This window comes from Gilliamella sp. BG7, from assembly GCF_046635565.1.
GTDB lineage: Bacteria > Pseudomonadota > Gammaproteobacteria > Enterobacterales > Orbaceae > Gilliamella > Gilliamella apicola_P.
In genome coordinates, this window is sequence record NZ_JBIDFB010000004.1 from 1 (window position 1) to 57,671 (window position 57,671).

Annotated in this window: 52 protein-coding genes, 2 tRNA genes and 1 pseudogene (1 of these 55 running past the window's edge); 26 read left to right on the forward strand and 29 right to left on the reverse strand. The window is 33.0% G+C overall.

Annotated elements, in window-relative coordinates:
• Positions 1-65 precede the first annotated feature (65 nt).
• A pseudogene (locus ACGH49_RS03795) lies at positions 66-362 on the reverse strand (hypothetical protein); the annotation flags it as partial.
• Between the two features lie 185 nt (positions 363-547).
• Here ACGH49_RS03795 and ACGH49_RS03800 point away from each other — a divergent pair.
• Together ACGH49_RS03800 and ACGH49_RS03805 are read left to right on the forward strand one after the other, a co-directional pair.
• On the forward strand, positions 548-1,177 hold the full coding sequence (locus ACGH49_RS03800) for a helix-turn-helix domain-containing protein (RefSeq protein ID WP_176701708.1): 630 nt from the start codon (positions 548-550) through the stop codon (positions 1,175-1,177).
• Between the two features lie 50 nt (positions 1,178-1,227).
• Positions 1,228-2,271, forward strand: coding sequence for a YdgH/BhsA/McbA-like domain containing protein (locus tag ACGH49_RS03805; protein ID WP_411588280.1), 1,044 nt, complete (start codon positions 1,228-1,230; stop codon positions 2,269-2,271).
• Between the two features lie 46 nt (positions 2,272-2,317).
• Here ACGH49_RS03805 and hrpA read toward each other — a convergent pair whose 3' ends face one another.
• Entirely contained in the window at positions 2,318-6,157 is a 3,840-nt protein-coding gene (hrpA, locus tag ACGH49_RS03810) for an ATP-dependent RNA helicase HrpA (protein ID WP_411588388.1), read from the reverse strand.
• Positions 6,158-6,268: 111 nt separating this feature from the next.
• Here hrpA and ACGH49_RS03815 point away from each other — a divergent pair, with 111 nt between their 5' ends.
• From ACGH49_RS03815 to ACGH49_RS03830, 4 genes are all read left to right on the forward strand, one after another.
• Positions 6,269-6,688, forward strand: coding sequence for an META domain-containing protein (locus ACGH49_RS03815; RefSeq protein ID WP_411588281.1), 420 nt, complete (start codon positions 6,269-6,271; stop codon positions 6,686-6,688).
• 324 nt (positions 6,689-7,012) lie between these two features.
• Complete coding sequence (pykF, locus tag ACGH49_RS03820) at positions 7,013-8,425, forward strand: pyruvate kinase PykF (protein ID WP_065607448.1); 1,413 nt, start codon at positions 7,013-7,015, stop codon at positions 8,423-8,425.
• Positions 8,426-8,537: 112 nt separating this feature from the next.
• Positions 8,538-10,595, forward strand: coding sequence for a polyphosphate kinase 1 (gene ppk1, locus ACGH49_RS03825; protein ID WP_065607446.1), 2,058 nt, complete (start codon positions 8,538-8,540; stop codon positions 10,593-10,595).
• A 10-nt stretch (positions 10,596-10,605) separates the two neighbouring features.
• Positions 10,606-11,532 (forward strand): hypothetical protein, encoded by a 927-nt coding sequence (locus ACGH49_RS03830; protein WP_065607445.1) that lies wholly within the window; start codon positions 10,606-10,608, stop codon positions 11,530-11,532.
• A 200-nt stretch (positions 11,533-11,732) separates the two neighbouring features.
• Here ACGH49_RS03830 and ACGH49_RS03835 read toward each other — a convergent pair whose 3' ends face one another.
• The 3 genes from ACGH49_RS03835 to ACGH49_RS03845 form a co-directional block, all read right to left on the reverse strand.
• Positions 11,733-13,193 carry a DASS family sodium-coupled anion symporter gene (locus ACGH49_RS03835; RefSeq protein WP_296210363.1) on the reverse strand — a complete coding sequence of 487 codons (1,461 nt, stop codon included), beginning with the start codon at positions 13,191-13,193 and terminating at the stop codon, positions 11,733-11,735.
• A 255-nt stretch (positions 13,194-13,448) separates the two neighbouring features.
• A complete protein-coding gene (locus ACGH49_RS03840; RefSeq protein ID WP_411588282.1) occupies positions 13,449-14,414 on the reverse strand; it encodes an FAD:protein FMN transferase in 966 nt (321 codons plus the stop codon).
• A 29-nt stretch (positions 14,415-14,443) separates the two neighbouring features.
• Positions 14,444-17,215, reverse strand: a complete 2,772-nt coding sequence (locus ACGH49_RS03845) for a flavocytochrome c (RefSeq protein ID WP_411588283.1) — start codon at positions 17,213-17,215, stop codon at positions 14,444-14,446.
• Positions 17,216-17,738: 523 nt separating this feature from the next.
• On the opposite strand from ACGH49_RS03845, the gene ACGH49_RS03850 reads away from it, so the two are divergent.
• Complete coding sequence (locus ACGH49_RS03850) at positions 17,739-18,791, forward strand: dihydroorotate oxidase (RefSeq protein ID WP_411588284.1); 1,053 nt, start codon at positions 17,739-17,741, stop codon at positions 18,789-18,791.
• Between the two features lie 457 nt (positions 18,792-19,248).
• On the opposite strand, the gene ACGH49_RS03855 is transcribed toward ACGH49_RS03850, so the two are convergent.
• Positions 19,249-19,325: transfer RNA gene (locus ACGH49_RS03855), tRNA-Asp, on the reverse strand.
• A gap of 116 nt (positions 19,326-19,441) precedes the next feature.
• Positions 19,442-20,176, reverse strand: a complete 735-nt coding sequence (gene dnaQ / locus ACGH49_RS03860; protein ID WP_255306974.1) for a DNA polymerase III subunit epsilon — start codon at positions 20,174-20,176, stop codon at positions 19,442-19,444.
• Positions 20,177-20,355: 179 nt separating this feature from the next.
• On the opposite strand from dnaQ, the gene rnhA reads away from it, so the two are divergent.
• The 4 genes from rnhA (at position 20,356) to ACGH49_RS03880 (ending at position 22,920) form a co-directional block, all read left to right on the forward strand.
• Entirely contained in the window at positions 20,356-20,829 is a 474-nt protein-coding gene (rnhA, locus tag ACGH49_RS03865) for a ribonuclease HI (RefSeq protein ID WP_411588285.1), read from the forward strand.
• Between the two features lie 202 nt (positions 20,830-21,031).
• Positions 21,032-21,541: a hydroxyacylglutathione hydrolase gene (gloB, locus tag ACGH49_RS03870; protein ID WP_411588390.1), complete on the forward strand. Its 510-nt coding sequence runs from the start codon at positions 21,032-21,034 to the stop codon at positions 21,539-21,541.
• 7 nt (positions 21,542-21,548) lie between these two features.
• Positions 21,549-21,644, forward strand: a complete 96-nt coding sequence (locus tag ACGH49_RS03875; protein ID WP_411588286.1) for a hypothetical protein — start codon at positions 21,549-21,551, stop codon at positions 21,642-21,644.
• A 208-nt stretch (positions 21,645-21,852) separates the two neighbouring features.
• A complete protein-coding gene (locus ACGH49_RS03880; protein ID WP_065607430.1) occupies positions 21,853-22,920 on the forward strand; it encodes a transglycosylase SLT domain-containing protein in 1,068 nt (355 codons plus the stop codon).
• On the opposite strand, the gene ACGH49_RS03885 is transcribed toward ACGH49_RS03880, so the two are convergent.
• The 3 genes from ACGH49_RS03885 to rlmC form a co-directional block, all read right to left on the reverse strand.
• Positions 22,901-23,680, reverse strand: a complete 780-nt coding sequence (locus tag ACGH49_RS03885) for an endonuclease/exonuclease/phosphatase family protein (RefSeq protein WP_065607428.1) — start codon at positions 23,678-23,680, stop codon at positions 22,901-22,903. The genes ACGH49_RS03880 and ACGH49_RS03885 overlap by 20 nt on opposite strands.
• Entirely contained in the window at positions 23,673-25,241 is a 1,569-nt protein-coding gene (gene gshA / locus ACGH49_RS03890) for a glutamate--cysteine ligase (protein ID WP_065607427.1), read from the reverse strand. The genes ACGH49_RS03885 and gshA overlap by 8 nt, the downstream gene beginning before the upstream one ends.
• Positions 25,242-25,493: 252 nt before the next feature.
• Positions 25,494-26,636, reverse strand: coding sequence for a 23S rRNA (uracil(747)-C(5))-methyltransferase RlmC (gene rlmC, locus ACGH49_RS03895; RefSeq protein ID WP_411588288.1), 1,143 nt, complete (start codon positions 26,634-26,636; stop codon positions 25,494-25,496).
• A 219-nt stretch (positions 26,637-26,855) separates the two neighbouring features.
• On the opposite strand from rlmC, the gene map reads away from it, so the two are divergent.
• Positions 26,856-27,644: a type I methionyl aminopeptidase gene (map, locus tag ACGH49_RS03900; protein WP_411588289.1), complete on the forward strand. Its 789-nt coding sequence runs from the start codon at positions 26,856-26,858 to the stop codon at positions 27,642-27,644.
• Between the two features lie 62 nt (positions 27,645-27,706).
• On the opposite strand, the gene ACGH49_RS03905 is transcribed toward map, so the two are convergent.
• Complete coding sequence (locus ACGH49_RS03905; RefSeq protein WP_411588290.1) at positions 27,707-28,576, reverse strand: co-chaperone YbbN; 870 nt, start codon at positions 28,574-28,576, stop codon at positions 27,707-27,709.
• 27 nt (positions 28,577-28,603) lie between these two features.
• A complete protein-coding gene (locus ACGH49_RS03910) occupies positions 28,604-29,374 on the reverse strand; it encodes an SDR family oxidoreductase (protein WP_065607419.1) in 771 nt (256 codons plus the stop codon).
• 98 nt (positions 29,375-29,472) lie between these two features.
• On the opposite strand from ACGH49_RS03910, the gene ACGH49_RS03915 reads away from it, so the two are divergent.
• Positions 29,473-30,165: a 5'-methylthioadenosine/adenosylhomocysteine nucleosidase gene (locus ACGH49_RS03915; protein WP_065607417.1), complete on the forward strand. Its 693-nt coding sequence runs from the start codon at positions 29,473-29,475 to the stop codon at positions 30,163-30,165.
• 27 nt (positions 30,166-30,192) lie between these two features.
• Here the strand turns inward: ACGH49_RS03915 and rnd are convergent, their stop codons facing one another.
• Complete coding sequence (rnd, locus tag ACGH49_RS03920) at positions 30,193-31,275, reverse strand: ribonuclease D (RefSeq protein WP_411588291.1); 1,083 nt, start codon at positions 31,273-31,275, stop codon at positions 30,193-30,195.
• A gap of 209 nt (positions 31,276-31,484) precedes the next feature.
• On the opposite strand from rnd, the gene cmoA reads away from it, so the two are divergent.
• Together cmoA and cmoB are read left to right on the forward strand one after the other, a co-directional pair.
• Positions 31,485-32,216, forward strand: coding sequence for a carboxy-S-adenosyl-L-methionine synthase CmoA (cmoA, locus tag ACGH49_RS03925; protein WP_065607414.1), 732 nt, complete (start codon positions 31,485-31,487; stop codon positions 32,214-32,216).
• Between the two features lie 37 nt (positions 32,217-32,253).
• On the forward strand, positions 32,254-33,222 hold the full coding sequence (gene cmoB / locus ACGH49_RS03930) for a tRNA 5-methoxyuridine(34)/uridine 5-oxyacetic acid(34) synthase CmoB (RefSeq protein WP_411588292.1): 969 nt from the start codon (positions 32,254-32,256) through the stop codon (positions 33,220-33,222).
• 77 nt (positions 33,223-33,299) lie between these two features.
• Here the strand turns inward: cmoB and ACGH49_RS03935 are convergent, their stop codons facing one another.
• The 6 genes from ACGH49_RS03935 to hemA all read right to left on the reverse strand — a co-directional run bounded on the left by ACGH49_RS03935 (position 33,300) and on the right by hemA (position 36,660).
• Entirely contained in the window at positions 33,300-33,740 is a 441-nt protein-coding gene (locus ACGH49_RS03935) for an integrase core domain-containing protein (protein WP_411588293.1), read from the reverse strand.
• Between the two features lie 236 nt (positions 33,741-33,976).
• On the reverse strand, positions 33,977-34,090 hold the full coding sequence (locus ACGH49_RS03940) for a transposase (protein WP_411588294.1): 114 nt from the start codon (positions 34,088-34,090) through the stop codon (positions 33,977-33,979).
• Between the two features lie 457 nt (positions 34,091-34,547).
• Positions 34,548-34,634 (reverse strand) — tRNA-Leu (locus ACGH49_RS03945).
• A gap of 99 nt (positions 34,635-34,733) precedes the next feature.
• Positions 34,734-34,976, reverse strand: coding sequence for a zinc ribbon domain-containing protein (locus ACGH49_RS03950; protein ID WP_065608570.1), 243 nt, complete (start codon positions 34,974-34,976; stop codon positions 34,734-34,736).
• A 118-nt stretch (positions 34,977-35,094) separates the two neighbouring features.
• The gene (locus ACGH49_RS03955) at positions 35,095-35,352 is read right to left on the reverse strand and encodes a DUF1289 domain-containing protein (RefSeq protein ID WP_411588296.1); all 258 of its coding nucleotides are present in this window, start codon (positions 35,350-35,352) and stop codon (positions 35,095-35,097) included.
• A 36-nt stretch (positions 35,353-35,388) separates the two neighbouring features.
• Positions 35,389-36,660 carry a glutamyl-tRNA reductase gene (gene hemA / locus ACGH49_RS03960; RefSeq protein WP_065559989.1) on the reverse strand — a complete coding sequence of 424 codons (1,272 nt, stop codon included), beginning with the start codon at positions 36,658-36,660 and terminating at the stop codon, positions 35,389-35,391.
• Between the two features lie 166 nt (positions 36,661-36,826).
• Between hemA and lolB the strand changes: the two genes are divergently transcribed.
• The 6 genes from lolB to ACGH49_RS03990 all read left to right on the forward strand — a co-directional run bounded on the left by lolB (position 36,827) and on the right by ACGH49_RS03990 (position 42,812).
• Complete coding sequence (lolB, locus tag ACGH49_RS03965; RefSeq protein WP_411588297.1) at positions 36,827-37,447, forward strand: lipoprotein insertase outer membrane protein LolB; 621 nt, start codon at positions 36,827-36,829, stop codon at positions 37,445-37,447.
• Positions 37,448-37,458: 11 nt separating this feature from the next.
• Entirely contained in the window at positions 37,459-38,301 is an 843-nt protein-coding gene (ispE, locus tag ACGH49_RS03970) for a 4-(cytidine 5'-diphospho)-2-C-methyl-D-erythritol kinase (protein ID WP_296300798.1), read from the forward strand.
• Positions 38,302-38,547: 246 nt separating this feature from the next.
• Positions 38,548-39,600, forward strand: a complete 1,053-nt coding sequence (locus ACGH49_RS03975; protein ID WP_411588298.1) for a bifunctional transcriptional activator/DNA repair enzyme AdaA — start codon at positions 38,548-38,550, stop codon at positions 39,598-39,600.
• A gap of 172 nt (positions 39,601-39,772) precedes the next feature.
• Positions 39,773-40,324: an adenine phosphoribosyltransferase gene (gene apt, locus ACGH49_RS03980; protein WP_065559991.1), complete on the forward strand. Its 552-nt coding sequence runs from the start codon at positions 39,773-39,775 to the stop codon at positions 40,322-40,324.
• A gap of 271 nt (positions 40,325-40,595) precedes the next feature.
• Complete coding sequence (gene ddaH / locus ACGH49_RS03985; protein WP_065608562.1) at positions 40,596-41,366, forward strand: dimethylargininase; 771 nt, start codon at positions 40,596-40,598, stop codon at positions 41,364-41,366.
• 51 nt (positions 41,367-41,417) lie between these two features.
• Positions 41,418-42,812, forward strand: a complete 1,395-nt coding sequence (locus ACGH49_RS03990) for a basic amino acid/polyamine antiporter (RefSeq protein WP_065608560.1) — start codon at positions 41,418-41,420, stop codon at positions 42,810-42,812.
• 142 nt (positions 42,813-42,954) lie between these two features.
• Here the strand turns inward: ACGH49_RS03990 and ACGH49_RS03995 are convergent, their stop codons facing one another.
• Positions 42,955-43,938, reverse strand: a complete 984-nt coding sequence (locus ACGH49_RS03995; RefSeq protein WP_065608558.1) for an AEC family transporter — start codon at positions 43,936-43,938, stop codon at positions 42,955-42,957.
• A gap of 1,062 nt (positions 43,939-45,000) precedes the next feature.
• Here ACGH49_RS03995 and ACGH49_RS04000 point away from each other — a divergent pair.
• Together ACGH49_RS04000 and ACGH49_RS04005 are read left to right on the forward strand one after the other, a co-directional pair.
• Positions 45,001-45,147, forward strand: a complete 147-nt coding sequence (locus ACGH49_RS04000) for a S24 family peptidase (protein WP_411588299.1) — start codon at positions 45,001-45,003, stop codon at positions 45,145-45,147.
• Between the two features lie 5 nt (positions 45,148-45,152).
• Positions 45,153-45,386, forward strand: coding sequence for a hypothetical protein (locus ACGH49_RS04005; protein ID WP_411588300.1), 234 nt, complete (start codon positions 45,153-45,155; stop codon positions 45,384-45,386).
• Positions 45,387-45,622: 236 nt separating this feature from the next.
• Here the strand turns inward: ACGH49_RS04005 and ACGH49_RS04010 are convergent, their stop codons facing one another.
• From ACGH49_RS04010 to ACGH49_RS04025, 4 genes are all read right to left on the reverse strand, one after another.
• The gene (locus ACGH49_RS04010) at positions 45,623-46,753 is read right to left on the reverse strand and encodes an ABC transporter permease (RefSeq protein ID WP_411588302.1); all 1,131 of its coding nucleotides are present in this window, start codon (positions 46,751-46,753) and stop codon (positions 45,623-45,625) included.
• 5 nt (positions 46,754-46,758) lie between these two features.
• Positions 46,759-49,557, reverse strand: coding sequence for a ribosome-associated ATPase/putative transporter RbbA (gene rbbA / locus ACGH49_RS04015; RefSeq protein ID WP_411588303.1), 2,799 nt, complete (start codon positions 49,555-49,557; stop codon positions 46,759-46,761).
• Positions 49,558-49,570: 13 nt separating this feature from the next.
• Complete coding sequence (locus ACGH49_RS04020; RefSeq protein ID WP_411588304.1) at positions 49,571-50,644, reverse strand: HlyD family secretion protein; 1,074 nt, start codon at positions 50,642-50,644, stop codon at positions 49,571-49,573.
• A 268-nt stretch (positions 50,645-50,912) separates the two neighbouring features.
• Positions 50,913-51,434: a DUF2867 domain-containing protein gene (locus ACGH49_RS04025; protein WP_411588305.1), complete on the reverse strand. Its 522-nt coding sequence runs from the start codon at positions 51,432-51,434 to the stop codon at positions 50,913-50,915.
• 266 nt (positions 51,435-51,700) lie between these two features.
• Between ACGH49_RS04025 and argE the strand changes: the two genes are divergently transcribed.
• Positions 51,701-52,858: an acetylornithine deacetylase gene (gene argE / locus ACGH49_RS04030; RefSeq protein ID WP_411588306.1), complete on the forward strand. Its 1,158-nt coding sequence runs from the start codon at positions 51,701-51,703 to the stop codon at positions 52,856-52,858.
• Between the two features lie 57 nt (positions 52,859-52,915).
• On the opposite strand, the gene rnz is transcribed toward argE, so the two are convergent.
• Both rnz and ACGH49_RS04040 read right to left on the reverse strand, forming a co-directional pair.
• Positions 52,916-53,833 (reverse strand): ribonuclease Z, encoded by a 918-nt coding sequence (gene rnz / locus ACGH49_RS04035; RefSeq protein ID WP_411588307.1) that lies wholly within the window; start codon positions 53,831-53,833, stop codon positions 52,916-52,918.
• A 6-nt stretch (positions 53,834-53,839) separates the two neighbouring features.
• The gene (locus ACGH49_RS04040; protein ID WP_065608543.1) at positions 53,840-54,067 is read right to left on the reverse strand and encodes a YccJ family protein; all 228 of its coding nucleotides are present in this window, start codon (positions 54,065-54,067) and stop codon (positions 53,840-53,842) included.
• A 73-nt stretch (positions 54,068-54,140) separates the two neighbouring features.
• On the opposite strand from ACGH49_RS04040, the gene yaaA reads away from it, so the two are divergent.
• Together yaaA and ACGH49_RS04050 are read left to right on the forward strand one after the other, a co-directional pair.
• The gene (gene yaaA / locus ACGH49_RS04045; RefSeq protein WP_411588308.1) at positions 54,141-54,914 is read left to right on the forward strand and encodes a peroxide stress protein YaaA; all 774 of its coding nucleotides are present in this window, start codon (positions 54,141-54,143) and stop codon (positions 54,912-54,914) included.
• A 10-nt stretch (positions 54,915-54,924) separates the two neighbouring features.
• A complete protein-coding gene (locus tag ACGH49_RS04050; protein WP_411588309.1) occupies positions 54,925-55,878 on the forward strand; it encodes an AEC family transporter in 954 nt (317 codons plus the stop codon).
• 9 nt (positions 55,879-55,887) lie between these two features.
• Here the strand turns inward: ACGH49_RS04050 and ACGH49_RS04055 are convergent, their stop codons facing one another.
• The 3 genes from ACGH49_RS04055 to nfi form a co-directional block, all read right to left on the reverse strand.
• Positions 55,888-56,745, reverse strand: a complete 858-nt coding sequence (locus ACGH49_RS04055; protein WP_411588310.1) for a carboxylate/amino acid/amine transporter — start codon at positions 56,743-56,745, stop codon at positions 55,888-55,890.
• A gap of 176 nt (positions 56,746-56,921) precedes the next feature.
• The gene (locus tag ACGH49_RS04060; RefSeq protein ID WP_411588311.1) at positions 56,922-57,668 is read right to left on the reverse strand and encodes a tRNA1(Val) (adenine(37)-N6)-methyltransferase; all 747 of its coding nucleotides are present in this window, start codon (positions 57,666-57,668) and stop codon (positions 56,922-56,924) included.
• Positions 57,658-57,671, reverse strand: partial view of a deoxyribonuclease V gene (gene nfi, locus ACGH49_RS04065; RefSeq protein ID WP_411588392.1) — the final stretch only. 652 nt of this gene lie beyond the right edge of the window; the window shows 14 of its 666 coding nt (coding positions 653-666); the start codon falls outside the window, past its right edge; its stop codon occupies positions 57,658-57,660. The genes ACGH49_RS04060 and nfi overlap by 11 nt, the downstream gene beginning before the upstream one ends.

Sequence of the window (57,671 nt, forward strand, 5' to 3'; positions counted from 1 at the left end):
GTTCCTCGCAAAGCTGCGGTACAACGAATACAGGCTATCTTATTATTTATTAATTTAATATTTTATTATTTTTCTATCTTCTCAACATGCAAAATAACAACGATATCCGTTCTGCTGTTTTCTTTTCCTGCGAGTGGCATTTTTAAAATGTGTTTTTTTATTTTACCCCATACTTGCATTTCACAAGCTTTACAATTGAACTTTAGCAATAATTCTTCATTATTTTGAATTAATTTCATTGGCGTAACTTTAGTTTTAACTCCTTGAATTCCTTTTGCTTGTTTTGGACATAAATTAAACGCAAACCGTAAACAATGTTTGGTTATCATTAAGGGCGCATCTTCTTTAACGTCATGTGCTTTTAAACAATAAATAAAAACATTAATTAGTCAGCAATTGTTGTTTTATTATAGATATATGATACTCTAATCGTTTTTAATAACTGTGATTATTTTTCGTTAATATGCAAGATATTTTTAAGACATTGCGCTCAAAAAGCTATTCTGTCCCATGTGAATTATGTAGCGCAGGGGCTCTCTGTATTCCTATGTTACTAAATAATAAGTTGGATACTATATTACAGCGAAAAATTTCTTATCTAAAAAATGAAATATTAGTTAAAGCTAAGACACCTTTTACTAAATTCTATGTTATTCATTCAGGTGCATTAAAAACTTTTGTTACCACTTCCGATAATCAACAACAAATTAATGGTTTTTATTTACCTGGTGATATTGTTGGTTTAGATTCAATTTCGACCAAAGTGTATAACAATAATATTCAAGCTCTTAGCAATACCCTTGTTTGCGAACTTTATTATAATGAACTAATGTCGTTGGTTGATACTCAGAAAAATGTCAGGGACTTAATTTGTAATTTGTTAAGTTCTAATATTTATGATTACCAAAAATTAGTATTATGCTATTCGCAGAAAAAAGCGGATGAACGGTTAGCAACTTTTATATATTCACTTTATCAACGCTATGAAAAAAGCGGCCATTCTTCATTAAATATTAAGCTCGTGATGAGTCGAGCGGATATTGCTAACTATTTAGGTTTGACAATCGAAACTGTGAGTAGAAATATATCAAAATTACAAGAACTTAATATTTTGACAGCTAAAGGAAAATACCTATTCATAAAAAACTTAAATGCTTTAATAGATTTATGTAATTAGAGTTATTTATGTTAAATTAACCAAAATTATTTATTGGAAGATCTTAATATATGACAAGTTTAAAGAACACGCTTATTGTAGTTGCTATGTCCCTAACCTCTTTTTCTTCGTTTGCTGCTCAACAATTAACGGAGCAACAAGCTAAAGGTTTACAGTCATTTAAAAGTATAACTATCCGCGGAGCTTTTTATACTGATAGTGATTATATTATGGCAATGTCGAGAGCTGCGGATAAAGAAGGAGCAGCTTCCTTTTATATAACCACAACTAATATTAGTCCTTCGAATGATACTTTAAGAATTGTGTATGCGAAATTATATAAAGCCGATGCTCCTAAAGCAGAAGAACAAGCAGAAAGCCTTCGCATGTTTGAAGGTATTTATGAATATCCAAAATCTAAAGCCATACGTTTAGAACCTTTCAACATTGTGCGTATTCGTGGCTATTTTCCTAGTGAATATGATATTAACCAAGCAATTGCTAAGGAAGCATCAGCAAAAGGTGCTTATGCTTATTATATTGATTCACGTAGTGAATTAGGTAGTAATATTCAAGTTGCTGCTTATTTGTTTAAAAAAGATGCACCTGAACGTAAACTTCAACCCGAGGATGCTATCCCATATGACTCTGAAGCTGGCCAACAAGCTCTAGCGCAAGGTGGTGATGCTGCTATGCAGGTAGAGAAACCTGGCTATTATTCTCCTTCAGCTTTTAATGAAAAATTTTATGCTGATAAATTTAATAATAAAGTAAAAGTCATTAATCAAGCCACTCATAAAGCAACAACGTCTACAGCAACTAATACTTCTGAATCCCAAGTTACAACGGCTGCAGCGGAGCCACAGCGTGTTACACGTTACACTGTAACTCTACCGGATGGACGAAAAATTCAAGAATTGAATGATGCAACTGCGGCAAAAATGGTTGCGTTTGATACAATTAAATTTAGAGGTTACTATGTAACTGATCAGGAAATTTCTTATCAAGCAGGTAAACGAGCTATTGATGCAGGGGCCAAGTATTATCATATTGCTAGAATTGCCCATGACTCAAATGGTCCAAATATAACTGTTTTTGTAGACCTGTATCGATAGTTTAATAGATGATCGGGCGCATAAGCGCCCTATTTTTTAGTAATGACTATAATTTTGATTTTAATACATTAATTTGTTGCTTAATGCGTTTTGCCGAAATTGGATATGACGTGCCAAGTTGCTGAGCAAATAAATTGACTCTTAATTCTTCAATCATCCAACGGATATCAGTCACTTTTGTATCTAATCGTTGATTCTTTTGTAGACTATTAACCCAATTATCATACTGATTCTGAACATCTTCTATAATGCTCATTGATTGTCTATCTCTTGCCATATTTTGAAATAATTTTTCAATTCTTTTCTCAATTGCCGATAAATATCGAGAGATATCATTCAATCTTCTATAACTTGATTGAGCAACAAATCCTTTATAAACTAATTTATTAAGTTGCTGTTTGATATCTGACAAGGCAAATGCTAAAGATAAATCAACGCGCCCTTTTAACTTTTTATTAATGATAAAATGCAAAGTTAGTATTGATTCGACTTGCTTAGCAATACCAACAACTATTTCATTAATATGAGTTTTAGTATAATCAAGTAATTGCTGATAATCATCAGTTGAATGTATTGCTTTATTATTTGTTTCAATTAAATAATCAACACCACAAGCGATACAATCATCAATAAGCATTAACACGTTACCAAACGAATTAAAATATAAACTTAATTTCGATTTATTGGGTAATTTTTCATGTAAATACTTGATTGGAGAGGGAATATTAAGCATTAATAAGCGTCTTAAACCTAATTTAGTTAATCTTTGTTGCTCTGATTGATTATCAACTAACTTTATACTTACGGAATTTTGATTATCAATAATTGCTGGATAAGCCTTAATAGTATAGTTTTTTTGCTTTTCTTCATAAACATCAGGAAGTTTTCCAAATATCCAATCTGTCAAATTATTTTGCTCAATTGAGTTATCTTTTTTATTAATAGTAATAGATGATAAAGCTTGTTGAAGTTGAGTTTTGAGTTGCTGTTTTAGCATATCAAAATCTTTACTTGAAGCAATTTCGTTATTATTACTATCAATAATACTAAAATTCATTTTTAAATGTTCAGGGACTTGTTCTAATTGCCAATTTTCTGATGTAATTTTCACACCAGTCATTTTATGAAATTCATTTCCTAAGCATTCAAGAAGCGGTTTTTCTGTAGTATCTACCCTATCTAAAAATGCATCTGCATAATTTGGTGCAGGGACAAGGTTTCGTCGTAAAGATTTAGGCAATGATTTGATTAATGCAATTATTAAATCTTTTCTAAAACCTGGCACTTGCCAATCGAATCCCTTGTTTTTAATTTGGTTTAAGATATCAAGTGGAATTTTTATAGTGACGCCGTCACGGTTATAACCAATATCAAAGTGATAACTAAGTGCTAGCTTAAAATGATCTTGATACCAGAAATCAGGAAAATCATTTAAGTTAATTAATTGTGCTGATTGCTTGATCAGCATCTCTTTTTGTACATTAAGATAATCAGGATCAGATTTTTGTTTCTGCATCCACCATTTATCAAAATGTCTAGATGAAATAACGGATTTATCTATACGTTTATCATAGAAATCAAATAATTCATCATCATCAATTAAAATATCCTGACGACGTGATTTATGTTCTAAATCTTCAACTTCATTAATCAATTTTTGATTTTGCTTGTAAAATTTATGACTTGTGAACCAATCACCTTCAACTAATGCATGTCGAATAAACAGAGTGCGACTTAAAATAGGATCAATTTTACTGTAATTTACTATTCTATTAGTAACAATTGGTAACCCAAATAAAGTTACTTTTTCGTTTGCTATTGTTGTGCCCTGCTTTTTAGACCACCTAGGTTCGTTATAGTTATATTTCACTAAATGTTTAGCTATAGGTTCAATCCATTCAGCTTCAATTTTTGCTGCTGTTCTTCCCCATAATCTATTTGTTTCAACAAGTTCACTAGCAATACACCATTTGGGTTGGTTTTTGAAAAGTGCTGAATTAGGAAAAATTGCAAATTTTATATTACGTGCACCTATATACTCACGCTTTTCAAGCTCTTTTATTCCAATATGAGATAGTAAACCGCTTAGTAACGAAATATGTAATGAATTATAATCAGCTTTTTTACTATTAATCGGAAACGCTAATTGCTTAATTGTTTGTCTAATTTGCGTATAGACATCTTGCCATTCACGGATTCGAAGATAATTTAAAAACTCTTTTTGGCATAATCGTCTAAATTGATTCCCTGATAATACGTTCTGTTGTTCTTTAATGTAGTTCCATAAATTAATTAAAGAAATAAAATCTGACTCCTTATCAACAAAACGACGATGTTTCTCATCCGAAGCTTGCTGTTTATCAAAAGGTCTTTCTCTTGGATCTTGAATCGATAAAGCAGCAGTAATTATCATTATTTCTTTAATGCACCCTAGGCGCCTTGCTTCAACCAACATCCTAGCTAATCTTGGATCAATTGGCAGTTGTGCTAAAATTTTACCTATTTCAGTTAAATGATATCTATTCTGTATGGTATAAATTGCCCCAAGTTCCTCTAATAAGCGAAGTCCATCACGAATAAATTTTGAATCAGGTTTTTCAACAAAAGGAAAAGCGGCAATATCGCCTAAGCCTAATGATGTCATTTGTAATATTACTGAAGCCAAATTGGTTCGCAATATTTCGGGTTCGGTAAATTTGGGGCGAGATAAAAAATCTTGTTCATCATATAAACGTATGCAGATACCATTAGATGTTCGCCCACAACGTCCTTTACGCTGATTGGCAGAGGCCTGTGATATTGGTTCAATCGGTAAACGCTGAACTTTAGTTCGATAGCTATAACGACTAATTCTGGCTAAACCCGAATCGATCACATATTTAATGCCTGGAACGGTTAATGACGTTTCTGCCAAATTAGTAGCAAGGACAATTCGACGTTTAGTATGCGATTGAAAAATTCGATTTTGTTCTGATACTGATAATCTTGCATATAAAGGTAAAATATCTGTATGACGAAGATCTAATTTATTTAGTATATCAGCAAGATCTCGAATTTCTCGTTCTCCTGTTAAAAAGATTAATATATCCCCAAGACTTTCAGTTGATAATTCATCAATGGCATCTATAATCGGTTGAAAATCACAACTTTTATCATTATTATCATCTTCTTTCAGGATTGGGGGACGATATCTAACCTCGACAGGATAGGTACGACCCGATACTTCAATAATCGGAGCATCATTGAAGTGTTTAGAAAAACGTTCCACATCAATAGTCGCTGATGTTATTATGACTTTTAAGTCTGGGCGTTTAGATAATAATTGCTTAAGATAGCCTAAAATAAAATCAATATTCAAACTGCGTTCATGAGCTTCGTCAATAATAATAGTATCATATTGTAGTAAGAGTTTATCTTTCTGAATTTCAGCAAGCAATATACCGTCGGTCATTAATTTAATCAGGGTTGTGTCACTGACATGATCGGAAAATCTTACTTTAAAACCAACTAACTGCCCTATTTCTGTTTTTAGCTCTTCAGCGATACGATTAGCTACTGAACGTGCCGCTAATCGTCTTGGTTGAGTATGACCAATATAGCCTTTCACGCCTAAGCCTAATTCTAAACAGATTTTGGGAATTTGTGTTGTTTTTCCCGAGCCAGTTTCACCAGCAATTATAACCACTTGATTATGTTTAATAGCATCATAAATTTCTTGTTTTTTTTCAATTACAGGCAAATTTTTGGGAAAAACAATATTTTTCGGTAACGATTCTATTCTGCTTTGATAATGTAAGTTAGCATCTTGTATGGCAGAATCTATATCAGCTATAGTTTGACTTTTCTTAGCTAATTTTATTATTTTATGCTTGTTTAGGAAAGTCATTGAGTCAAGATTTTTTAATTGCTGTTGAGATAGCATAGCGTGTCAAATATTTTAATTAAAGTCTCATTAATGCCTAATTATAACAAAATTAACCTATTATTAGGAGTTCAAATGAAAAAAACGTCCTTGTTAACTGCTCTATTTACAGCCTCATTGGTTCTTTCTGGATGTGAGGGACCAAAAACTCTACAAGAAGTCGATCTTATGCATCATCGTTTTGTGCTCACTAAAGCAAACGGTCAAGATATTTCATTAGGTGATCAAGCTGAAATTATATTTGGTGAAAACATGACAATTACAGGTAAAATGTGTAACCATTTTTCTGGTAAAGTTACTTTAGACAACGGTAGCATAAAAGGTAGTGGTATAGTGATGACTAAAATGCTTTGTAATGATGACCAATTAAATCAATTAGATTATGTAATTGAAAAATTAATTACTGATGGCACTAAGATTGAATTAAAAAACAATCAACTAACTTTGAAAAATGACACTAACACACTAGTTTATCAACTTAAAGACCTAATGTAATTTAAACAATTAATTATTATAATTAAATATATTTTATAAACAATAAAGTATATTTAAGATAAAAAACTTTATTTAAAATACTGTTAAGAATATAATAATAACAATTTTTAAAAGATTTAACTTATTGATGAAATTATCATATTCTTCAAATATTTTGTGTGATCTTAGTGGCCATATTGAGCTACAAACACCTTTTTTAACCAATAAAACTACCAATGCTTTGCCATTGGTTTTTTTTTTTGCAAAAAGTTGATTTATCGAATTTTTTAAATTGAATTAAAACATTAACCTTAACATTAAATAAATTACTAAGTAGATACTATTATGAAAAAGACAAAAATTGTTTGTACGATCGGACCAAAATCTGAATCAAAAGAAATGTTAGCAAAATTATTAAATGCTGGCATGAATGTTATGCGTTTAAATTTTTCGCATGGTGATTACGAAGAACATGGCAACCGTATCAAAAATTTACGTGAAGTAATGCAAGAAACCGGTTTAAAAGCCGCTATTATGCTAGACACCAAAGGCCCTGAAATTCGCACTATCAAATTAGAAGGGGGTAATGATGTATCCCTAGTTGCTGGTCAAACATTCACGTTTACCACAGACAAAAATGTTATCGGAAATAAAGACCGTGTAGCTGTAACTTACGATGGTTTTGCGCATGACCTTAAACCTGGTAATCGTGTTTTAGTTGATGACGGCTTAATTGCTATGGACGTTAAAGAAATTAAAAGTAATGAGGTTATCTGTACTGTTTTAAATAATGGTGAACTTGGTGAAAATAAGGGTATTAATTTACCTGGTGTTTCAATTAAATTGCCAGCACTAGCAGAAAAAGATAAAAATGACCTCATTTTTGGTTGTGAACAAGGTGTTGACTTTATTGCTGCATCATTTATTCGTAAACGTTCTGATGTAGAAGATATTCGTGCTCACTTAAAAGTTCATGGTGGTGAAAACATTAAAATTATATCTAAAATTGAAAACCAAGAAGGTTTAGATAATTTTGATGAAATTCTTGATGCTTCTGACGGCATTATGGTTGCACGTGGTGATTTAGGAGTTGAGATCGCTGTTGAAGAAGTTATTTTTGCTCAAAAAATGATGATCAAGAAATGTAATAAAGCATCTAAACCAGTTATTACAGCAACACAAATGCTTGATTCAATGATTAAAAACCCACGCCCAACTCGTGCAGAAGCTGGTGATGTAGCTAATGCAATTATTGACGGCACAGATGCAGTTATGCTTTCAGGTGAAAGTGCCAAAGGGAAATATCCACTTGAAACAGTGAATGTCATGGCAACTATCTGTAAACGTACTGACAACACTATTCCAGCATCATTAGTATTGACATCAAAAGAAGAAAAGTTGAGTATAACCTCGGCTGTTTGTTGTGGAGCTGTAGAAATTGCCGAGCGTCTAAATGTACCATTAATTGTTGTTGCAACTCGTAGCGGTAAATCAGCTAGGGAAGTTCGTCATTATTTCCCCAGAGCTCGTATTTTAGCGCTTTCATCAAGTCAAAAAACTGTTAATCAATTAGCTGTGACAAAAGGTGTAGAGCCTATTTTAATTGATTCAATTAACTCAACTGACGATTTTTATCGTTTAGGTAAAGAGATGGCTGTGAAAGTATGCGGTTTACAACAAGGAGATATTATTGTGATGGTATCTGGTGCTTTAGTACCAAGTGGAACTACTAACACAACATCTGTTCACCGTATTTAAAACGGTATACTTATTATTTGTCCTGCAATAAAAAAGCTAGCTACATGCTAGCTTTTTTTTTTACATAAGATATCCTGTATAAAATACTATTAATAGAGTTTGAAAGATTAAAATGATTGAAGAAAAAGTATATTTACCTAAGGAACTCAGTTGGTTATCTTTCAATCAGCGAGTCTTACAGGAAGCTGCTGATAAAAGTAATCCACTTATAGAGAGGATACATTTTTTAGGTATATACTCAAGTAATCTTGATGAGTTTTATAAAGTACAGTTTGCCAATTTAAAAAAATATGTACTTATTGAACAAGAACAAGCCAACTCATCTTCTAACTCTAAAAACCTATTACGCCAAGTAAACCAAAAAGTTATTCAACTAGAATTGCAGTTTGACCAACTTTATAATGAACTATTATTAGAAATGGCAAGAAATCAAATCTTTTTGATTAATGAAAGACAACTTTCAACTTACCAAGAAACTTGGATAAAAAATTATTATAAACAAAACCTTAGGCAATACATTACCCCTATCTTACTCGATAGTCATACCGAACTTATTCAATTTTTGAAAGATGATCATGCCTATTTAGCTGTAGAAATTATTTGTGAAGATAAAACCAATTATGCGTTACTTGAATTACCGACAGATAATATTTCTCGTTTTGTGTTATTACCGTCAGAAATTTCAACTAAAAATAAATCGATCATTTTTTTGGATAACATATTACGTTACTGTTTACCCGATATTTTTAAGGTTTTTTTTGATGCCAAAGAATTAAATGCCTATTCAATTAATATTAATAGAGATGCTGAATACGAATTAAACACGGAGTTAGACAGTTTGCTTGAACTTATGTCACAAGGTCTAAAACAACGTTTGACTGCACAGCCTGTTCGTTTTACTTATCAAAAAGATATGCCAAAAGCATTATTTGAGTTATTAATTAATAAATTGTTATTAACTGAACAAGACGCAATGCCAAGTGGGCGCTATCCTAATTTTAAAGATCTTGTGAAATTTCCAGACTTTGGACAAAAAAAGCTATTAAATAAAAAAATTCCTAGTTTAAGTTATAATCGATTTAAACAATTCCGTAATTCGTTTGATGCGATTAAAGATCGAGATGTGTTGCTTTATTATCCCTACTACTCTTTTGGACACGTATTAGAAATTATGCGCCAAGCTTCGTTTGATCCATCTGTTACACATATTCGCATGAATATTTACCGAGTTGCAAAAGATTCCCGCTTTATTCATGCGGCCATTAATGCTGCCAATAATGGTAAAAAGGTCACTGTAGTTGTTGAATTACAAGCAAGGTTTGATGAAGAGGCAAATATAAAATGGGCAAAACGATTAATTAGTAGTGGAATTAAAGTTATCTATTCACAACCAAAACTAAAGATCCACGCCAAATTGTTTTTGATTGATCGTAAAGAAAATGGCGAAATTGTTCGTTATGCCCATATTGGTTCAGGTAATTTTAATGAAAGGACTGCAAGAATTTATACCGATTTTTCGTTATTAACTGCAGATCCTGTAATTACAGATGAAGTTAAAAATGTATTTAATTTCATTGAAAATCCATTTAAACCAGTTTCTTTCCATCATTTACTTGTGTCTCCACAAAATACCCGATTGAGATTTTATGAATTTATTCAACAAGAAATAAATAATGCTAAAGCAGGTAAAGTAGCTGGTATCTATTTAAAACTCAATGCAATAACCGATAAAGATATGATCGACCAATTATACCGTGCATCTTGTGCAGGTGTAAAAATTAGAATTGTAGTAAGAGGAACTTGTGTCTTGATACCAAAAATTCCTAATTTAAGCGAAAATATTACTGTCACAAGTATTGTTGATCAGTTTTTAGAACATGCTCGTGTGTATATTTTCGAAAATGATGGGAAAAAAGATACTTATATTTCTTCTGCTGATTGGATGCCTCGTAACCTAGATAATCGTATTGAAGTGGGTGTAAAAATCTTTGACCCAATAATAAAATCAACTATTCATAATATTTTTAATATTCAGTGCAATGATAATGTAAAAGCTCGTATTATTGATAAAGATGCAACTAATAATTATGTGCAAAGAGGTAATAAGAAAAAAATTAGAGCACAATATGCCATTTATGATTATTTGAATCAGTTAGAATCAGTTGAATAAGGAATTTAAAGTGAATAAATTCAATGAATATGCCGTAGTTGATCTTGGTTCAAATAGTTTTCACATGGTTATTGCTCGTATTATAGATGGTGCTATACAGATTATTTATAAAAATAAAAAAAATATTTATCTCGCTACAGGGCTTAATGCTAATAACCAACTAAGTAAATCATGCATTATGCAAAGTGTCGAATGTCTTACACTATTTGCTGAAAGGTTGAAAGGCTTTCCACCTGAACATATTCGCGTTGTAGCAACTCATACACTACGGGTTGCAAAAAATAGATATAAATTTTTAATGGCTGCGGCTAAAGTATTTCCATTTCCGATAGAAATCATATCGGGACAAGAAGAAGCTCGTCTTATTTATTTAGGAACCATGACATCTGAACCAGCATCGTCAAATGATACTAAATTTGTAATAGATATCGGTGGAGGCTCTACAGAAATTGCAGTAGGTAGAGGAAATGATCTAAAACCTTTGATTGTTGCTAGTCGCCCTATGGGATGCATAACTTATGCTAAACAGTTTTTTCATGAAAATAAAATTAACGCTATTTCATTTGAACAAGCAAAGCTTGCCGCCGAACAACAAATTGAAAGCTTGATTAATATTATAAAAAAACAAAATATTACTATTGCATTTGGCACATCTGGAACTACTAAGTCTATTTATCGTATCTTGTTAGATATTGGTGTTTGTGATGGAATTATTACTCCCAAAAGGCTCGATGATTTAATTAGTTATGTTTTAAAATTTAACTCTTTTCAAGAAATTGATTATCCATCAATTTCTAATGAAAGGAAAAATGTATTTGTTAGCGGGCTAGCTATACTTAGTGGGGTTTTTAATGCGTTTGGGTTAAAAGCTTTACAATTTAGTCCATGCGCATTACGTGAAGGAGTGCTTTATGATTTAATTGATAGCCCTAAGTGACTAGAAGTTAACTAGAAGTTTGTTGAAAATAATAAATTGATATTACTTGATTTAGAACAAAAACAAAAATATTGGAAAGGCATTGAGGATTTGAAACTTTCAATTGCAGTTTGTTAATTATAAAAATTAAGTTATATATAAAATACCGCCATATCAATTGGCGGTATCGAAACAAGAAATAAGTTAACTATTTACTAATATTAACCCAAACCAATAATCTTCCACCATAAAATTCCAACAGTAAATACGATAATTAGATTTACAATACTACAAATAAACCCAACTTTCCACCAAGTTTTTACTGGCACAAAACCTTCGGCAAATAATAGTGGATTTCGAGCATTTGCAAACTGTGTAATTGATCCAAAGTAGTTAGTACAAATAACCAACGCAAAAATTGCAGTTAGAGTTGGTACGCCTAAGGCAATAGCGATCGATAAGAAAACGGGAAATAATGCAGCAATATGAGCATTTCCACTTGCAAAGAAATAATGTAAATAAACATAGGCAACACATAAAATAACTAAAACTAATACCCAACTACTTTCATCTAAATGACCTTGTACAGCTACACCTATTGTGTCCCCTAACCATTTTGTTACACCAAGTTTATTAACTTGCCCCGCCATCATAAGTAATGCCGCAAACCAAATTAATGTGTCCCAGGCAGCTTTTTCTCCTTTAATATCATCCCAGCTTAATACACCAGATAAGATCAAAATAGTTAAGCCAATAAACGCAGTAGTTGTTGAATCAATACCGAAGTTTTTACCAAAAATCCAAAGCGCTAACAAAAGTACAACAGTAACACCCATAATGATTTCTTTAACAGTAATTACCCCCATTTTCTTTAATTCTTCAGCCGCTAATTTTGGCGCTTCCGGTGTTCTTTTTAATTCTGGATTAGTCAGAAAGTAAATCACCAAAGGTATCACAACGAATGAAACTAAACATGGCCCAATTGCTGCAACAAACCATTCCCCCCACCCTAATGTAATACCTAGTGATGTTGTAACTAATTTAGCGGCTAATAAATTTCCTGTAAATGCCGTTAGAAACATTGCCGAGGTGATATCATTTACATGGCTAATAGTTAGCATTAAAAAAGTACCTATACGGTTTCTTGATTCATCTTTAGGATTGGATTTAAAATTAATTGCTAGCGCTTCCGCTATTGGATAAATAACTCCGCCAGCACGTGCTGTTGTACTTGGAATAGCTGGTGCCAATGCAATATCAGTAACGGATAAACCATAAGCAAGTCCTAAGGTATTTTTACCCAAAATTTTAACAAGATAATAGGCTATTCGTTTACTTAAACCTGTTTTGATAAAACCACGAGCGATCATAAAGGCAATAACAATTAACCAAATAAGACTACTATTTAATTCGCTTAACGAGATTTTTATTGACTCAGTCGCTGTTGTTGCACCAGATGGTCTCAATACAGCAAAAACAGTAATTGCTAATAGACCAATTGCGCCAATTGGCATTATTTCGGCAACAATACTGGCAATTGTTGCAACAAAAATGATGCTGGTTTGCCAACCCTCTTGACTAATACCTTCAGGTGGAGATACAAACAACCAAAATATCGCTGAAATTACCACAATAATGATAAGTGGCAACCATTTTACTGGTGGTTTCTTTACTACGCTCATAATATTTTCCTTTTTAACTTAAATATTATTTAATTTATAAGATTTAATTCAGTTACAATAATACTATTCTTTGTTTGGCTATTATTTATAATTGCTCATGTTTGCATAATCAAAAAATTCAATAAAATCAATAATCCACCTGAATGTTTTTTGTGAAAAGACCTATATATTAAGTCATTTACACAAAAACAAAATTCATAAAAAATAATAAAATTATATCGTTAACTAAAATCGCATTTATTGCAAATTGAATAATTAATCTATTTTTATAGTGTATTGAGTATCGGTTTTTTGAAAACTAAAGTTATCAGGATTTATTAATGCTATAGTTTTATTTTTTAGCAAAAATATGGCTGATAAATTTTGATTCTTTCGCAAATACGCCTTACTTTTCTCAATCCCCCATCCATAAAAAACAGTCGAATAAATATCGCCTTCTAATGAAGAATCTGAAATTATTGTCACACTTTCAAGTTCGTTGTCCAACGGATAGCCTGTTTTGGGATTAAATATGTGATGATAAAGTTTATTTTTTTGCATAAAAAAGCGCTCATAAATTCCCGATGTGACAACTGATTTATTTTTAACTTTAATAACGCCAGACAGCTCATCACTAATTGAAAACGGTTTTCTTAATCCTATATTCCAATAACCACTTTGTTCTGTTAAACACTCACCTAAAGTTAATACATTTCCACCTAAGTTAATAATACCTTGATACACTTGATTTTCGAGTAAAACCAATTTGACGATATCAGCAATATACCCTTTAGCAATTGCACCTAAATCAATTTCCATTCCAGTTTTTTTTAAAAAAACGGAATGTGTGTTTGTATCAAGTTCGACATTTTTAGGATCAATTAACAATAGTTGTTGTTTTATTAATTCAGCAGATGGTACTTGATAACCTTGGAAACCAATCTTCCAAAGCTTAACTAATGGGCCAATAGCAAAATTAAAGCAACTATTGAAATAAAGACTGACTTTTTGAGCTTGTTCAATTAGGGAAAAAATAGGTTGACTCACTGTCACTGGGTGTTTACCCGCAGCTAAATTAATTGACATAACTTCTGAAAATAGCCGGTTAACAGTCAATTTATCCTCAAGCATTTTAATAATTTGAAAAACAGTGTGTGCAACGGCTTCATTTGGCTCTAAAAGCGTTAATAACACCGTTGTTCCCATTAAAGTTTGAGAATATTCATATCTCGAACACACCATATTAAACAAGCTCAGCTAGTTGTAATAATTTAATTTTTAATATAATCAGCAGCTTTTTTACCCGCTTGTCTACCAAAAATAATGATATCAGCAACAGCATTGCCACCAATACGGTTAGCACCATGTACACCGCCAACAACTTCGCCTGCGGCAAAGACCCCTTGGATGATATTTTTATTAGCATCTAGGACTTGTGTTTGGGTGTTGATTGTCACTCCCCCCATGGTATGGTGAACGCCCGGTGCGATCTTTATTGCATAGAAAGGACCTTTTTCTATTGGATGACGTATACCTGTTGTTCGGCCAAAATCCTCGTCTTGTTTGGTAATAGCAAACTGATTATAACGCTTTACTGTTTTAGTTAATTTATTAGTATCAATTGATAATTTTTGTGCTAATTCTTCAATGGTATTTGCTTGTGATACAAGTTCATTTGAAACATATTCTTCCACTGCTTTGTTTTCATTACGGACTTGTTGATCAAATAAGATATAAGCATAGTGCTCAGGTAATTTTATAATCTCAGCTGAAACTTTATCCCTTGTATCAAGTTCATTAACGAATCGTTGACCATTTTGTGATACAAGTATTGCGCCTCCACCTCGAATCGATTCAGATATTAAATAAGATGTTGTTTGTTCAACCGTTGGGTGGATTTGAATCTCTCCCATATCAACGGTTCCTGCACCAAGTTTTTCCAATAACATAATGCCTGAACCAGTAGCACCTTTGTGATTAGTGGTGACAAAACCTTTAAGATCGGGTCGATATTTTTCAACCATTGTGGTATTGGCACTAAACCCACCAGTTGCAATAATAACTACTTTTGTTTTTATTACGTGATTTGAGCCATCTTCTTCTGAAACTTTAACACCAACCACTTTATTATTTTCTGTCATAATTTCAGTAACTACAGTATCAAGCATAACATCAATACCACGCTTATTGATGTTTTTAACTAGGCCACTAATTAAAAAACTACCTACTGCAGCACCACTTTCAGGGCGATGAGTTCGATCAATACTCATTCCACCAGTTGTTGTAATACCACTTAATTCAATACCATTTTCATCTAACCAATCAATGGCATTTGGTGCATTTTCAACAAAATAATGTAATAAATCAGGGTTATTTTTATTTTTTCCGCCTGTCATCGTTTCGTTATAAAAGAGTTCTTTACTATCTGTAATACCTTTGAGTTTTTGGAATTTGGTTTCTGCCGCATTCATACCGGCTGAAGCTTTATTGGTATTACCGCCAATTACAGACATTTGTTCAACAATAACCACATTTGCACCAAGATCATGAGCTTGGATCGCAGCAGTAAGCCCTGCTCCACCACTACCAACAACCACAACATCAAAGGATTGGTCATTTGGATCACCACCTTCCGCAATAATTGCTTCTTTATTAGATTTTGCCATCGCTTTAGTTACAGCTTTTTTAAATACCTCACATTGTGTCGTTGCGCCAGAAATAGCATCAACATGTGGACTGTTAGAGTCAATAATTCGATGCTTAATTTCAGTAAAATTATTTAATACTTCGCTATCAAAGTTGTTAGCATTAACGAGTTGTATATCTTTGATAAAATCATTTCCTAATTCAACATTAATCAAAAACTCATAAGATTCATCATTAACTTTTTCTTGATAATTACCAGGTTTGAATTTTTTAACATTAAGGTTCACATCCCGAATCAAACTTTCAACAAGCGAAAAATGCCATAGAGGTTCAGGGATATTCAGATCTTCACGTTTATCACTATTGATAAATAGCTCTAGTTTTTCACCTTTCTTTATGCGACTAACCCAATCAGGATAAGCAATGCAAGCTCGACCAACCGCAACTAAATCATAGCCATTGTCGATGGCACTATCCAAATCACTTTGATGAACAACATTACCGACACCTACAACAGGAATTTTTGATAAAATTGGTGAACGCATCGCAACAAATTTTTTAATTAATGGAGTTGGATCTTGAGTATCAACAATCGATGATCTAAGCGTTGTTCCCATTGAGAAATGAACATAATCAAGCCCTTTTAGGGCCAATTTTTCAAGCAAATACATTGTGTCATCAAAACGAATGCCTGGGATTTCTAATTCTTCTGGAGAAAAGCGATAACCAACGATAAACTCTGGAGATGCATATTGTTTTACCATACTATGAGTGATATCTAAGACTGCTAAAGGGAATTGAGTACGATTATCACGATTTCCCCCCCACTTATCATCTCGTTGATTTGAATTTGGTGAATAGAATTGCTGAATAAGATAAGTATTGGCACCATGAATTTCAACACCATCAAATCCAGCTTGGATAGCACGTCGCACTGCTTGGCCAAATTTTTCGATCATTTCATCGACTTCATCAGCGCTTAGTGCTACTGGTGTTGCAGCACCAGGGCGTGGTGCTGATATTGCACTTGGCCCCACAGGCGATTGTCCACCAATTAATTTTGGCTCAACCATTCGCCCTCCATGGTAAACTTGAATTACTGCTTTGGAGCCTTTTTCTTTGATTGCCTTCGCAATCTTTGCTAATCCTTCAATTTTGTCATCACTATCTAAACCAATTGCACCAGGAAAAGCTAATCCTTTATTATCAACAAATCCACATTCAACAATAATTGTCCCTATTTCACCAGATCGTACACGATAATATTCAATTAGATCTTGAGTAACTGAACCATCATAAAAACCAGAACAAGTTGTCATTGGGGCCATCATTATACGATTTTTTAGTTCAACGCCATTAGGTAGAGTTATCGGACTAAAAATATGTTCATTTTTCATTTTTATATACCTACTCACTAGTATTTAAACTTTTTAATTATGATAACATTAACAATAGTTACTCTCCACATGGATTATCTACATTAATAACAACAAGTATCATTTTTTAGACAGAAATTTTTTTAGTGTTATTAAGCAATTATAAAATTATCACGATAAATAGGATAAGGTCATGCTTATTTTGGGTATTTTAGAGAGATTATATTGTCGGATTTATGATTTAAAATCTAGAAAAAAATACTATAACCTTTTCATTTGGTTAAATATTTTTATGATTTTTATATTGAACTTTAATTTTATTCAGATAAAATGTGTACAAATTTACACAATAGAGAATAACTTAATGTCTTTAATTCCAATTGGCAGTTCTGAATCAACCCCATCTTTCTACTCTCTATTGTTCCTATTTCTTAATCCTCCTTATGGAGGATTTTTTTTTTGGCTCTAAAACCTTATTCATTTTATTTTTATTACAACTTAATACCCAACTTCACTTTAAGAACATGCATGATCAGGAGATAGTATGGAATCTTTAACACCTTTTTATAATCCTTCTATAAGCTACGAAGATAATTATGCTCAAGGACCATTTGGGCTTTTTACACAATTAGATAAAGCTGAGCAAATCCCAACAAAATCTTCAAAATTTTTAAACCATGACGTTAATTTACCATTTGGTATACCGGCAGGTCCTTTATTAAATGCAAACTACATAAAAGCTGCATTTGCCTATGGATTTGATTTATGCGTATATAAAACAGTTCGAACAAAACTACATAAATGTCATCCATTACCGAATGTGTTATCAGTTCATCCTAAAGGTAAATTATCGTGTAATTTAGATACAGTATTAGCTGATACTGCTTACAATCAACCTCTATCAATTACCAACTCTTTTGGGGTTCCTTCTTTTTCTCCAGATATTTGGCAACCAGATATGGCTGATGCAGTAAAATCTGCAGGTCATGGGCAATATGTAATTGGTAGTTTTCAGGGGACGCAAAGCAATGAAGCAATAGAAAACGATTATGCTTTAGCTGCAAAATTAGTTAGAGAAACCAATGCGCCTATTCTTGAAGCAAATTTAAGTTGCCCAAACGAAGGAGCAAGTAAACTACTTTGCTTTGATATAGATAAAGTCGAACGCATTGTTAACGCTATTAAAACAGCTGTTCCTGATCGCCCACTTATTTTAAAACTAGCCTATTTCCCTGATGATGAAAGGATCGTTTCTTTATTGACTCGTGTCGGTTCTATTATCGACGGCTTAAGTGCAATTAACACACTGTCAGCTAAACCAGTTGATGCTAAAGGTAATCCTGCCTTAGGTGAAAATAGAAAAGAAGGCGGTGTCTGTGGAGATGCAATTCGTTGGGCTGGTTTAGATATGGTAAGTAGATTAGCTAAATATCGAAAAGAAATGGATCTAAAATTTGTTATTGTTGGTGTTGGTGGTGTTAGTTCTAGTGAACATTATCGTCAGTTTATTGATAATGGAGCCGATGCTATCATGAGTTCTACAGGTGCCATGTGGAACCCAATGCTTGCTATAGAAATTAAGAAAAATCTTAAATAAAATTATTTACAGTTAGGCTCACATTTGTTACAGGGTAACTTACCCTGTAATTTTTTACTGCCCATATACCCTACTGCATTCTTAATTTTTCCTAAAATAATAAAATAAAAGGTATTTACAATACAATTAAGGCCATTGCTAACATTTCAAACAAATTTATTTTTGTTGCTTTCTTTTTTTATATATAAGTTTGATAGTAATGATTATCAGTAAAATAGCTATAAAGACGATCTGAGATATTGTTCAAAAAATAGGTCGTTAATAAATAAAAAAGCACTTTTGGTAGGAGCTGCACGAAAATACTAACTGTCCCAATAAAAATGAAGCACTACCCATAATTATAAAAAACCATTTTTTAAACATTATTAAATGTGACTTAGAAAGGTTTCAGTATTCAATTCAATACAATTATGGCGATGCTGATTATATTATAAAAGTGCAATTAGAAAATTTGAATTGGCGGAACGGACGGGGCTCGAACCCGCGACCCCCTGCGTGACAGGCAGGTATTCTAACCAACTGAACTACCGCTCCGCTTTATTTGATAGCTTTAACGTCGAAACGTTAAAGTAGGTGTGATATTAAAGATTATTTTTATTCTCGTCAATAAAATTTTTAAAATATACGATCAATTGAATACAAAACAATCATTAATTTATATTCCACAATGCTCCCCCACTTTTTTTGTCAATTTTTTTTAAAATAATCTCATGTTCAGAAAGTTCATGTCCTGTGGCTCTGATTACTTTCAAAGGCACACCATTACGTTCTACTCTTTTAATTGAATTAGATTCTAATAAAGATGAGTTATTATCTTCAGAACTAAAAGACAATGTCGTTTGCCCACCTGTCATAGCTAAATAGACTTCAGCTAAAATCTCAGCATCTAATAATGCACCATGCAATGTTCGGTGGGAATTATCTATCTGATAACGTTCACATAACACATCTAAATTATTACGTTTACCTGGAAACAAACGCCTTGCCATAGCCAAGGTATCAGTAATAATACAATGATCAGCTGTTTTAAAATCCAGACCACAAAGACGAAATTCATAATCCATAAAACCTACGTCAAATGATGCATTATGGATAATTAACTCGGCACCATCTATAAATTTAATAAAATCGTGAGCAACATTTTTAAATATAGGTTTATCTTTAACAAAATCATCACTGATTCCATGCACTTTAAATGCATCTTCATCAATTAAGCGTTCGGGGTTTATGTAAACATGAAAATGGTTACCAGTTAAACGTCGATTAATAATTTCAACAGCGCCAATTTCAATAATCTTATGTCCTTCATAATGATTATTACCTTCTTGGTTCATACCTGTCGTTTCAGTATCTAATACAATTTGTCGTGTAGAATTATGGATCACTTTCTTCTCTTTTATATCAATCGTTGGGAAAAACTTTTATTTAGTGGTATAGTCTAGCACCAAAATTCCTTAAAGTTGATACATTCAAAAATTAATATAGTTCTTAATTTACTTAAGTCACAGAATTACAGTAAATAAATTAATAAAAAATTTAAATAGTCATAAATGAAATTAAAAAGATGTTAAAAAAAATTGAAATATATACTGATGGCTCTTGCCTAGGTAACCCCGGTCCTGGTGGTTATGCTGCAATTTTAAAATATAAAACAAACGAAAAAATATTATCAGAAGGTTTTTTTAAAACTACAAATAATCGTATGGAATTATTAGCTGCAATTGTTGCTTTAGAACAATTAAAGCAGCCTTGTCAAATTGAGTTATATTCTGATAGTCAATATTTGCGAAATGGAATCATCAATTGGATACATGGTTGGAAAAAAAATGGTTGGAAGACCACCAACAAACAACCAGTAAAAAATGTCGACTTATGGAAAAGATTAGATGAATTAGTGCAGATTCATAAGATTGAATGGATTTGGGTAAAAGGGCATGCTGGGCACATTGAAAACGAGCGTTGTGACATTATAGCTAAAAAACAAGCTCAATCCCCTACATTACAAGATACTATATTTGAACAATGCATAAATGTTTAATGTATTAATTAAATATTTTTATTCAATTTTAAAAAGTTTATTTGCTTTTAACGACATAATTTATAATTAATGGTAAAAAATTAAAATGTATAAACTACATAGCATTGCATCCTTAAAGGATAATTATATTTGGATTCTAACCAATGCCAGTAACTAAGCCATAATTATCGATCCTGGGGAAGCCGAACCTGTTATTAATTATATTAATAAGCATAAATTAATCCCCCTTGGAATTTTACTTACTCATCACCATATTGATCACACTCGAGGAGTAAACCAATTAAAAGCTCAATACCAAGATATTGATGTTTACGGTCCAAGTGAAATCAATTTACCAATTAATTATCTTATTAAACAAGATAAAGTCTATATTGGTGATTTTAGTTTTGAAGTTATAGAAGTACCAGGGCACACTCTTGGTCATTTGGCATATTATTGCAGGTCCTATTTATTTTCTGGAGATACTTTATTTTCAGCCGGTTGTGGAAGAATTTTTGAAGGTACTCATGAACAAATGTTAAATTCTTTAAAGCATTTAAAACAATTGCCTAATGATACTTTAATCTGTGCAGGTCATGAATATACTTTATCAAATTTAGCATTTGCGTCCCAAATGCTGCCCGATGACAAAAACATCAAAAACTATTTAGATTCCATTTCTAATAAATCAATGACGTTATCGTCTAAGTTGTCTGACGAAAAAAAACATTAACTTATTCATGCGATGTCATGAAAAAGAATTGCAAAAGAAGTTTAAATTTAAAAACAAATTAGATTTGTTTGTTTTTTTTAGAAGCCAAAAAGACATTTTTTAGGTATACTATTGAGCTTAATTTAGGCAAAACTTACGGACTAATGAAAAAATTATTAATTTTTACAATATTATGTTTGTTTTTAATCGCATGTCAGCATCATGGGTCAAGATATAATCCTGTTGTTAGAATAAAGTATTCAAAAAACAGTGCTAATAATACTAATAGTTCCAGTAATTATGTATCTATCACTCAGAATCCATGGCAATATATGCTTAATCAGATTGATACAAATGTTCCCGAAAATAGCCGAGTTAATGCAGAAAGGGAACGATTACTACGTAATCCTAAAGGGTTTGAAACGATTGCTTTACGTTCAGAGCCTTATGTTTATTATATTATCAATCAACTTCGTAGAAATAATCTACCTACTGAACTAGCTTTAATTCCTCTTATTGAGAGCGCTTATGATCCACTTGCTACATCATCTGCTCACGCAGCAGGATTGTGGCAATTTGTTCCTATTACAGCTAAAGAATATGGACTACAACGAAGTAGTTCATTTGATGCACGTAGAGATCTAATTGCATCTACTAACTCAGCCATTTCACTTTTACAAGATTTAAATAAGCGTTTTGATGGCGATTGGCTATTAACTTTAGCCGCTTACAATGCAGGCGAAGGACGAGTTAGAAAAGCTATTGAGAAAAATCGAACTAAAGGTTTACCAATTAATTATTGGTCACTAGACTTACCAACAGAAACTATGCACTATGTTCCTAAAATTTTAGCAATTATTGATATTGTTAAGAATAGCAAACGATATGGCATCAAGTTACCTGATTGTAATTATGAAAATTCCCTCGTTAGAATTGATATATCTAAAAATATTTCATTAGCTAAAATTGCTAAATACTCAGAACTATCACTTGACGAGTTAATGACATATAATGCTGGATATGTGAAACAAACAGTAAACGGTCCTTTCCATTTGCTAGTTCCTTATGTTCATGCTAAAGATTTATTCAAGAAACTACAAGCAGAAAACCTAGTTGCGAATGAAATTACAGAACTTTTACAAGATCTCCCTCGTGCTAATATGCCATTTGAATTTAGATCAGGTTTCATTAAAAACAGCAGTATTGTGAGTAAAGAAAGTTTCTCTAAAAATGTGAAAAAGATTGCTTATCTTGTCAAAGCAGGAGATAGTCTTTACTCTATAGCTCAAAACTATCGTGTGAAAATTACCGATATATTACAATGGAATAATCTGAAGAATTCAAGAGTTCAAGAAGGTGATATATTGACAATTAATCTTGTCAATGCAAATCCAATCTAAAATTCACTAATAAAGGATTATGATCTGATGCGGTTGTACTAATAATTTCAGCCGCATTAAGTTGTAATCCTCGGTAAAACACAAAATCAAGCGGTCTGCCCATAAATCTTTTTCGAGAATCCACTAAAAAATTAACCGGCTTAAGTTCAATTGAACGAACAAAATGATACAACAAATTTAATCGTTGCCGACTCCATGCATTAAAATCACCCGCTAAAATAACTGGACCAGTATGCTCTTTTATATGATTTAATAGCAAATGTATTTGCTGACGATAAACTTTTACGCCAATACTAAAATTTACAGCATGAATATTAGCAACTAATAACTGCTGCTTGGAATTGCTAATAGGATAAATAGTGACTAAAGCAGATTTAGAAACACGGATTAGTGGTTCTTTTTCTCTAAAAGAAAAAAGTGAGGTTGGTAATGAATCAGAAATTGTCATGACTCCAGCATAAATGTCATTAAAACAATATGCTGGAACATGATCCGCAATTTTATTATGCTGTGAAATAAAATTAATTAACGGCGATGTTGTTTGTGCTTCTTGTAATATAATAAGTTTAGTTTTATCAACATAGTGTTTAAGCATATCAAGACAATCAGCCCTTCTTAGTTTAAAAATATTCCAAACTAAAATAGAAAACGATGTTTGATCAATTAACGGTCTATTTACTGCTATTTGTTGATAAGGAAAAATCAACTCAACTTTGTTGTTTGCCTGATATCGTAAAGTATAACAGCGCTTTTTAAACATTTTTGTCGTTCAAATTTTTTAAATATTGATCAAAAGATAGAGTATCATTCTGCTCTTTCTTTACCTGTTTCTCAATAGATAAATTGCGTTGTTGTACAAAATCACCTTCGGTTAATAATGCTAAAGGTTCTACCATAAGCTGTTTTTTATATTGATTTGCTAAAGCTAAACCAAATTCTGCTGTACCTAAATCACTTATTGCTTGCAATGTTCTTGCTGATAAAGTTAATTCAGGTTGATCAAACATTAAATCTAGACGTTCACAAACATTACGATAACGCTGCATATCATCTTGATGATCTAAAACATCAGCAACACGTAACAAATCTTTAAATAATTCGTGACCAACTTTAGATAATGGCTCTCGATTACTTTCACAGCCAATACCAATCTCAAGTCCTGGTTTTCGCCCTTCTATTATGACTCTATTCCAATTCAATTTAGCACATTCAAGTTCTTTACTACTCATCTCTGGGGCTGGTGCTAGTGCACACCAAATTAAAAATAGATCTATAAAACGTATTTGATCTTCAGTAATTCCTATTGGCGAAAATGGATTAACATCTAATGCTCTTACTTCAATATACTCAATACCACCACGCAAAAGTGCATCCGATGGAGATTCCCCTGCCATTGGCACTCGTTTAGGTCGAATAGGTGCGTAAAACTCATTTTCAATCTGTAATACATTATCATTTAATTGGCGATAATGCCCATCCACTTTAATTCCTAACTTAGCAAAATCTGCAGACTCTGTGCGCGTTGCACGTTTTAGTCCCTCTACATATGTCTCCAAATGGTTAAAAGTAATACCAAGCTGTTTTTGAGCATTATTGGTGTATCCAATATCACTTAATCTTAAAGAAGTTGCATAAGGCAAATAGCAGTTGCCATTTGTTTGTTCAATAAAGGCTTGTGCTTTAACTGGATCTTGAATAAATGAAGAACACATTGATGGCGATGCACCAAATAAATAAGGAATAACCCAACCAAAACGATAATAATTTCGTATTAAGGTAAAATAACCTTCAGAAATTATAGCTTTACCTTCTTCGGTATTTTTAACCCCTTCTCTTGCTTGCCAAAATGCAGTTGGTAGTGAAAAATTATAGTGAACACCTGAAATGGTCTGCATCATTGCACCATAGCGGTTTTTCAATCCTTCACGATAAATCGTTTTAAAGCGACCTTCATTAGAAGTACCATATTGAGCAAGAATAATATCTTTTTTGTTTGCAACAAAACAAGGCATACTTAAAGGCCACATCATTTCATCACCAATATTTACGCTAGCATAACGATGCAAATCGCGCAAAAAAGTCAACATATAATCTATATTAGTATTAACTGGCGTGATAAATTCTAACATTGATTCGGCAAAATCAGTTGTTATCCAAGGGTGGGTTAACGCAGCACCAATTTTTGAAGGAAATGGCGTTTTTGACAATGATCCATCAGGCAAAATACGTAAAGTTTCTCGTTCAATACCACGTTGAATACCTTGTAAAATGGTGTAGTGTTTTTCTAACCAACTAAGTGCTTTTGAAACATCAGGAATCATATTTTGCGCTTCCTTAAAATGTAGTTATTTAATATTTATATTAACATAATTTAAAATTATGCGATGGGCTAATTTATGACAACACTTGGAATAAATTAGCATTATACGTCGTAACATAGCAATCCTAAAAACTATAATTTACTATTTTCATTACAAATAATTCGATCTTAAATACATGGCAACTTAAAAAAATAACAGCTATTTCATGGATAGGAAATAGCACATATAATATTTATCATAAATCTATTTTATTTATAATCGTTGCAATAAAACTAATACTTCCATATGTGAAGTATGCGGAAACATGTCAAATAATTTTACTTTTTGGATTTGATAATTTGACAATAGCATTAAATCATCAACTAATGAAAATAAGTTACAACTTGAATACATAATATAATTAGGTGCCATTTGTTTCAAATACTGCATAAGTACTTTACCTGCCCCTCGTCTTGGGGGATTTAGTAAAACTAAATCCGGTACATTTTTTTGAGCTGTAGCGTATTGTGTTGCGTCAAATGCTTTGAAGTTTAATTGTTTAAAACCTAATTTTTTTGCTGATTTAGTTGCACACTCTATTGCGTCTGAATTAATTTCAATACCTGTAAGGCTAATATTTTTCTCAGCAACAAGGTTAGCACAACTTAACCCAAAACCACCTACCCCACAAAACATATCCCAAATAGACTGAATAGGTAAATCTGTGACCCAGTCACTTGCTGTTTTATAAAGGCTGCTGGCAACATATGGATTTGTTTGAAAAAAGCTTTTAGGTTTAATAAAAAGAGGAGTGTTATTTAAAGTTATCGGAAGAAATGAATTATCAGTTAAGACTATTTCTTCTTCACCTTCTAAAATAGCCGCATGATTTGGTTGAATATTTATCGAGATTACGTCTAAGTTTTGAATTTTGTCTTGTAATTGTTTAATAGAATCATTTATTTTAGCAAAAAACTTGTATGATTTTAAAACAAATCGCAACATAAAGTTGCTCGTACTCTCAATTTTACTTTCAGTAATTATAACAAATTTCAACTCCCCTTTACGCTTATTAATATTATAAGGAATAAGCCCTTGTTTACGAATGAAAGTTCGAACAAGTTTTAAGATATTTTGCATACTGTTTGAATAAAGAGGACAATCGCATAAATCGACGGTCTCATTCCCCGTTTGTATACCTAAAACGGGCTTTTCAACACTACCTAACACTGCCATCTTTGCTTTATTACGAAAAGCGGTTTCATGACTAGCAAAAGGTTCTTCAACCTCGTTTGGTTTAAATTGGGTTAATTGTTGTAATAACTTATTTTGTTTTTCTGCCAGTTGTACATGATAAGGATGTTCTATCCATTGGCAAGATAAACACTTTTTTTGTTGGTAAAAGTGACATTGCATTGCGATTAAAGCCTTTTTTATAATGGGTATAATTATATACAGAATATCGAACAAATATAAGAATAGTTTTGAATTTTATACTAAAACATATATTTTCCTGAAACTTTTTTACAAAAATATAGGAATATAAGAAAAAGGTATAATTAATTCTCTGGTATAATTTGACGAAATAGTGCTGTATGATAGGATATTGCCATTAATATTAAAGGAAAAAAATTAATGCCTATAAAGTTAAAAACCCCTGCTGAAATAGAAAAAATGCGTATAGCGGGCAAACTCGCTGCTGAAGTTTTAGAAATGATAGAGCCTTATGTTAAACCTGGTATTACTACAGGTGAACTAGACAAGATCTGTTATGAACATATCGTCAATGTCCAAAAAGCTATTCCGGCTAATATTGGTTATCATGGTTATCAACATACTAGTTGTATTTCAATTAATGATGTGGTTTGTCATGGTATTCCAAGTTTTGACAAAAAGTTAAAAGATGGCGATATTCTAAATATTGATGTGACAGTTATTAAAGATGGTTTTCATGGCGATACCTCTAGAATGTACATTGCTGGTAAGCCAACTATCACAGGTGAAAAATTATGCCAAGTTACACAAGAGAGCCTTTACGAGGCGATTAAAATTATCAAACCTGGCATTCGTTTAAAGGAAATTGGTAAAACGATACAAAAATATGTCGATAAGTTTGGTTTTTCTTCAGTTCGGGAATATTGTGGTCATGGTATTGGTGAAGTCTATCATGACGAACCTCAAGTTTTACATTATGACGCTGATGACGGCGGTGTAATTTTAAAACCAGGAATGACCTTTACCATTGAACCAATGGTAAATACTGGTGACTGGCGTACTCGTACCATGAAAGATGGCTGGACGGTTAAAACCAAAGATCATGGACTTTCGGCTCAGTATGAACACACTATCTTGGTTACTGAAAATGGTGTTGAAGTCTTAACATTACGCAGTAACGAAGATTTTCCCCGCATTATTGAACACTAAATAAAGTGGATTCAACAATAGTTTATTGTTGAATCCTTTCGCTTTATTAAATTTCATAAATCTTAATATAATAAAGTATACAATTTACGTCGATAACTACTAGCTAACGGATTACTTGTTCCTAATGCCGCCAATAAATCGAGTAATGTTTTCTTCACTTGCCCGTCACCAGCATTAATATCTTTTGTCAATGGTTTGAATAACAACTCTAATGCTTCCTCATGACGCCCTACATGCATTAATTGGGAAGACAATTGAATCATTAGTTCAACGTTATCAGGATGTTGAGCAAATTCTGCCTGTAATTGTTGTAATTCTGGAGAATTAGCAGCTTGTTTAAGTAATTCAATTTCGGCTTGTAATCCATGATAGCTTGAATCTTGATCTTGTAGCGGAATAGTTGCCAGCACTTCTTTTGCTTCACTTAGCTGTTTAAGTTCAATTTGTGATTTTATTAGCATTAATGCAATATCGGTTCTCGGTTTACCCAAATGATCGGTTAATGATTTCCAGGTTTGCCGTAACAGTGGTAATGCTTCTTCATATTTAGCTTCATGAAATAAATTTTGTGCTTCAATTAATTTAAGCTCATCTTCATTTGGTAGCACTTTTTCTAAAAAAGTTTTAATGGTTTCTTCGGATTGAGGACCTTGAAAGCCATCTACAGGTTGACCATTTTGAAATAAATAAACAGTTGGAATGGCCCGCAAACCAAATTGAGCAGCCAGCATTTGCTCTTCATCGCAATTAACACTTGCCAAAATAAATTGACCATGATGTTCATTAGCTAATTTAGTTAAAGTTTGAGTCATTGCTTCATAATTGGGACTTCTTGATGACCAAAAATAAAACAACACAGGGGATTGAGAAGATCTTTTTATAATCTCTTGAATATTTTGTTCATTAACATCAAAAATAAATTGATTTTGCATATTATGTCCTAAGAATACTTTGATTCATTATTTATTTTTTAAAATTCTATCCATTAATCTATCAGGAAGCAAACGTTTAGTAATAGCCGCTATTTTTGTTATTTTTGTTACCCTGTAACGTATTTTTGGAGTTCTATGTTCAAGCGCATGAAATAAGTAAGGTAACAAAGCTTCTGGCGGTAACGTAAATCGTTTGGCAATAGGTGGATTTTTTACAATATTTTCTTTTTCTATTTGATTAACATTATCTGAAAAATGCGTTTTTAATGGCCCCGGTTCAATTAAACTAACTTTGATATTGGTATTAGCTAATTCTAATCTTAGTACATCAGACCATGCTTCTAAAGCATATTTACTTGCTGAATAAGCTCCTCTACCAGGAGTGGCAACAATGCCAACAATTGAGCTGGTTTGAATAATACGTCCTTCATTTTCTGCAAGCATTGCAGGAAGTAGTAACTGAGTTAACTGATGTACACCAAAGAAATTAGTTGAGAATTGAGACTCTAACTGCTCTCGGCTAATTGTTGCTAATCGCCCATATACTCCAAAGCCGGCATTATTAAATAATGCATATAATTGCCCGCCTGTCATAGTTAACACTTCTTTAGCGGCTAAATGAACAGAATCAGGATTATCTAAATCAAGTAATACAGTTTCAAATCCTTGTTCAATTAATTTTTGCTGGTCAGACTTTTTGCGACAAGACGCAATAACACGATAACCACGTTTTTTTAATGCAATAGCTGAAATAAGTCCTATTCCACTTGAACAGCCTGTAATAAAAATTGTTTTCAATTTTTATCTCCGTTTTATTCATATATTGTCAAGCTAATCTTCTGCAATTATGATATCACACTTAAATAGAAGTTACCCAAACTAAGCCAGAGGATCGTATGAAAATCGCTATTATTGCTGCAATGGAAGAAGAAGTTGCCATATTAAAAAGTAAAATTACCCATTATCAAGTTGAACGCCATTTAGGTTGTGATTTTCACCTTGGTCAAATTGCCGGTTGTGAAATAGTTCTACTTCAATCAGGCATTGGTAAAGTAGCCGCAGCTTCAGGCACAACATTATTATTAAATAATTACAAGGTTGATGCCGTTATTAATACGGGTTCAGCTGGAGGACTTTCAACCGAACTCAATATTGGTGACATTATCGTATCAAAAGACGTATTTTATCATGATGTCGATTTAACCGCTTTTGGTTATAAACCAGGGCAAATGTCCGGTTGCCCTGTTGTATTTGAAGCAAGCCAACAATATCAATCATTAGCCAAATCATGTATAAAAAAACAAGGTGTTAATGCAGTTGAAGGATCAATTGGTAGTGGTGATGCATTTATTAATGGTAAAGATACATTAGAACGGATCAAACAAACCTTTCCAAATGCCATAGCGGTAGAAATGGAAGCCGCAGCAATTGGGCATGTCTGCTGGCTATTTAAGGTACCGTTTGTAGTGGTAAGAGCAATCTCAGATAATGGTGATAATGAATCAGCAATGGATTTTCAGTCATTTTTAAAACTTGCAGCCACACAATCGTCCTTAATTGTTGAATCAATGTTAAGCGAGCTAGCCTAAACTCTTTTCAAAAATAGCATACTGATGTCACAAACAATATTTACTAAACAAGGGTTGACGCCAACCAGTTAATATTTCTGGTACGTCACCTTTTTTATCAATTTTCCATTTAATATATTGATTAATTAATCGGCGCGAAAGTAATAAATCTTGATTAAGCCCTGTTTTTGATGAAATGATTTGAGCCGCTTTTTTTAATTCATCCGAGATCTTCTTGAAATCGGGATAAGTATTAATTCTACGAATAAGTGGTACCTCGGGTATCGGTTCAGATAAAATATCGAGAATTTTTTGCCCATATAAACGAATTTCTTTACCTTTCATCCCTAATTTATCAAGTTCAGCTAATGAAGACGGTAAATAACGTGCTATTTTCCACAAAACTTCTTCGCGTATAACAAAATTTAAAGCGATATCTTGCTCTTTGGACAAATTATATCGCCAACTTGCTAATTTATACAATTGACCTAGACTTTTCCCTTTCAATTGCCAACTATTTTTAATATTTAGATAAGCGTTGTTTGGATCTATCACTGTACATTTACGAACCACCGCCATTTGGCACTCTTGATAAGCGGCTTGCAAATAATCATTTTCGGTTAATTGTGATTTTAGAATGTTTACTAATGGAAAAAGATATAACACATCATTAATAGCGTACTCACACTGTTTTTCGGTTAATGGTCGTTTTAACCAGTCTGTTCGAGTTTCACTTTTATCTAGCTCTACTTCTAAATATTTTTTTACTAAACTGGCATAACCAGAACTTAACGGATTATCTAAAAAAGAAGCCAATATTTGGCTATCAATAATAGGAGTCGGCACCATTCCAAAGTAATGAAGAAAAACCTCAATATCTTCACTACACGAGTGGAAATACTTTTCAATTTTAGGATTTTTTAAGATCGTTAAAAAATCTTGCCAATCGCTAATAGTGATTGGATCAATTAATGCAGCATGTTTTCCATCAAAGACCTGCAATAGACCTAAATGTGGATAAAATGTACACGTACGTACAAATTCTGTATCTAATGCAATCGCTGAACTTTTTTCGATTTTTGAACAAAACTCAGCTAGCTGATCATTATTAACAATAAGTTGATAAGACAAAGTAAAATTCCTATTTAGATAAATCTATTTATTGTGTACTTTTTTAATACGATATCAATCACCACAATTTCAGAACGAGTCATTAAGCGAACTAATCACAATAACCATAAACAAAATAGAAAAAATTAACAAAACTCATAATTATTTGAACAATTAAATATAAATAATGATATCATAATAAAATTATTTTTTCGTACCAATAACTTTTTATGGATATTAAAAAAGACCAATTATTCATCACACCTATTGAAAAATTGGGAGATTGGACTTTTGATGAAAAAGTTGCTGAAGTTTTTCCTGATATGGTGCAGCGCTCTGTTCCTGGCTATTCTAATATCATCTCAATGATCGGCATACTAGCTGAAAGGTTTGTACAACCCAATTCAATGATTTATGATTTAGGTTGTTCTTTAGGCGCGGCAACATTATCTATCCGACGCAATGTCAATCAAGAAAATTGCCATATTATTGCGGTTGATAATTCTCAGCCAATGGTTGAACGTTGTAAGCGGCATATTGAATCCTACAAATCAAGCACACCTGTAGATGTAATTTGTGATGATATTTGCCATATTAACATGCAAAATGCATCAATGGTTGTACTTAACTTCACCTTACAATTTTTAACCCCTGAAAATCGTCAACGTGTTTTAAATAATATCTATAATGCGTTAAAACCAAATGGTATTTTAGTCCTATCTGAAAAATTTAGCTTTGGTGATACCTGCATTGATGAATTACTATTTAATATGCATCATGATTTTAAACGTGCTAACGGCTATAGTGAGCTTGAAATCAGCCAAAAACGTAACATGCTAGAAAACGTCATGCTAACTGATACTATCGAAACACATAAACAGCGACTATCTGAAGCTGGTTTTAAACACATTGACACTTGGTTCCAATGTTTTAATTTTGGCTCTATTATTGCCATAAAATAACAGATTAATTTAAGCGTAATTGATAAAGGATAACAGAATGATTGATTTTGGTGATTTTTACCAGATTATCGCAAAAAATAGACTTAGTAGCTGGCTTGAAGTATTACCTGCACAACTCGCAAATTGGCAAAAACAAAACATAGATAGTCGCTTTAATCAATGGCTCAACAGTATTAAACATTTACCATCCATCTCACCTTATCAAATTGATTTATTACATAGTGTTACAGCGAAATCAAAAGAGCCTCTTTCTACGGGTGAACAGCAAAGGATAATGCAATTATTAAAAAATATGATGCCATGGCGCAAAGGCCCTTTCCACTTGTATGGAATTGATATTGATACAGAATGGCGTTCAGATTGGAAATGGGAACGCTTAATTAAACATATTGATTGTTTAGAAGATAAAATTGTTTTAGATGTGGGTTGTAACAGTGGTTATCATTTATGGCGAATGATTGGCGCTGGAGCAAAACTCGCTGTCGGAATTGATCCTATGGCGCTTTATCTATGCCAATTTGAGGCTATTCGTAAACTACTAGGTAACGATCAGCGAGCACATTTATTACCACTTGGAATTGAACATCTCCCTAAACTTAATGCTTTTGATACCGTATTTTCAATGGGGGTTTTATATCATCGTCGATCGCCACTTGATCATTTATTCCAATTGAAGGATCAATTGGTTGAAGGTGGACAACTAGTACTTGAAACTTTGGTTATTGATGGAGAATTACATCAAGCGTTAATGCCAGGTGATCGTTATGCACAAATGGGTAATGTCTATTTTATACCTTCTACTCCTACAATGATTAATTGGCTGGAAAAATGCGGGTTTTCAGATGTAAAAATGGTTGATATATCATTAACTAATTTTGATGAACAACGCAAAACAGAATGGATGACATCAGATTCTCTTGCCGACTTTCTAGATCCAGATGATTCAACCAAAACAATTGAAGGCTATCCAGCTCCAATGCGAGCCATTTTTATCGCAAAAAAATAATATCATAGCAAATAAAGCTCCATGAGCTTTATAAATTGAATGTTATCCCAAACTTAGTACACAACTTACGTAGAAAATTAAGCTGCTTGTTTTAGTGTTTTATACTCTATCGGTGTCATGTTATTTAATGCCTCATGCGGTCTTTCCGTGTTATCAATCGTTAACCATTCTTCGGTTACCTTCCTTACCTGTTCCAGATTATTAAAAAGATATAAATCCAATACCTCTGTACGGTACGAACGGTTAAATCGTTCAATAAAGCCATTTTGATAAGGGCTACTAGGCTTTATATAATCAATGGTTATATCATGTGATTTAGCCCAGTTTATTAAGGTTTTTCCTGTAAATTCTGGTCCATTATCGACCCGTATTTTTAATGGATACCCATGATATTCGGCCAGTTTATCTAAGTAACGGGTAATTCTTCCTGCTGGTAAGCTCACTGCAATATCAATACCTAACGCCTCACGATTAAAGTCATCGATGACATTGAATTTCCTGATTACGGCTACTGTCACTCATAAAATCCATTGACCAACATTCACCTTGTTTATTAGGAACCAATAGCTTTTCTGGTGTTCATGAGGGGGATACGTTTTTTAACGTTTAGCTCTAATATTAAGTTTCAACTAACAATATACCCAATACACCCGTTTATGATTCCATTTATAGCTGAGTTTTTTGATACGATTAAAGCATTTAGGAAAGCCCCAGCGTAAATGCCGGTCTGTGATAGCATTCAACACCGAAACAATCACTGAATCATCCTGTAACTTAGGTTGATTTTACGGCACAGCTCTTTAACAGAAATACCAGTTTCAGCTTCTTTTAAAATAGCCACGATTTGATGTTCGGTCATTTTTTTCATAATTAAATCCCCTTTACTTTTATCATAGAGAATTTTCTACTTTTTTGCTGTACTATTTTAGGGGATAGCTACAAAAACCTTTTCAATCATCATCAAAATGACCAATTATATTAAAAATTAAGTATACTGAGAGATAAAATGAGTAAAGGACTAATCATCAAGCAGCATAAATAAAAGCGGGAGCGCTCTCTTTTACACTGCAATTATATATACAGTGTATTTATTACAGGAATTATTATCAAGCAAAAATTTTATAATCAATTAATCAACATTATGATTTTTTGTATGTTTTATATGAAATCGCATAAAAATCGGAAATAAACAAGAAAGTTAGAACAAAGAGATGGCTAGCTAGATTTTATATTTAAAAATAAATATCCACCGCCATTTTACCGCCACTTGTTATTTTTTGATAATTTACAACAGAAGAAAAGTTAAGATAGGTGATTAATTTTATTGGTGCCAGTGGTCGGACTCGAACCGACACGCTTTTAAGGGCGGCGGATTTTGAATCCGCTGCGTCTACCAATTTCGCCACACTGGCATTTGAAGTGCAAATAAGTAAACGTTGGCATTATACTAAGCTTTGCAATATCTGCAACAGATATTATTCATAAAGCAATTTATCTGCCTAAAAAAACGTCTAATCCTTCCTTTTCCAGGCAGGCAATTTTTTAAGGATTATATAAGCAGTTTGTTTAGCTACTGCATTATCAACATTGTGATTTTGAGCATATTGTAATGTAACTTCATGCCATTTTTCATCAAATGTTTTCATTCTGCCATCTTTATGAGCACAATGTTTACAATAGTTTTTAGACATATCGAGCAATGGATAATCAGCAATAGCAGTCATTGGCATGCCACATGCAATACACATTTTCATATTTTAAATTCCAATAATATTAAAAAAGGTGACTAAATAATTGCCATCTTTATATGTATAAAAATCCTACTCTGAGTTAAACAAGATTACAATATATATTAAAAATAGATAAATAGATTTAGAAATTAAGTTCGAATTGAGGTGTTACTGGATTTAATTCTTGTTGTTGTCGTTGCTGTTTTGATAATAGATAACGGCGTTTTAATGCCCGTTGTTTACATAAACGCAAAACTTTTTGCTTTTGGCTATCACTCAAGGTTAACCAACTAAATCTTTCTTCTCTTGAGCGATAACAAGTAATACAATAGCCTTGTTTATCAGTTACACAAACTCGTTTACACGGGCTTGGAATATCAAAAAATTCAATCTGATCCAATTTATTCCTCGTTTCCTAAGCAAAACGACATATTGACTAATGTTCTTTTAATCCTAACCCTTTACTTAATACTTTAAAACAGTCATCACAATCATGTGTAGCTGCATGAAGTAATGTTTGAGTCGGTGCGTGGATTAATTTATTGGTTAAGCGATGTGAAAACTCAGCAAAAACATCGTCAATGTTAGCGCCCTGCCTGATGGCATTTAAGGCTTTTATTTGTAACTCACGTTTGATACTTTCTGCATTACTACGATACTGCTTAACATAAGCAACTGCATGTCTAGTCTTAAGCCAATCAATGAAAAGTTCAGCTTGTTCTTGAATAAGATATTGCGCTTCTTTAGCGGCAATAGCTCTTTGTTCTAAATTACTTTCAACCGTTTTTTGTAAGTCATCAATAGTATAAAGATGCACATTATTGAGTTGACTAACCTCTTCCTCGACATCGCGAGGAACAGCTAAATCAATAAACAGCATTTTACGATGATTTCTAGCTCGTAAAGTGCGCTCAACCATGCCTTTACCTATAATAGGTAAAGGACTCGCTGTTGAGCTGATCACAATATCAACATCTTTAAGTCGATTAGCGATATCAGGTAATGAAATGATTTCTGCATCAATATCAACCGCAAGTTTTAATGCCTTTTCACGGGTTCGATTGGCAATAATAACTTGATTAAATCCATGCGGCTTTAAGTAACGTGAAATAAGCTCTATTGTTTCACCTGCGCCAACAAGCATAATATTTAAATTAGAGGTATCACTAAAAAGATGGCGAGCAACTAAACAAGCAGCATAAGCGACAGATGCTGTATTAGTGCCAATATTGGTTTCACTACGGACAATTTTCGCCACATGAAATACTTTTTGAAATAGTTTTTTTAATTGAACAGATAAGCAATTTTGTTCTTGAGCAAAACTATATGCTTGCTTAACTTGCCCTAGAATTTGTGGCTCACCAATGATCATAGAATCTAAACCACTTGCTACCGACATCAAATGTTCAACAGCTTGTTGACCGTCATACCAATAAAATGAATCTTGGTATAGATCAACATCAAGATGATGAAATTGTCCTAACCAACTTTCTACAGATTGTTTTAATCTTAGATAGTCAGTTTGATGCTCATAACTAAGATAAATTTCTGTTCTATTGCAGGTAGACAAAATAACACACCCATCAACTAAAGGATGTTGGTATAAGCTGTATAGTGCTTTATCGACAATCTCATTAGGAAAAGCAAGCCTTTCCCTTAAAGCAACTGGCGCTGTTTTATGATTAACACCAAAAATTGTAATAGACATTGCATCACTTCTTTTTTGAAGGTTATTAGATATATTATTTTATTAACAGTTCTTAAACTTCCATATTATACATAAAAAACAGTAAAGGTTCTTTTTCTTATTCAGTAAATTATCAGTTATAATACTGCACTTATTGACACAAACACTAACAACTAAGAGTTATTTTATGTCTAAAATCAAATATATATTTGTTTTCATATTACCTTTACTTATCACCGCTTGCCAAATAACAAAATCTCAAAACAACACTTCGGTTGAACAGCTGTGGCAAATCCGCCAACAAAATCTAAAACAAATAAACACATTCCAAGTTAAAGGTAGTATAGCTTACATAAGTGATAAATCTCGTAATTATGGACGATTTTTAATAGCTCAACAATCAACTGATAACTACCAAGTTAAATTAACCTCCCCCATTGGTAGCAATATTTTAACATTAAACGCCGAACCTAATTATGCCCAACTGGTTGATAAAGACGGTAGAAATTACCAAGATACCAATGTTGAAAATCTTATGAAAAAGATATCCAATGTAAATATTCCACTTAATTCTTTGCATAATTGGTTAAAAGGATTTTCAGACAACATCAATACTGACAAGTTAGATAGTTCAGGAAGATTACTTTCAACTGTCTTTATACAAAATAACAATAAATGGACATTAAAAATTCCAAGTTACTCTACTTATACTTATCAAAACAAAAAGATAGATTTACCTGCAACTATAGAGCTTACGCATGATGACGAAGTTGTTCGCTTAAAAATTAGTGACTGGATTTTACGATAAAGGATAATAGTATGAAACAGTGGTTATCACCTGCTAAATTAAATTTATTCCTTTATATCATTGGACGCCGTTCTGACAATTATCATAATTTGCAAACGTTATTTCAATTTATTGATTATTGCGACATCCTAATCTTTAATGTTCGTCAAGATAATAAAATTAACTTATTAACCGATTTTACAAATGTACCTGTTAATAAAAACTTAATTGTTGTTGCTGCTGAACAATTGAAATCCTATACCAACCGTAATGATTTAGGTGTAGATATTACAATTGATAAAAAAATTCCTATGGGTGGTGGATTAGGAGGAGCCTCATCTAATGCTGCAACAGTATTAGTAGCACTTAATCAGCTATGGCAACTTAATTTATCAACCGAAATACTAATGGATATAGGACGAAAAATTGGTGCCGATGTCCCTATTTTTATTTATGGTCATGCGGCTTTTGCCGAAGGAATTGGCGATCAATTTCACCCTGTAGATATTCCTGAATATTGGTATTTAGTCACTTGCCCTAATATTGAAATATCAACAGTCGAAATATTTAATGCTCCTGAGCTAACTCGCAATACGCCAGCTCAAAGCATTACTGATTTACTTTCATTGAAGTTTAACGAATTAAAAAATGATTGTGAGGAAGTAGTTAGGAAACGTTATCCAACAATAGATAAAATAATTACTTACCTTTCCCAATATGGTACAACTCGATTAACAGGAACTGGTGCATGTGTTTTTACCCAATGCGAATCAAAGCAACAAGCATTAGCCATTCAAGGCAAACTTAATGCAGCACTATCAGTTAATAGTTTTGTCGCAAAATCGTTAAACACCTCTCCTTTATTCACAAATTAAACAAAAACCTTAATCAACAATCATTAAATGGTTAAGGTTTTATTACGTCAATATTTATATATTAAATATAACCACATTTTGACAAAGATAGAATGTGGTAATCACCAATTATATTTATAAACCATAAAAACAGTAAAATAAAAATAGTTGTCGATTTTTCGGTTGCGATGCTTACTGTTTATTTAATATGCTAAACAGATTACGAAACCCAGTTATCAATTAACTAAAATTAAGATTTTAAAAATTATGCTTATTACCAATTTAGACAAAAGAAAACAATATTATCAGGCTTTACTTGCAAAAGACCAAGGCTATATTGGGATATTCTATGCTGGAGTTAAAACAACTTCGGTATTTTGTATTGCAACTTGTCGGGCAAAGAAACCAAAATATGAAAATGTAGAATTTTTTAGCACTTTCAAAGAAGCTCTTGATGCTGGATATCGTCCTTGTAAAATTTGCAAACCAACTGAAAATTCTAACGCAGCACCATCAGAAGTCATTAAAGCTATCGCATTAATTACCCAAAATCCTAAAACAAAAATATCCGATATGATATTAAAAGAGCATCAAATAAGCCCCGAAACGATCAGACGCTGGTTCAAAAAAAATTATGGTATTACCTTCCAAGCCTATCAAAGGATGTATCGAATAAATAATGCCTTTCAAGAGCTTAAAATTGGTAAAAATGTCATTAATACCGCTTATGATACAGGATATGAGTCATTAAGTGGTTTTGGATACACTTACAAAAAAATAATGAAAAATGCCCCATCTCAAAATACTAATAACGAAATTATTTTGGTTAATCGCCTAACTACACCATTGGGACCAATGTTTATTTGCGCCACTAATCAAGGTATTTGCCTATTAGAATTCGTGGATCGTCGAATGTTAGAAACAGAATTTAAACAATTACAAACACAACTTAATACAAAATTTATTTTTGGAGAAAATAGCCATATTGTTCAAACTAAAAATGAAATTGATGAATATTTTCAAGGAATAAGAAAATATTTTGCAGTTAAATTACATACTCCTGGAACAGATTTTCAGCGAACTGTTTGGGACAGTTTAAAACAAATCCCTTATGGAAAACTAACTACCTATAAAGAGCAAGCAGAAAACATCAATAATCCACATGCTATCCGCTCAGTTGCAAGCGCAAATGGATTTAATCGAATTGCAATTATCATACCTTGCCACCGAGTCATTGGCTCAAATGGTGAATTAATGGGATATGGCGGAGGGTTAGAAAGGAAACGATGGTTAATTGAACATGAAAAAAGACATTCTTAATTGTTCCATTATAATTGCTGTGCTAAATACAGTAATGGCAATTTTATTACTTAAATTATAAGTATTGCTAGGTTTCAGCATGATATTACGGTTTCTTTGTTGCAACTAAAAAGTTTGCAGGTATATAATGTAAGATTAGCAACTCTTATAGAAGAACTTAGAGAGCATTTAGATGAATCAGTTACAAGAAAAACTTGCATTAATTAAAGACAGCATTCTTACTATTCCCAACTATCCAAAAGAAGGGGTTTTGTTTCGTGACATCACAAGTTTACTTGCTGATCCTGCTGCATTTAAAACCACTGTTGAATTATTAATTGATCATTATCGTGATAAAAAAATTGATAAAGTAGTAGGCACAGAAGCTCGAGGCTTTATTTTTGCTGCACCAATTGCGTTAGCGTTAGGTGTCGGTTTTATTCCTGTTCGAAAACCTAATAAATTGCCTCGCCACGTATTTAAAGAAGAATATCAACTTGAGTACGGTACAGATACGTTAGAAATTCACACTGATGCCATTAAACCAGGTGAACGAGTATTAATTATTGATGATTTACTTGCTACAGGTGGAACAATTGCTGCAACAGCGAATTTAATTCGTAAAGCTGGTGGCATTGCCGAAAACGCCGCATTTGTAATCAACTTACCAGATTTAGGTGGCAAAACAAAGTTAACGGATATGGGAATTGATTGCTTTACTTTAGTTAATTTTGACGGCGAATAATTACTATTAAGGGCACAATTAGTGCCTTTTTTTATTTTGAATACTTTTATCTCTTTTCCTTTCTAAAATAAAATAAGTTAGTCATTTTCATTGCATAAAAATAGATATGTACCACCACTCTATCTAAATTCAGCTAAATAAATCAAGATAAAAAACCAACAAAACCTCCAAAAACGAATAAAAATACACTTTACATCTTGATAAAGATATAAATGTGAATTATTATTCATAAATAAAGCATAATTATTTAAAACAAAAGGAAATAGATAGAATGAAAAAATTTAACCATATTATTGCAAGAACACCCGCCAAATCTTTAATTAACGGATTAACGTCAGCTAACTTGGGTAAACCTGATTATCAAAAGGCCTTAGATCAGCATAACTATTACATTCGAGCACTACAGCAGTGCGATGTTGATATCACTATTTTACCACCCGACGAACGTTTTCCTGATTCAGTCTTTGTTGAAGACGCTGTGCTTTGTACCCCATATTGTGCAATTATTACAAGGCCTGGCGCAGAAAGTCGCCGAGCAGAAACCGAAATTATATCAGACACCATTGAGCGATTTTATCCCAATAAAGTTGAGCGAATCACCGCACCAGGCACCGTTGAAGCGGGTGATATTATGATGGTTGAAAACCACTACTATATTGGCTTATCTGCTCGAACCAACCAAGCTGGTGCTAACCAAATGATAGCTATTTTAGAGAAGTACGGATTAACTGGTTCGGTAGTTAAGCTTGAAAAAGTATTACATCTAAAAACAGGTTTAGCTTATTTAGAAAACAACAACCTATTAGCAGCAGGCGAATTTATAACTAAACCTGAGTTTCAACGCTTTAATATTATCGAAATTCCCGAACAAGAAAGTTATGCTGCCAACTGTATTTGGGTTAATGATCACGTAATAATGCCGATGGGCTATCCAACAACAAAAGCAAAAATAGAAAAACTTGGCTACCAAGTTATTGAAGTTGATACATCGGAATACCAAAAGATTGATGGTGGCGTAAGTTGCATGTCACTAAGATTTTAATCGATCTATATTAAATATTAACCTTACTAAACCACATAATAAGACAACAACATGAATACATCGGTAAGAAAAAAGCTAGGCATCCTGCCACTCACACTGTTAGTGGTTGGCAGTATTGTAGGCAGCGGTATTTTCAGCCTACCACAAAACATGGCCGAAAGTTCGGGCTCTGGCGCTATTTTAATTGCATGGATAATAACCCTATTTGGCATGTTAATGCTAACACGGATATTTCAGTATTTATCGATTCGATTTTACAAAATCAATGATGGATTATATGGTTATGTGCGTGAAGGTTTTGGCGATTATATCGGCTTTAATGCCGCGTGGGGCTACTGGATATCAGCATGGATGTCGTGCACCAGCTACCTAGTGATTTTATTTAGTGCATTAGGATCTTTTGATTGCTTGAGCTTCTTTGGTCATGGTACCACATTACCTGCCGTTATTACGGCTATCATATTTTTATGGATAGTGCACTATTTTGTATTAAAAGGAATATATCGTGCTTTTTTATTAAATTGCCTAGTAACATTAGCGAAAATCGTGCCTATTGGTTTATTTATTGTTTGTGTTAGCCTTGCCTTTAAAATATCGACATTTAAGATAGATTTTTGGGGAACACCGCAATTAGGCTCAATTATCGAGCAAGTAAAAAACACCATGCTCTATACCGTTTGGGTCTACTTAGGGATTGAAAGCGCAACTGTGTATGCTGCTAGAGCCAAAAACATCATCAGCATTAGCCGAGCTACCTTTTTTGGCTTTGCTATTACCAGCTTATTACTTGTTTGCGTATCTGTGTTATCGCTTGGTATTGTGCCACAACAAGAACTTGCTCAAATGAAAAACCCTTCCATGGCACTTGTTATTGAACATGTAGTAGGCAGCTGGGGAGCAACATTAATTAATATTGGTTTAATTGTGTCAGTCAGTGGTGGATTACTATCATGGTTAATGCTAGCGGCCGAAATGCTATTTTTAGCTGGCCAAGGCACACAACACACAGTACCAAGTTGTTTTGGAAAACTCAACAAAGCAGGCACGCCATCCAACGCATTATGGTTAACAACATGTTTAATAACCGTATTAATTATCCTTGCCCACTACTATCAATCTGGCTACAACACATTAATCCAATTATCAACCTCAATGGTGCTTATTCCCTATTTACTGGCGGCTCTCTTTGTTTTTAAATTAGCCGTTCAACAAGGTAAAGCCTACTTAATTATGATTGGCGCTTTAGGATCGCTTTATGGCATATGGTTGATTTATGCTGGTGGCACAGTTTATTTATTACTGTCGATGATACTCTATAGTATGGGACTCTGTTTTTACCTTTATGCCAGAAAGGAACGATCTTTGCCAGCATTTAGTTACTTGCATGACAAAGTGTACACAATTGCAATTAACCTGTTAGCTATCATCGCTATTTTATACTTATAGCTTAGTGTTTTTTATACCATAAGGTGCCTTATATGAGAAAAAATGATTAAAGAAAGTTATTTGCCAAAAACACATGTAATTGATAATAAATACCCTCGTTTAAAACTCAATGAGGGCATTTATATTTGGCTTTTATTTATTATTAAGCAACACCGGGAATGGTGAAGTCCATAATAAGTAGCAAGGTTGGTAATATGAAGATAGATAAAACCGTTGATGCAAAGAAAATGCTTGATGCTTGTTCTTGTTCAACATTCCAGTTGTAAGCCAAAATAACTGCTGTCGAAGCTGTTGGCATTGCCAATAAGAAGACTAATTCTTCTGCTTCCATACCTGTGATACCAAACAGATATACGGAAATAAGTGCAACAATTGGTGTAATAAAACTTTTCAACACAACATTAATCATTAACGGTTTAGACAATTTCAATTTAACACCATGAATACCAACACCGACCGCAATAAGTGAAATAAAGTTACAAGCATTTGACATAATATCAAAGGTGTTAAACACAAAATGTGGTAGCCATTTAGTGCCATCGGTAACGCTTACAATTAACCCTAAAATAACGGCTAAAAACATAGGTTTCATAAGTGAATTTTTTACCGCACTAAAGATCATACCACCGGTGACTTTACCACCAGATATTTTAGTATCACAAAGTTCTAATAAGAAAATTGTCATTGGAATCAATGATAATGCAACAACAAAATTAGCAATTGCTACCGAAATAGTTGACGCAGCTCCTAACATTAATGTTAAGAAAGGTACTCCCATTCCACCCATGTTAGGAAAGCAGCATAGCATTGCATTCATAGCCGTCGACTTTAATTCTTTATGCAAAATGTATTTATTAGTTAAAAAACAAACTATCCATAAAAATGACATAGTACAGAAAAACGCAATCATCCAAACTCCATTGAATATTTGCGAAGGTTTAGCATGAGACGTATGCACAAAAAGTAAAGCCGGAAAGACAAAGTTTGATACAAGCCCTGATAATAATTTTTTAGAATCCTTTGAAAAGATTCCTTGTTGTACACATAACCAACCAAGAAAAATTAACAAAAAAACCGGAAGACAAGAACTAACAACTTGCCCAACTGCTGACCAGATCAGATTCATTTTTTAAAACTCCTAAAATAATATTACTAAAAATACAAATTCGGTAATTGGTCGGTAACTTCAGATTAGATATTATATTTATTGACCTAGCTAAAATAAGTGGGTAACAAAATCGAATATATTTATTACATGTAAGACAATATTCTTCGTTGTTGAAACTTGATATTATTAAATGCTATTTCGCACTTAGTATGCTTAATTAAAGACATTCCCTAATAAAAACCTTTGTTATATTCAAATGTAAAATATAGTAACTTAGGCATTATTATACTTATTCTTCTCGACCTTGTGTAAATCAAGGTCTGCAAACTGTCTTAAAAACACAAAAAACTATTAAAACTTTGCTCAAAACTTGCTGATAATAGAGTTTTATTTCTTTAAAAAATAAATAGATAAGAAAACATAAAGTATTAACGTTAAATTATAGTAAAAATTAATATAACACTAAAACTTCCTAAATAATTCTTTTTTATAACGTATTATTTGTTATAAAAAAATACACCTATCATAGTTAATAAATTGATTTAATTAATTTATATAATAATTGCTGCTATAAAGCTTTATTGTTGATATTTACATAAAAGCAATAAATAAAGAAAACAGTATATAGTAAAGTTTGTTTAGAAATAATCAATTAATGACTGGCGTAATGTAAATTATTTATGAGTCATTGTAAAATCAGTAATGCAATTTTGACTATTTAAGTTAAAAATATCTTACCTTTCTCAGTATTTTTAGTCTAACTCCAATATTCCCTATTTTATTTAATTATCAAGTTCAAAATTAATCAATTTTTGTTTAATTGCTATTTTTTACATTTATCTTTATTTAAAGAACAACTTTACACTGTATATTTACACACCGTTATTTAATATACCTATAACAATAAGGTATGAATTTCGAAATTAGTTTAAGAAGAGTTTGTTGAATAAAGATTGTTTTATTCTAGATGGTATTGATATTTCAATTAATTCTGCAACTAAAAATCACTAACTGTAGTTGAGCCTCCAGTTAGAGTGGATTTCCATCTCCGCCGATGATTATCTAGAAACTAAACTTGATTTGACTGAATATTTAGTAAAACACCCTAGCTCAACATATTATATTAAAGTGGTAGATGATTCTATAATTGGTTATGGTATTTTTAGAGGTGATCTATTAATCGTGAATCGAACTTTACATTCATTACGAAAACGAGTACATGTATAATTGGGTTGATTGATTGTAATAATTTTTATGCTTCATGCGAGCGCGTATTTAATTCTAAATTAGAAGGAAAACCAATCGGCATTTTATCTAATAATGATGGTTGCGTTATTGCTCGTTCCAATGAGTTAAAACCGCTTGTTCCTATGGGCATGCCTGCTCATCAAATTCCCCCTCCGCCCCGAAAATTCGCAAGCAAATTACTTTACTCAGTTGCAATTACGAACTTCATGGCGATATGAGCCTGCGTGTCTTTGATACTGTACGAAACTATACGTCAAATATTGAGCCTTATCTATTGATGAGGCATTTATTCAATTAAATGGATTTTAACAAAATTATCAGCTTTAGCAAAAATATTGTACATGTATTTAAAAGTACCATAAAAATTAATTGCGGTTAGAAATTTTCATAAATATTTAAAATAACCCTTCTTGTTAAAAATAAAAGTACTAATTTGGTAATAAAATATGGAAAGTTATGATCCCATATTCACAATTGAACTACGAAAACGCCTTAAAGCAATTAAAAAGAATACAGTACCAATTGCCAATAACCACGCAAATGAAGTCCAAACCACGCTTAAACCAGCACCTCGATACAGTATTGCCTGCCCTAATTCAACAAAATGCGTGGTTGGAGCAAACATCATAATGTTTTGCACAATTTCAGGCATGCTTTCACGCGGAGTACTACCCCCAGATAGCATTTGTAGTGGTAATAAAACTAAAATTAGTAACATTGCGAATTGCGCAGTGGATTTTGCTACTGTTGCCATAAATATCCCTAGTGACGTTGTAACAAAAAGATGCAATGCAGCTCCAATCAAAAATAAGCTTACCGAACCTGCAATTGGTACTTTTAGCCAACTATGAACAACTAACAACAACGCCACCCATGTTGATATTAATACCACAAGTCCCATTGACCATACTTTGGAGAGCATAATTTCAAAAGGGGTAACAGGCATAGCAAGGAGATGGTCAATCGTACCATGTTCCCGCTCTTTCATTAAGGCTGCCCCAGTTAAAATAATAGATAATGTTGTCACAATATTGATAATTTCCATGACTGAACCAAACCAAGATCGCGTTAAATTAGGATTAAATGCAGTATGCACTTGTATATTAACGGGCAAATTAGGTGTCTTACTGTAACGATTAACATATTCAGTTACTTCACCAGTAACAATCTGTGTTATATAACCATTTCCAACAAACGCTTGTCCCATTCGTGTTGCATCAATATTAAGTTGAATTTCTGGACTTTGGCTATTTAGCACATCACGCTGAAAATTAGGCGGAATATTTAAAGCAAACGTATAATTATCCGTATCCATACCATGATCAACATCGTTCATTGAGTATAATTTAACGGGATCATTAAACATCGGCGGATAAAATGCTGCAATAATTTGCCGTGATAACGGTGAGTCATCTTCATCAACAACTGCAATCGAAGCATGGTGCAACGAATCAGATGTAGCTGTTGCGGCAATGTAAATATCAAAGGTAAAGCAATAGGCAATTAACAACAACATGATAGGATCACGCAATAACCCCCATAACTCTTTTATTCCTAAGCGATAAATATTAATTAAACTTTGCATAATATCTATCCTTCTTGTTTTTTAAGAAGAAAAATACTTGCCCCAAGAACAATGGGGATTGTGACCAATAAAGCAAATATTGAATTATGCAAATCCATAAAACCAAGTGCTTTATTAAACACACCGCGAGCAATAATTAGCATATGTGTTGTTGGATAAACCTCACCAATATAACGACCACCACCTTCTAAAGATGCGACAGGATTGAGTAATCCCGAGAATTGAATTGCTGGTAGCATTGTACCTACACAAGTTAAAAAGATAACAGCAATTTGACTACGAGTAACAGTTGAAGCTAACAAACCAAAACCCGTTGAAATAATGCAGTAAGCAAAGGCAGCAAGGCATAAAGTAAATAGACTTCCTTTTACGGGAACAGCAAAAATGGTGATTGCCATAAATAACAATAATAAAAAGCTAAACATGGAAATAATGATATAAGGCACTTGCTTACCTAGCAAAAATTCAGCTTTAGTTACTGGAGTTACATATAAATTGATAATTGAACCCATCTCTTTTTCACGCACAACCGATAAAGCTGCCAGCATAGATGGAATCATCAATAATAAAATTGGTATTACAGCCGGCACCATAGAAGGTAAGCTTTTAATATCAGGATTATAACGGTATCTTGTTTCTATATTTGCCAAACTAGTTGAGGATTTTCCTGTTACTTCTTTTACTTTTTCACTTAGCCAAGCAAGATGCATTCCTTGAACGTAACCTTTAATTGTTTCAGCTCGTAGCGGCATTGCCCCATCAATCCAAATAGCAATATCAACAGGATCACCTCGTTGTATATCTCGCCCAAAATTGGGAGGGATTTCAATCGCTAAAGCGATTTCATTACTTCTTAACCGCGCGTCCATATCGTTATAATCTATAATTGGCGCTCTTTCAATAAAATAACGTTTAGAACCTGATAAATTAAGAATATAATTTTGACTAATTACACTTTGATCTCGATCAAGCACAGCAAAATTCAGATCTTCAACATCCATCGTAATGCCATATCCCATAACTAACATTAAAATTGCTGAACCTAATAACGCTAATAATGCTCGTAAAGGATCTCTAGATAATTCAAGTGTTTCACGCCATAAGCAACCTATCATACGGTTAAGACTAAACCCTTGAACATTATGATGTGGTAATGTTTTTGTTGCTTGATTGAGTATTTCTTTTGGTGGTTCAACAGAGTGTTCTTCTGCATTACTATCATCAGCTCCTGCATCAACAAGATAGTTAATAAAGGCCTCTTCTAGTGTTTTAGCATTTTTGGAGCTGATAATGTTATCTGGCGTATCGCTTGCTAATACTTTACCTGCATGCATTAATGAGATTCTATCACACCTTGCAGCCTCATTCATAAAATGAGTTGTGATAAACACTGTTACTTTATCTTTTCTAGACAGTTCGATAATTAAACGCCAAAAATCATCTCGAGCAATGGGGTCAACGCCGGATGTTGGTTCATCAAGGATAAGAATTTGTGGATTATGCACAACCGCAACTGACAATGAAAGCCGTTGCTTTACCCCTAAAGGTAAGCTATCGGGTAGATTTTCTGCATCTTGTTCTAAACCAAAACGTTTTAGTAATTCTTCAACGCGGGCAGGTATTTTACTTTCTTCAATACCAAACAGGCGTGCATGTAGAACTAAATTTTGTTTGACCGTTAATTCACTATATAAGGAAAATGCCTGAGACATATACCCCAAATGACGCCTAACGTTAATATCACTAGCATCAACAGGTTTACCAAATAACCATGCTTCTCCTGATGAAATCGGCAATAAACCCGTTAACATTTTCATGGTGGTTGATTTACCACAGCCATTTGAACCTAAAAAGCCAAATATTTCACCTTGTTTAATTGAAAAATTAACATGATCAACTGCGATAAAATTACCAAATTGTTTAGTTAAATCTTTTGCTTCTATGGCTGTTTGCAAATCTTTATTAAGATCTAAAGGTGGAATTTCGACAGTTTGATAACCTTGTCTAGCACTTTCTGGCATTAGCTGAATGAATGCATCATCTAAATTAGCTTTTCCTGTCTTAGCTAGTAAGGATTTTGGTGTGCCAGTTTCAAGAATCTTACCGCCATACATTGCCACCAACCAATCAAAATTTTGAGCTTCGTCCATGTAGGCTGTTGCAACAATCACACTCATTTGGGGTCTTTGTTCACGAATTTTGTTAATTAACTGCCAAAATTGGGCTCTGGAAAGTGGATCCACCCCAGTTGTAGGTTCATCAAGAATTAACAAATCAGGATCGTGGATTAAAGCCGAACATAAGCTAACTTTTTGCTTCATACCACCGGACAGTCGCCCTGCTGGTCTTGATAAAAATGGATATAACCCAGTACTACGCGTTAATTCATCAATACGGCGGCGACGCTCGGTCGCATCATTACCAAACAGACGAGCAAAAAATTGTAAATTTTCTTCAACGGATAAAGTCGGATAAAGGTTTTTGCCTAACCCTTGCGGCATATAAGCAATACGTGTGCAAACATTTTTACGGTGTGTTTTATCTTTCATATCACCGTCAAGTACATATACTAACCCATCTTGAATAACATGCGCACCAGCAATTAATGATAATAAACTTGATTTTCCAACACCGTCTGGTCCTATCAATCCAACCATACATCTTGGCGGTATAGCTAAAGTGATATTATCAAGAGCAAGGTTCTTTTTATAATGCAGTGATACATCACTAATTTTTACCACTGCATCATCGAACGATTTAGCTTCGGTTGATAAAGCTAAATCTTTATTGTCGGATTCTGACATATGCTATCCCCAATTATTTTGTTGGACATTTTGCAACATCAGCTAAGCCTAACGGCCACGAAGCTTTTGGATCAAGTTTTACCCAAGCCACGCCTGGTAAACCTGTTTTAACTTGATTAATAAAGCATTTTAATAATTCAGGGCTTAATTGCGCTTTTACTCTAAACATCAATTTTTGACGCTCATCTTTAGTTTCAACTGTTTTAGGCGTAAACTGCGCAACGCTTGATACAAACGATATTTTTGCAGAAATTGCTTTATCTGGTAGTGCATCTAAAATCAATCTCACTTCATCACCAATACCCACTTTACCTGCGACCGTTTCAGGTAAAAAGAATGTAAGATAAACATCATACAAATTAACTAAATTTAATACTTTTCCGCCTGAAGGTAAAACTTCACCTAATTGTGCTATTCGGTATTGAATACGACCGTCAACAGGGGCATTTAAAGTACTATCATCAATATCAGCTTGAATTCTTTTAATATTAGCACTTGCAACATTGATTGCCGATGTGGCGCTATCAACACCCGCTTCGGCCACTGCAATCGCTGCGTCAGCGGCAGTAACTTGTGATTTGGCAGAATCTAGTGCTGCTTTAGCATTGTTTACTTTAGCAGTATCGTCATCAAATTGTTGAATAGATATTGCACCTTTTTGATATAGTGCGGTAGTTCGTTGTAAATGTTTTGAGGCGATATCTAAGTCACTTTCCTTTTGGCTTACACCTGCTTGCGCTGCAACTTTATCACTCATTTTTAATGCTACTTGCGCTTTAGCACTTGCTTCATTACTAACCGCTTGGCGGTATTGTGCTTGGGCTTCATTAAGTTGTGCTTGTAAGGTATCAGTTTGCATGACGACTAAAGCTTGACCGGCTTTAACAAAATCGCCCTCATCAACATTAATTTTTTCTATTCTACCGGCTAATTTAGCTGAAATATTGATTTCAGTCGCTTCAATACGTCCGTTGCCACTAATAAAATCTGAACCATACCCATCAGTTTTTAATTGCTGCCATAAAATAAAAATAATAGAAATAATAACAACTGCAATAACAATCCATTTCCTGCTTATATTTTTCATATAACACCTTATTTTTTTAAAACGATTCATAATAATTTTTAACGAGATAACAAATCGTTATAGCCTAATCAATTGCATCGTTTAAATAGTATCAAATGTTTATGGCAAATAATATCTGTTCATAAAACAATCGCAATAAAAGCTAAAAAATTAAGCAGGATGGTTTTATATTTTATTTATAGATTTGAAATTAATAACATCACTACATTATGCAATAAAGCTGATATGCTCATTACAAATTGATAAGTTATTTATAATAAATGACTTATTATTTTATATTTTCAAATAATTTATTAACAATATAAGGATGTAAAATAGCAACGGGTAACATATATAATTTCCCCCAGATATTGTGATTTTTAACTGATGCAATTAAATATACTGTATTTTTACTTATGTCATTACCTTTATCTACAACACGAATACAAACACATACATCTAAATGGCAATCTTTTACAACTAATGTCAGTTTATCATCGGTTTCCTCTGTTATGGTAAAAAAATCGGCCATATTGCTTTCGTCTGGCTGATGCTTATTTTCCGCAGAACTATCAAACCCATTAATCGCTTTGACACCGATTAATTTCACTAAACAATCCCTTATTTTAAATAGTATTTTTAGCCATCTAGGTTGATAAGATGTCATCATTTTATAAGCTTCATAGGCTGTCAATTTTTTAGAAATATCTTTTTTTTGACAATCTAAATAATCGATTTCTTCTGCAATAAAGCTTACATTATCAGGTAATGTTTGCCGTACTTTTATAATATTGTTTTGTTTATTTTTCATATAATTATTCCCCTTCCTCCTATTATATAAAATGCTTATCTAAAACATGAATAAAAGTCATAAAAAACACCACATTCAACAAATTTAGCAGTCAATTTAACTCATAATCAGCTAACTATGCATTAGTTAATGCTCATATTGAATTCTACCTAGACTAAAACATTAATTGAAACAGCGTGGTTAGTTATATGCAAAAAATAATGTAAATGGTATGCTTATAACATTATTAAAAGTATATTTTCGATTTGTCATTTAAAGGTGAATTTATGACGCTACCATCTTTTTTAACACTGTATAATGAATTAATTTCAACACCTACAATTAGTAACGTTGCTAACGAGGAATTAGATTATTCTAACAAACCGCTTATTGATAAATTAGCCAGTTGGTTTGAAGATTTAGGTTTTGCTATTGATATCCAACCCGTACCTAATACTCGTCATAAATATAATATGCTAGCTACCTATTCAAATAGCGAAAATAAAACCCAAGGTGGCTTATTGCTAAGTGGACACAGTGATACTGTTCCGTTTGATGATGGGCAATGGACTAAAGATCCCTTTAAGTTAACGGAAGAAAATAATAAGTTATATGGACTTGGCACCGCTGATATGAAAGGCTTTTTTGCTTTTATTTTAGATGCTCTGCGTGACATTGATCTTAAAAAGTTAACTAAGCCCATTTATATCCTTGCCACCGCCGATGAAGAAACATCGATGGCTGGTGCCGCATTTTTTGCGAAGAATACTAAATTACAACCTGACTGTACTATTATTGGCGAACCAACATCGTTAATCCCCATCAGAGCACATAAAGGATTTATCTCTAATTCCATTAAAGTCATTGGTAAATCAGGGCATTCTAGTGATCCCGATAAAGGTATTAACGCTATCGAAGTGATGAATTTAGTCATTGAACGCTTGTTAGTACTAAAACAAAAATTTAAAGAACAATATCATAATGACGGGTTTAGCGTTCCTTACCCTACTCTAAATTTAGGTGTTATTCACGGGGGGGATGCGGCCAACCGTATTTGCGGTTGTTGTGAGCTAGTGATTGATATTCGTGTATTGCCCGATAACGATGTTGATTCACTTTATCATGCGCTTTGTGAAGCACTGCAACCAGTTATGGATAAATATCCAAATCGAATTGCTATAGAATACGAAGTTGCCCCAATTCCGGGCTATGAGTGCAAAAAAGATCATCCAGCATTACAACACATTGAAAAATTAGTTGGTCATAGTGCGCAAACAGTCAACTACAGCACAGAAGCCCCCTACCTAAACCAAATTTCACCAACGATTGTATTAGGACCTGGTTCAATTGAACAAGCACACCAGCCCGATGAGTTTATTTCAATGGACTTTTTAAAACCAACTAAAATAGCAATAGAACAACTAATTAAGGATTTTTGTCTTTAATCTGTTTTTTATTCGCCGATAAAATAACATCGGCGAAATTTTATAAAATAAATCTAACTAAATGGAAAAAGTTGCAAAATCGGTAGCGATTTCAGTATTTGCAAAAACACTTTTTGCTTCATTAACTAGCTTTTTATTGTTATTCAAATTATATCTTGGGCTTATATGAGTCATAATAAGTCTTTTGGCATTAGCTTGTTTGGCAATCGTTGCCGCATGTACAGTAGTGGAATGACCACGTTCAATAGCCTTATCAATTAAAGCATGTTCTTGGGTTGCTTCATGAACAAGCAAATCAACATCATTAGCAAGATTAATTGAGGTTTGGCAAGGAATAGTATCACCTAAAATTGCTAATTTTCGGCCTTTTTTAATTTGACCTAAGTAATCTGTGCCATTAATTATTCGCCCATCATCAAGTGTAATTGTTTTACCATTTTTAAGATCGTTATAAAAAGGACCAGCCTGAATATTATCTTGCTTTAATTTATCGATATTAAGCTGAGCTGGTAGATCTTTTTCGATAATACGATAACCAAAACACGGTACACGATGTTGTAATAATTTTGCTTCTACTTGAAACTGATTATCTTCAAAAACGGTACAATCTTCTTCAAGCTCAATGATGTTAAGAGGATAGGTTAACCAAGAATAACTAATTTCAATAACAGTTTCAATAAACTGCTTAATTCCTTTTGGCGCAATCAGCGTTAAAGGAGATTGGTTTTGCATTGAAGACCGAGATGCTAATACACCTGGTAGTCCAAACAGATGATCACCATGTAAGTGTGTTAAAAAAATGATCTCAAGTTTAGCAAGACTAAACTTGGCTTTTTGCATTTGCATCTGAGTTGCCTCACCACAATCAAAAAGCCAGAATTTACCTCGCTCTTGTCTCAGATCCAATAAAATACAGCTCACATTACGTTGTAATGTCGGGGAACCACCACTTGTTCCTAAAAAAGTCAAATTCATAAAGATTTAAACATTTTTACGTTCAATAGTCTGCTCACCCCAGAACAACTTATCCGCTTTGGTTTTAGAAAACGCAATTTTTAACACTTCATCACTACCTTCTGACCAAATTTGTTCGGCAAGTTTTTCATCATGGTTAGCTAGCTCAAAAATAGCTTCTGCAATTTCAATCGAGGTTTCACGAATAGAAGCCCAAGATTTAATATCATGTATTTCTTTTCTATCGATGTTCATTTTGCTACTCCTTTGAGTTGAATTAGATGTAAAATAAACCTATTTACTGAAAAACACAATAGATTAAATATATATGATAACAATTATTTCACCTGCGAAAACTTTGGATTGCCAATCTCCATTATTAACCCCAAATTACACACTTCCTCAATTTATTGGCTCAACTAAAAGACTTATTCAAGATTGCAAAAAACTAAGTGTTGAGAATTTAGTTAACTTAATGTCTATTAGCAAAAAATTAGCCGAACTAAATTATGAGCGATTCAAAAATTGGCATAGTGATTTTAATCTTGAAAATGCAAGACAAGCTATACTTGCTTTTAAAGGTGATGTTTATGAAGGATTACATGTTGAAGATTTTACTGATAAAAATCTAAAGTTTGCACAATCCCATTTAAGAATATTATCAGGCCTTTATGGTATTTTAAGACCACTTGACCTAATTCAGCCTTATCGGTTAGAAATGGGGATCCGCTTAAAAAATGGTAGTAACACTAATCTTTATCAATTTTGGGGCGATACATTAACAGAACACCTTAGTAGTGAACTAGTCAAAACATCACATCGCACATTAATCAATTTAGCCTCAAACGAATATTTCAAAGTGATAAAACCAAAACAATTAAATGCAACTATAATTCAACCTATTTTTTTAGATCAAAGCAAAGATACCTATAAAGTTATCAGCTTTTATGCAAAAAAAGCACGCGGACTAATGAGCCGATACATTATAAAAAATTGCATTGAAAAGAGTGACGATATTAAAAGTTTTAATCTAGAAGGCTATCAATTTGATTCGAAACGATCAACTGACTTAGAATGGTACTTTATACGCAATCATCAATAAAATAATAACGATGGAATTCCTTACTACATTATGGGCACAGTTTTTATCTACTTTGCCTTTATTTATCTTAATTTTATTAGGATATTTAGCTGTTAAAATTGGTAGTTGGCAAAAAACAGTAACCGATAGCTTAACTAAATTTACTTTTTATATTGCATTCCCCATAATGCTGTTTCAGATTATGAGTCATTTTTCTGAACAGTCGCAAATCGATATAAAAGTGTTATTTGTCTTTTTTGGTGGATCATTTATCGTCTTTGCGTTTGGTTGTTTAGTTGCATCAAAATTATTTAAATTAACAGGTTCAGAAAGTACACTTTTTGCTATGGGTGGTATCTATACTAATACCGTCTTTGTTGGCATTCCCATCATCAAAATGCTACTTGGCGAGAAAGCAATCCCCATTGTAGCCATTATTGTTATATTTAACGCTCTGATTTTATGGACACTTGCTACCGTATCAATTGAATTTGTTCAAATGGGTAAATTTTCTGGACGAAGCTTTATCAAAGCATTAAAAAACATATCAAAAAACCCTATTATTATTGGTGTTTTTGCTGGGATTGTGGTGAATTATATTGAATTACCTATGCCTAAATTTATCAATCAGTCAACAAAAATGGTCAGCGATATGACTGCACCACTCTCATTAATTGTGCTAGGTATGGGACTGGCTGAATATAAAATTCGTGACAAATTACTTATTACGACCGCTATCTGTATTTTAAAATTAGCTGCATTACCAATTGTTACTTACATTATGGGTAAGCTATTAGGTTTACCAACTTTGGAATTACAGGTAGTGGTATTACTTAGTTCGGTTTCAATTGCAATAAATTGTTATATGATGGCAAGACAGTTTGAAGTGTTACACGGACCTATTGCTTCGAGTTTATTAATATCAACAGCATTGTCTTCTATCACAACGCCGTTGATTTTATCAATTATGACGCATTTACCTTAAGGCGGGCAATTAATGCACAACACGTTTTTTGATTTTGTAGTGCAGCAACAATGCCAAAACAATAACAATACTACCCAATAAAAACCGTAACCAATCAATGGATTGGTGCCAAATCACCACATTTACTAAAATCCCCGTTGGGATAACCACATTATTCATAATTGCCAAAGTCCCCGAATCGACTTTGGTTGCACCAAAATTCCATAAAAAATAACATAAACCTGACGCAATAACACCAAGCCAAACAATAATGCCCCATTGTAAATGAGTTGTGGGTAATTTTGACCAATTGCCAAATAACACCCACCCCAAAGCAGCAACAATCACCGCACCAAAATAAACCCATGCAAAGGCTTGATGTTGTGGCATTGGGTAAATTTCCATAATCCTTTTATATCCTACTTGCCCTAAAGCAAAAACAATATTGGCCCCTTGAATTAATAAAAAACCAATAATAAAGTTGGCACTAATATGATCATAACGAATAATAGCGGCACCAATAACTGCTATTATTGCCGTAAAAAGGTAACTCAATCTTAATGGATGACCTTGCAATAAATCATAAATAATCGTGACATAAATTGGTGTAAAAATGGTAAACAACAGCACTTCAGGTACTGAAATATATTGGAAGGAATTATAATAAAAAAAGTACATAATCCCTAATTGACATGCTCCTACTCCCATCAAAAGCAACATCTGCTTAAAACAAATATTTTTAAAACGTAAAAATGGTGTAAAAGTAATAAAAGCAAATAACACTCGCATAACAACTGCAAACCAACTATCTACCTGCCCACTTAAATAAACCGCTATAAAACTAAACGAAAAAGACCAAATAATTGTTACAAAAATAAGATAAAACATATTTGATTAATCAAAAGATAATGGTAAATAAATAAACTATCGTATCAATTCACCTAAAATATGTAAACCTCAATTCCTAAGATGTAAAATTACACGCATTGTAAACAATTGTAGTTATCCTCTAAAATGAGTGGCAGATCATATATTTAACATCTAATTATCCAATCATTTATGTATTATTTTCGAAATAGATAAAAGTCAGCTAATAATTTTCTGAAGTCTTGAGAATAACGCCCATCACCATCTCGCATACACAATTGCTGCTCATCAATCTTATTAGTCTGGATAAATGAAAAAGCCAATAATGATAACGAAAAGTCTTTATCTGCATTATATCTAACATTCATCAGTTGGAGTAAATATAACTGATTAGATTCACATAATAACCTAAACTGATTGGATAAATGATAAGGTAAAACTAAACAAAATTGCCCTTTCGGTTTTAGTAAGCGCTTAACTGTGTCAATAAGCTGTTGAAAGTTCAAGCATTCGGTATAACGTGCCAACTGTCTTTGGGAATTGCGACAATCAACAGCAGTTTCAAAATAAGGGGGATTAGTCACAATCAAATCATAGCCCACCTCATAACTTGGCTGAAATTGATTAATATCGGTATTAATCGCATTAATCGAAGTAAATCCAGCTTGTTCGCTATTTTGCTGACATTGTGATACCGCCTGCATATCAATATCGATGGCATCAATTTGGCTGTTATCATGTTCTAACCGCTGAGCTAACATTAACGCAATTACACCACAACCACAGCCAATATCGAGTACCTTTTGCGGAGCCGAATCAATCGGAACCCAAGCCCCTAACAAACAACTATCGGTTGTTACCTTCATTGGACTTTTATCGTGCGCCACAAAAAAACGCTTAAAAGTAAAGCCACCTTTTTTTAACGGTAATGAATTATTCTGCATAAA

What these genes read in the sequence shown, in the direction of transcription:
- ACGH49_RS03800 (WP_176701708.1), top strand. Translation starts at nt 548, where the DNA reads ATGTTACTAAATAATAAGTTGGATACTATATTACAGCGAAAAATTTCT.
- ACGH49_RS03805 (WP_411588280.1), top strand. Translation starts at nt 1,228, where the DNA reads ATGACAAGTTTAAAGAACACGCTTATTGTAGTTGCTATGTCCCTAACC.
- hrpA (WP_411588388.1), bottom strand. Translation starts at nt 6,157, where the DNA reads ATGACTTTCCTAAACAAGCATAAAATAATAAAATTAGCTAAGAAAAGT.
- ACGH49_RS03815 (WP_411588281.1), top strand. Translation starts at nt 6,269, where the DNA reads ATGAAAAAAACGTCCTTGTTAACTGCTCTATTTACAGCCTCATTGGTT.
- pykF (WP_065607448.1), top strand. Translation starts at nt 7,013, where the DNA reads ATGAAAAAGACAAAAATTGTTTGTACGATCGGACCAAAATCTGAATCA.
- ppk1 (WP_065607446.1), top strand. Translation starts at nt 8,538, where the DNA reads ATGATTGAAGAAAAAGTATATTTACCTAAGGAACTCAGTTGGTTATCT.
- ACGH49_RS03835 (WP_296210363.1), bottom strand. Translation starts at nt 13,193, where the DNA reads ATGAGCGTAGTAAAGAAACCACCAGTAAAATGGTTGCCACTTATCATT.
- ACGH49_RS03840 (WP_411588282.1), bottom strand. Translation starts at nt 14,414, where the DNA reads ATGGTGTGTTCGAGATATGAATATTCTCAAACTTTAATGGGAACAACG.
- ACGH49_RS03845 (WP_411588283.1), bottom strand. Translation starts at nt 17,215, where the DNA reads ATGAAAAATGAACATATTTTTAGTCCGATAACTCTACCTAATGGCGTT.
- ACGH49_RS03850 (WP_411588284.1), top strand. Translation starts at nt 17,739, where the DNA reads ATGGAATCTTTAACACCTTTTTATAATCCTTCTATAAGCTACGAAGAT.
- rnhA (WP_411588285.1), top strand. Translation starts at nt 20,356, where the DNA reads ATGTTAAAAAAAATTGAAATATATACTGATGGCTCTTGCCTAGGTAAC.
- ACGH49_RS03875 (WP_411588286.1), top strand. Translation starts at nt 21,549, where the DNA reads ATGCGATGTCATGAAAAAGAATTGCAAAAGAAGTTTAAATTTAAAAAC.
- ACGH49_RS03880 (WP_065607430.1), top strand. Translation starts at nt 21,853, where the DNA reads ATGCTTAATCAGATTGATACAAATGTTCCCGAAAATAGCCGAGTTAAT.
- ACGH49_RS03885 (WP_065607428.1), bottom strand. Translation starts at nt 23,680, where the DNA reads ATGTTTAAAAAGCGCTGTTATACTTTACGATATCAGGCAAACAACAAA.
- gshA (WP_065607427.1), bottom strand. Translation starts at nt 25,241, where the DNA reads ATGATTCCTGATGTTTCAAAAGCACTTAGTTGGTTAGAAAAACACTAC.
- rlmC (WP_411588288.1), bottom strand. Translation starts at nt 26,636, where the DNA reads ATGCAATGTCACTTTTACCAACAAAAAAAGTGTTTATCTTGCCAATGG.
- map (WP_411588289.1), top strand. Translation starts at nt 26,856, where the DNA reads ATGCCTATAAAGTTAAAAACCCCTGCTGAAATAGAAAAAATGCGTATA.
- ACGH49_RS03905 (WP_411588290.1), bottom strand. Translation starts at nt 28,576, where the DNA reads ATGCAAAATCAATTTATTTTTGATGTTAATGAACAAAATATTCAAGAG.
- ACGH49_RS03915 (WP_065607417.1), top strand. Translation starts at nt 29,473, where the DNA reads ATGAAAATCGCTATTATTGCTGCAATGGAAGAAGAAGTTGCCATATTA.
- cmoA (WP_065607414.1), top strand. Translation starts at nt 31,485, where the DNA reads ATGGATATTAAAAAAGACCAATTATTCATCACACCTATTGAAAAATTG.
- cmoB (WP_411588292.1), top strand. Translation starts at nt 32,254, where the DNA reads ATGATTGATTTTGGTGATTTTTACCAGATTATCGCAAAAAATAGACTT.
- ACGH49_RS03940 (WP_411588294.1), bottom strand. Translation starts at nt 34,090, where the DNA reads ATGAAAAAAATGACCGAACATCAAATCGTGGCTATTTTAAAAGAAGCT.
- ACGH49_RS03950 (WP_065608570.1), bottom strand. Translation starts at nt 34,976, where the DNA reads ATGAAAATGTGTATTGCATGTGGCATGCCAATGACTGCTATTGCTGAT.
- hemA (WP_065559989.1), bottom strand. Translation starts at nt 36,660, where the DNA reads ATGTCTATTACAATTTTTGGTGTTAATCATAAAACAGCGCCAGTTGCT.
- lolB (WP_411588297.1), top strand. Translation starts at nt 36,827, where the DNA reads ATGTCTAAAATCAAATATATATTTGTTTTCATATTACCTTTACTTATC.
- ispE (WP_296300798.1), top strand. Translation starts at nt 37,459, where the DNA reads ATGAAACAGTGGTTATCACCTGCTAAATTAAATTTATTCCTTTATATC.
- ACGH49_RS03975 (WP_411588298.1), top strand. Translation starts at nt 38,548, where the DNA reads ATGCTTATTACCAATTTAGACAAAAGAAAACAATATTATCAGGCTTTA.
- apt (WP_065559991.1), top strand. Translation starts at nt 39,773, where the DNA reads ATGAATCAGTTACAAGAAAAACTTGCATTAATTAAAGACAGCATTCTT.
- ddaH (WP_065608562.1), top strand. Translation starts at nt 40,596, where the DNA reads ATGAAAAAATTTAACCATATTATTGCAAGAACACCCGCCAAATCTTTA.
- ACGH49_RS03990 (WP_065608560.1), top strand. Translation starts at nt 41,418, where the DNA reads ATGAATACATCGGTAAGAAAAAAGCTAGGCATCCTGCCACTCACACTG.
- ACGH49_RS03995 (WP_065608558.1), bottom strand. Translation starts at nt 43,938, where the DNA reads ATGAATCTGATCTGGTCAGCAGTTGGGCAAGTTGTTAGTTCTTGTCTT.
- ACGH49_RS04010 (WP_411588302.1), bottom strand. Translation starts at nt 46,753, where the DNA reads ATGCAAAGTTTAATTAATATTTATCGCTTAGGAATAAAAGAGTTATGG.
- rbbA (WP_411588303.1), bottom strand. Translation starts at nt 49,557, where the DNA reads ATGTCAGAATCCGACAATAAAGATTTAGCTTTATCAACCGAAGCTAAA.
- ACGH49_RS04020 (WP_411588304.1), bottom strand. Translation starts at nt 50,644, where the DNA reads ATGAAAAATATAAGCAGGAAATGGATTGTTATTGCAGTTGTTATTATT.
- ACGH49_RS04025 (WP_411588305.1), bottom strand. Translation starts at nt 51,434, where the DNA reads ATGAAAAATAAACAAAACAATATTATAAAAGTACGGCAAACATTACCT.
- argE (WP_411588306.1), top strand. Translation starts at nt 51,701, where the DNA reads ATGACGCTACCATCTTTTTTAACACTGTATAATGAATTAATTTCAACA.
- rnz (WP_411588307.1), bottom strand. Translation starts at nt 53,833, where the DNA reads ATGAATTTGACTTTTTTAGGAACAAGTGGTGGTTCCCCGACATTACAA.
- ACGH49_RS04040 (WP_065608543.1), bottom strand. Translation starts at nt 54,067, where the DNA reads ATGAACATCGATAGAAAAGAAATACATGATATTAAATCTTGGGCTTCT.
- yaaA (WP_411588308.1), top strand. Translation starts at nt 54,141, where the DNA reads ATGATAACAATTATTTCACCTGCGAAAACTTTGGATTGCCAATCTCCA.
- ACGH49_RS04050 (WP_411588309.1), top strand. Translation starts at nt 54,925, where the DNA reads ATGGAATTCCTTACTACATTATGGGCACAGTTTTTATCTACTTTGCCT.
- ACGH49_RS04055 (WP_411588310.1), bottom strand. Translation starts at nt 56,745, where the DNA reads ATGTTTTATCTTATTTTTGTAACAATTATTTGGTCTTTTTCGTTTAGT.
- ACGH49_RS04060 (WP_411588311.1), bottom strand. Translation starts at nt 57,668, where the DNA reads ATGCAGAATAATTCATTACCGTTAAAAAAAGGTGGCTTTACTTTTAAG.